The organism is Burkholderia sp. Bp8984, from assembly GCF_003853755.1.
Taxonomy (GTDB): Bacteria; Pseudomonadota; Gammaproteobacteria; order Burkholderiales; family Burkholderiaceae; genus Burkholderia.
Map to the genome: position 1 here is coordinate 1 of NZ_QTQN01000020.1, position 57,091 is coordinate 57,091.

52 protein-coding genes and 1 tRNA gene (1 of these 53 cut by a window edge) are annotated in these 57,091 nt (G+C 67.0%); 30 read left to right on the top strand and 23 right to left on the bottom strand.

Annotated elements, in window-relative coordinates; translation table 11 throughout:
* Positions 1 to 360 precede the first annotated feature (360 nt).
* Together phaP and DID98_RS20390 are read right to left on the bottom strand one after the other, a co-directional pair.
* Entirely contained in the window at positions 361 to 942 is a 582-nt protein-coding gene (phaP, locus tag DID98_RS20385) for a TIGR01841 family phasin (protein WP_124571312.1), read from the bottom strand.
* A gap of 460 nt (positions 943 to 1,402) precedes the next feature.
* Entirely contained in the window at positions 1,403 to 2,167 is a 765-nt protein-coding gene (locus DID98_RS20390) for a ParA family protein (RefSeq protein WP_044847448.1), read from the bottom strand.
* Positions 2,168 to 2,407: 240 nt separating this feature from the next.
* Between DID98_RS20390 and DID98_RS20395 the strand changes: the two genes are divergently transcribed.
* Entirely contained in the window at positions 2,408 to 2,632 is a 225-nt protein-coding gene (locus DID98_RS20395; protein WP_044847449.1) for a hypothetical protein, read from the top strand.
* A 459-nt stretch (positions 2,633 to 3,091) separates the two neighbouring features.
* Here DID98_RS20395 and DID98_RS20400 read toward each other — a convergent pair whose 3' ends face one another.
* Positions 3,092 to 3,640 (bottom strand): single-stranded DNA-binding protein, encoded by a 549-nt coding sequence (locus tag DID98_RS20400; protein WP_124486498.1) that lies wholly within the window; start codon positions 3,638 to 3,640, stop codon positions 3,092 to 3,094.
* Positions 3,641 to 3,743: 103 nt separating this feature from the next.
* Positions 3,744 to 4,931 (bottom strand): MFS transporter, encoded by a 1,188-nt coding sequence (locus tag DID98_RS20405; protein WP_044847451.1) that lies wholly within the window; start codon positions 4,929 to 4,931, stop codon positions 3,744 to 3,746.
* Between the two features lie 277 nt (positions 4,932 to 5,208).
* Between DID98_RS20405 and uvrA the strand changes: the two genes are divergently transcribed.
* Positions 5,209 to 8,094: an excinuclease ABC subunit UvrA gene (gene uvrA, locus DID98_RS20410; protein ID WP_044847452.1), complete on the top strand. Its 2,886-nt coding sequence runs from the start codon at positions 5,209 to 5,211 to the stop codon at positions 8,092 to 8,094.
* A gap of 255 nt (positions 8,095 to 8,349) precedes the next feature.
* A complete protein-coding gene (locus tag DID98_RS20415) occupies positions 8,350 to 9,432 on the top strand; it encodes an AI-2E family transporter (protein WP_185640882.1) in 1,083 nt (360 codons plus the stop codon).
* Between the two features lie 136 nt (positions 9,433 to 9,568).
* Here DID98_RS20415 and purU read toward each other — a convergent pair whose 3' ends face one another.
* The 5 genes from purU to DID98_RS20440 form a co-directional block, all read right to left on the bottom strand.
* The gene (gene purU / locus DID98_RS20420) at positions 9,569 to 10,453 is read right to left on the bottom strand and encodes a formyltetrahydrofolate deformylase (RefSeq protein WP_044847454.1); all 885 of its coding nucleotides are present in this window, start codon (positions 10,451 to 10,453) and stop codon (positions 9,569 to 9,571) included.
* 115 nt (positions 10,454 to 10,568) lie between these two features.
* Positions 10,569 to 11,426 (bottom strand): NUDIX hydrolase family protein, encoded by an 858-nt coding sequence (locus DID98_RS20425; protein WP_124571313.1) that lies wholly within the window; start codon positions 11,424 to 11,426, stop codon positions 10,569 to 10,571.
* 5 nt (positions 11,427 to 11,431) lie between these two features.
* Positions 11,432 to 12,046: a LysE family translocator gene (locus tag DID98_RS20430; protein WP_124486501.1), complete on the bottom strand. Its 615-nt coding sequence runs from the start codon at positions 12,044 to 12,046 to the stop codon at positions 11,432 to 11,434.
* Positions 12,047 to 12,079: 33 nt separating this feature from the next.
* Positions 12,080 to 12,646 carry an adenine phosphoribosyltransferase gene (locus DID98_RS20435; protein ID WP_011657958.1) on the bottom strand — a complete coding sequence of 189 codons (567 nt, stop codon included), beginning with the start codon at positions 12,644 to 12,646 and terminating at the stop codon, positions 12,080 to 12,082.
* Positions 12,647 to 12,724: 78 nt separating this feature from the next.
* Positions 12,725 to 14,731, bottom strand: a complete 2,007-nt coding sequence (locus DID98_RS20440) for a monovalent cation:proton antiporter family protein (protein ID WP_044847457.1) — start codon at positions 14,729 to 14,731, stop codon at positions 12,725 to 12,727.
* Between the two features lie 125 nt (positions 14,732 to 14,856).
* Here DID98_RS20440 and kdsD point away from each other — a divergent pair, with 125 nt between their 5' ends.
* From kdsD to DID98_RS20495, 11 genes are all read left to right on the top strand, one after another.
* A complete protein-coding gene (gene kdsD / locus DID98_RS20445; protein WP_124486503.1) occupies positions 14,857 to 15,840 on the top strand; it encodes an arabinose 5-phosphate isomerase KdsD in 984 nt (327 codons plus the stop codon).
* The gene (locus DID98_RS20450; RefSeq protein ID WP_044847459.1) at positions 15,840 to 16,376 is read left to right on the top strand and encodes an HAD family hydrolase; all 537 of its coding nucleotides are present in this window, start codon (positions 15,840 to 15,842) and stop codon (positions 16,374 to 16,376) included. Before kdsD ends, DID98_RS20450 begins: the two co-directional genes overlap by 1 nt.
* Positions 16,377 to 16,379: 3 nt before the next feature.
* The gene (lptC, locus tag DID98_RS20455) at positions 16,380 to 16,994 is read left to right on the top strand and encodes an LPS export ABC transporter periplasmic protein LptC (RefSeq protein WP_044847460.1); all 615 of its coding nucleotides are present in this window, start codon (positions 16,380 to 16,382) and stop codon (positions 16,992 to 16,994) included.
* A gap of 20 nt (positions 16,995 to 17,014) precedes the next feature.
* Entirely contained in the window at positions 17,015 to 17,680 is a 666-nt protein-coding gene (gene lptA, locus DID98_RS20460; protein WP_044847461.1) for a lipopolysaccharide transport periplasmic protein LptA, read from the top strand.
* A complete protein-coding gene (gene lptB / locus DID98_RS20465) occupies positions 17,677 to 18,453 on the top strand; it encodes an LPS export ABC transporter ATP-binding protein (RefSeq protein WP_124486505.1) in 777 nt (258 codons plus the stop codon). Before lptA ends, lptB begins: the two co-directional genes overlap by 4 nt.
* A gap of 157 nt (positions 18,454 to 18,610) precedes the next feature.
* Positions 18,611 to 20,116, top strand: a complete 1,506-nt coding sequence (locus tag DID98_RS20470) for an RNA polymerase factor sigma-54 (RefSeq protein WP_044847463.1) — start codon at positions 18,611 to 18,613, stop codon at positions 20,114 to 20,116.
* Between the two features lie 159 nt (positions 20,117 to 20,275).
* Positions 20,276 to 20,635, top strand: a complete 360-nt coding sequence (gene hpf / locus DID98_RS20475; RefSeq protein ID WP_006477786.1) for a ribosome hibernation-promoting factor, HPF/YfiA family — start codon at positions 20,276 to 20,278, stop codon at positions 20,633 to 20,635.
* Between the two features lie 169 nt (positions 20,636 to 20,804).
* Complete coding sequence (locus DID98_RS20480) at positions 20,805 to 21,344, top strand: PTS sugar transporter subunit IIA (protein ID WP_044847464.1); 540 nt, start codon at positions 20,805 to 20,807, stop codon at positions 21,342 to 21,344.
* Between the two features lie 129 nt (positions 21,345 to 21,473).
* A complete protein-coding gene (hprK, locus tag DID98_RS20485; RefSeq protein ID WP_006483133.1) occupies positions 21,474 to 22,442 on the top strand; it encodes an HPr(Ser) kinase/phosphatase in 969 nt (322 codons plus the stop codon).
* A 75-nt stretch (positions 22,443 to 22,517) separates the two neighbouring features.
* Positions 22,518 to 23,426 carry an RNase adapter RapZ gene (gene rapZ, locus DID98_RS20490; RefSeq protein WP_124520748.1) on the top strand — a complete coding sequence of 303 codons (909 nt, stop codon included), beginning with the start codon at positions 22,518 to 22,520 and terminating at the stop codon, positions 23,424 to 23,426.
* A 26-nt stretch (positions 23,427 to 23,452) separates the two neighbouring features.
* The gene (locus tag DID98_RS20495) at positions 23,453 to 24,088 is read left to right on the top strand and encodes an LON peptidase substrate-binding domain-containing protein (protein WP_124486506.1); all 636 of its coding nucleotides are present in this window, start codon (positions 23,453 to 23,455) and stop codon (positions 24,086 to 24,088) included.
* 120 nt (positions 24,089 to 24,208) lie between these two features.
* Here DID98_RS20495 and mutY read toward each other — a convergent pair whose 3' ends face one another.
* Both mutY and mutM read right to left on the bottom strand, forming a co-directional pair.
* A complete protein-coding gene (mutY, locus tag DID98_RS20500; RefSeq protein ID WP_124486507.1) occupies positions 24,209 to 25,315 on the bottom strand; it encodes an A/G-specific adenine glycosylase in 1,107 nt (368 codons plus the stop codon).
* Positions 25,316 to 25,352: 37 nt separating this feature from the next.
* Positions 25,353 to 26,180 (bottom strand): bifunctional DNA-formamidopyrimidine glycosylase/DNA-(apurinic or apyrimidinic site) lyase, encoded by an 828-nt coding sequence (gene mutM / locus DID98_RS20505; protein ID WP_044847468.1) that lies wholly within the window; start codon positions 26,178 to 26,180, stop codon positions 25,353 to 25,355.
* A gap of 86 nt (positions 26,181 to 26,266) precedes the next feature.
* On the opposite strand from mutM, the gene DID98_RS20510 reads away from it, so the two are divergent.
* The 8 genes from DID98_RS20510 to hisC all read left to right on the top strand — a co-directional run bounded on the left by DID98_RS20510 (position 26,267) and on the right by hisC (position 33,444).
* The gene (locus tag DID98_RS20510; RefSeq protein ID WP_124486508.1) at positions 26,267 to 28,090 is read left to right on the top strand and encodes a tetratricopeptide repeat protein; all 1,824 of its coding nucleotides are present in this window, start codon (positions 26,267 to 26,269) and stop codon (positions 28,088 to 28,090) included.
* Positions 28,090 to 28,710: a lipoprotein insertase outer membrane protein LolB gene (gene lolB, locus DID98_RS20515; protein ID WP_124571314.1), complete on the top strand. Its 621-nt coding sequence runs from the start codon at positions 28,090 to 28,092 to the stop codon at positions 28,708 to 28,710. The genes DID98_RS20510 and lolB overlap by 1 nt, the downstream gene beginning before the upstream one ends.
* A 27-nt stretch (positions 28,711 to 28,737) precedes the next feature.
* A complete protein-coding gene (gene ispE / locus DID98_RS20520; RefSeq protein WP_124571315.1) occupies positions 28,738 to 29,619 on the top strand; it encodes a 4-(cytidine 5'-diphospho)-2-C-methyl-D-erythritol kinase in 882 nt (293 codons plus the stop codon).
* A gap of 53 nt (positions 29,620 to 29,672) precedes the next feature.
* A tRNA-Gln gene (locus tag DID98_RS20525) sits at positions 29,673 to 29,749 on the top strand.
* Positions 29,750 to 29,793: 44 nt separating this feature from the next.
* Positions 29,794 to 30,756 (top strand): ribose-phosphate pyrophosphokinase, encoded by a 963-nt coding sequence (locus DID98_RS20530; protein WP_044847472.1) that lies wholly within the window; start codon positions 29,794 to 29,796, stop codon positions 30,754 to 30,756.
* A 162-nt stretch (positions 30,757 to 30,918) separates the two neighbouring features.
* Positions 30,919 to 31,527 carry a 50S ribosomal protein L25/general stress protein Ctc gene (locus DID98_RS20535; RefSeq protein WP_044847489.1) on the top strand — a complete coding sequence of 203 codons (609 nt, stop codon included), beginning with the start codon at positions 30,919 to 30,921 and terminating at the stop codon, positions 31,525 to 31,527.
* Between the two features lie 119 nt (positions 31,528 to 31,646).
* A complete protein-coding gene (gene pth, locus DID98_RS20540; protein WP_124486511.1) occupies positions 31,647 to 32,246 on the top strand; it encodes an aminoacyl-tRNA hydrolase in 600 nt (199 codons plus the stop codon).
* Between the two features lie 130 nt (positions 32,247 to 32,376).
* Positions 32,377 to 33,444 carry a histidinol-phosphate transaminase gene (gene hisC, locus DID98_RS20545; RefSeq protein WP_124486512.1) on the top strand — a complete coding sequence of 356 codons (1,068 nt, stop codon included), beginning with the start codon at positions 32,377 to 32,379 and terminating at the stop codon, positions 33,442 to 33,444.
* 94 nt (positions 33,445 to 33,538) lie between these two features.
* Here hisC and DID98_RS20550 read toward each other — a convergent pair whose 3' ends face one another.
* The 3 genes from DID98_RS20550 to rsmD all read right to left on the bottom strand — a co-directional run bounded on the left by DID98_RS20550 (position 33,539) and on the right by rsmD (position 35,088).
* Positions 33,539 to 33,805, bottom strand: coding sequence for a YfhL family 4Fe-4S dicluster ferredoxin (locus tag DID98_RS20550; RefSeq protein WP_124486513.1), 267 nt, complete (start codon positions 33,803 to 33,805; stop codon positions 33,539 to 33,541).
* Positions 33,806 to 33,864: 59 nt separating this feature from the next.
* Positions 33,865 to 34,362 (bottom strand): pantetheine-phosphate adenylyltransferase, encoded by a 498-nt coding sequence (gene coaD / locus DID98_RS20555; RefSeq protein ID WP_044847476.1) that lies wholly within the window; start codon positions 34,360 to 34,362, stop codon positions 33,865 to 33,867.
* Positions 34,363 to 34,473: 111 nt separating this feature from the next.
* The gene (gene rsmD / locus DID98_RS20560; RefSeq protein WP_124571316.1) at positions 34,474 to 35,088 is read right to left on the bottom strand and encodes a 16S rRNA (guanine(966)-N(2))-methyltransferase RsmD; all 615 of its coding nucleotides are present in this window, start codon (positions 35,086 to 35,088) and stop codon (positions 34,474 to 34,476) included.
* Positions 35,089 to 35,290: 202 nt separating this feature from the next.
* Between rsmD and ftsY the strand changes: the two genes are divergently transcribed.
* Entirely contained in the window at positions 35,291 to 36,457 is a 1,167-nt protein-coding gene (gene ftsY, locus DID98_RS20565) for a signal recognition particle-docking protein FtsY (protein ID WP_124486514.1), read from the top strand.
* 104 nt (positions 36,458 to 36,561) lie between these two features.
* Here ftsY and maiA read toward each other — a convergent pair whose 3' ends face one another.
* A complete protein-coding gene (gene maiA / locus DID98_RS20570; protein ID WP_044847479.1) occupies positions 36,562 to 37,206 on the bottom strand; it encodes a maleylacetoacetate isomerase in 645 nt (214 codons plus the stop codon).
* Positions 37,207 to 37,403: 197 nt separating this feature from the next.
* On the opposite strand from maiA, the gene ybiB reads away from it, so the two are divergent.
* On the top strand, positions 37,404 to 38,378 hold the full coding sequence (gene ybiB / locus DID98_RS20575; RefSeq protein WP_124571317.1) for a DNA-binding protein YbiB: 975 nt from the start codon (positions 37,404 to 37,406) through the stop codon (positions 38,376 to 38,378).
* 394 nt (positions 38,379 to 38,772) lie between these two features.
* Positions 38,773 to 40,419: a 2-isopropylmalate synthase gene (leuA, locus tag DID98_RS20580; RefSeq protein WP_124571318.1), complete on the top strand. Its 1,647-nt coding sequence runs from the start codon at positions 38,773 to 38,775 to the stop codon at positions 40,417 to 40,419.
* A 142-nt stretch (positions 40,420 to 40,561) separates the two neighbouring features.
* Here leuA and DID98_RS20585 read toward each other — a convergent pair whose 3' ends face one another.
* A complete protein-coding gene (locus DID98_RS20585; RefSeq protein ID WP_057926513.1) occupies positions 40,562 to 40,945 on the bottom strand; it encodes a nuclear transport factor 2 family protein in 384 nt (127 codons plus the stop codon).
* Between the two features lie 45 nt (positions 40,946 to 40,990).
* Positions 40,991 to 41,560 (bottom strand): acyloxyacyl hydrolase, encoded by a 570-nt coding sequence (locus DID98_RS20590; RefSeq protein ID WP_124520732.1) that lies wholly within the window; start codon positions 41,558 to 41,560, stop codon positions 40,991 to 40,993.
* A 361-nt stretch (positions 41,561 to 41,921) separates the two neighbouring features.
* Between DID98_RS20590 and rpoH the strand changes: the two genes are divergently transcribed.
* The 5 genes from rpoH (at position 41,922) to cydX (ending at position 46,378) form a co-directional block, all read left to right on the top strand.
* A complete protein-coding gene (rpoH, locus tag DID98_RS20595; protein ID WP_124571319.1) occupies positions 41,922 to 42,857 on the top strand; it encodes an RNA polymerase sigma factor RpoH in 936 nt (311 codons plus the stop codon).
* Positions 42,858 to 43,187: 330 nt separating this feature from the next.
* A complete protein-coding gene (cydP, locus tag DID98_RS20600; RefSeq protein WP_124486518.1) occupies positions 43,188 to 43,463 on the top strand; it encodes a cytochrome oxidase putative small subunit CydP in 276 nt (91 codons plus the stop codon).
* Positions 43,453 to 45,033 (top strand): cytochrome ubiquinol oxidase subunit I, encoded by a 1,581-nt coding sequence (locus DID98_RS20605; protein WP_044847486.1) that lies wholly within the window; start codon positions 43,453 to 43,455, stop codon positions 45,031 to 45,033. The genes cydP and DID98_RS20605 overlap by 11 nt, the downstream gene beginning before the upstream one ends.
* A 31-nt stretch (positions 45,034 to 45,064) precedes the next feature.
* On the top strand, positions 45,065 to 46,201 hold the full coding sequence (gene cydB, locus DID98_RS20610; protein WP_124571320.1) for a cytochrome d ubiquinol oxidase subunit II: 1,137 nt from the start codon (positions 45,065 to 45,067) through the stop codon (positions 46,199 to 46,201).
* A 54-nt stretch (positions 46,202 to 46,255) separates the two neighbouring features.
* Positions 46,256 to 46,378 (top strand): cytochrome bd-I oxidase subunit CydX, encoded by a 123-nt coding sequence (cydX, locus tag DID98_RS20615; RefSeq protein ID WP_006483737.1) that lies wholly within the window; start codon positions 46,256 to 46,258, stop codon positions 46,376 to 46,378.
* A gap of 260 nt (positions 46,379 to 46,638) precedes the next feature.
* Here the strand turns inward: cydX and nagE are convergent, their stop codons facing one another.
* From nagE to DID98_RS20645, 6 genes are all read right to left on the bottom strand, one after another.
* Positions 46,639 to 48,402 (bottom strand): N-acetylglucosamine-specific PTS transporter subunit IIBC, encoded by a 1,764-nt coding sequence (nagE, locus tag DID98_RS20620; protein WP_124571321.1) that lies wholly within the window; start codon positions 48,400 to 48,402, stop codon positions 46,639 to 46,641.
* Between the two features lie 87 nt (positions 48,403 to 48,489).
* Entirely contained in the window at positions 48,490 to 51,072 is a 2,583-nt protein-coding gene (gene ptsP / locus DID98_RS20625; RefSeq protein ID WP_124571322.1) for a phosphoenolpyruvate--protein phosphotransferase, read from the bottom strand.
* 15 nt (positions 51,073 to 51,087) lie between these two features.
* On the bottom strand, positions 51,088 to 52,095 hold the full coding sequence (locus DID98_RS20630; protein ID WP_124486632.1) for an SIS domain-containing protein: 1,008 nt from the start codon (positions 52,093 to 52,095) through the stop codon (positions 51,088 to 51,090).
* Entirely contained in the window at positions 52,088 to 53,191 is a 1,104-nt protein-coding gene (gene nagA, locus DID98_RS20635; RefSeq protein WP_044849197.1) for an N-acetylglucosamine-6-phosphate deacetylase, read from the bottom strand. The genes DID98_RS20630 and nagA overlap by 8 nt, the downstream gene beginning before the upstream one ends.
* Before the next feature lie 97 nt (positions 53,192 to 53,288).
* Positions 53,289 to 54,023, bottom strand: a complete 735-nt coding sequence (locus DID98_RS20640) for a GntR family transcriptional regulator (protein WP_124571323.1) — start codon at positions 54,021 to 54,023, stop codon at positions 53,289 to 53,291.
* 306 nt (positions 54,024 to 54,329) lie between these two features.
* Positions 54,330 to 57,091 carry the 3' portion of an error-prone DNA polymerase gene (locus DID98_RS20645; RefSeq protein WP_124571324.1) on the bottom strand. The gene runs 454 nt beyond the window's last position, so 2,762 of the gene's 3,216 nt are visible here — the last part of the coding sequence; the start codon falls outside the window, past its right edge — the gene reads right to left on this strand; it ends in the stop codon at positions 54,330 to 54,332.

Here is a 57,091-nt window from a genome sequence, read left to right on the forward strand (position 1 = left end):
GCCGCGATCTTCGCGAGCGAGCCGCCGAATTTGCCGACCGCGGTCCGCGCGGCCGATACGATCACTACGTCCGTCATGTTTTGTTCCTGCATCGAAATCAGTGGGTCGATCCGTGTTGCATGCTGTATCGCGTGCCGGGGCCGGGCGGCACGGCGGCCGACGTCGGCGCTTGAGCGCCATACGACCCGCGATGCGGCTCGGGGCTCGCGCTTTCATGCGCGCCGCCCATTCGCCCGCTCCAGCCGGGCCCGGACACGCTGCGGCGAGCCGGACGCCGCCGGCCACCACGCGGCACACGCGGCGGCCGGCGCCCGCCGGCGCCGTTCGATCAATGGTGTCGCGCCTGCGCGCGACGCCCGCTCATGCAGCCGATTCGCGCGAAGCGGCTTCCTTGCGTGCGGCAGCCGCCGTCTGCTTGGCACCGCGCGTCGCCGTTTCGCTAACTGCGTCGAAACCGCTTTGCGCGGCTTCGATTGCCTGACCCGTCGCTGCGCGCACGGAGTCTGCCGCGGCAGTCGCCGCGGACAGCGCCGAATTCAGCGCGGCGACCACCGCGCCCGAACCGGCCGGCGCATGCTTCGTCAGCTCGCCGACCACCTCCTTCACGCGCTTGTCGTTCTGCTCGTATTGCGCCTGCGCGACCTTCGCCCACTCCGCCTGCGTCGACACCGCGATGTCGAACAGATGGCGACCGTACGCGACGGCCTTGCCGGCCGCTTCCTGCGGTGCGGCGACTTGCTGCGCGAAGCCCGCAGCCGGGTTGCTCGCGTTGAACGCGTTCTTCAGCTTGTCCTCGTATTCGTCGAGCGCCGTCTTGGCCGCTTGCAGGTTGAGTTCGACGACGGCCTCGAAACCATTGATTGCCGGACGCGCAATCGCGAACCAGGCGGCAATTCCGGACTGATAATCGGCGGCGAATTTTTCGGGGGCAAATACGGACATCGGGCACGCTCCTGTTAGCAATGCGAGAGACGAACGAAAAAATGGAAGCCAGATCGAGGTCCGCTTCCTTATTCACAACCCGCAGGCACGATTGACTGCGGGGAGTTGAAGATTGCCATTCTAGATGGATTAATTGTCAATTAAATGGCATTAATAGTAGGTAAAAACCCTGATCGATCGGGATGATCTCCTCGCAATCTGCGCCCGCACACAATGGGGCCGCGTCGCAACGCCTTGTCCCGAAATGATTTTTACTTTTTTACGGCATGGCGCACCGCGACGTCCGTAACATTTACCCCGTCATTATTCCGGTTATTTGAAAAACAGGTGCGCATTGGAAAATAGGGCAGATTCCCCTGTAATCGTTTTTCCAGATTTATTTTGAAATCGTTACCGGGATTATTAATGACGAATTCAATGATCGTATATAAACCACCGGGCCGGGCCAGCGCCGACACTCTCACCCGACCAGTTCGCGATGCAGCGCGCGAAACTCCTGCGCGAGCTTGTGTGCCGGCTCGAGATGGATCACCGGCGTCGACTGCTGATGCGATTCGCGGATCTTCACCGATGCCGAGAGCCGCGACGCCAGCACCGGCAGCCCTTCCTCGACGAGTTCGTCGACCAGCCGCTGCGGCAGGCTCGCGCGCGGCTGGAACTGGTTGATGACGATCCCTTCGACCTCGAGCGCCGCGTTGTGGTCCTGCTGGATTTCCTTCACGTTCTCGAGCAGCGTGTACAGCGCGCGGCGCGAGAAGTCGTCGCAGTCGAACGGAATCAGGCAGCGCTCGACCGCGATCAGCGCCGAGCGCGTGTAGAAGTTCAGTGCGGGCGGCGTGTCGATGTAGACGGCATCGTAGGTGTCGAGCTCGTTGAGCGCGTCGCGCAGCTTGTAGATCTTGTAGCGCGACTCGAGCTTGCCGTGCAGCGTGTCGAGGTCCGGATGCGCGGGCATCACGTCGAGCCCGTCGAACGGCGTCGGATGGATGAACGATGCGACGTCGACCGGCCGGAAGTTGAAGGTCAGCGCGGTCTCGAAGAATTCGGCGACGCCGGGATGCGCGTCGGTCGCCCGGTCGCCGAGCAGGTAGTGCGTGGAATTCGCCTGCGCGTCGAGGTCGATGACGAGCGTGCGCAGCCCTTCGCTCGCGCTGATCGCCGCCAGGTTGCAGACGATCGTCGACTTGCCCACCCCGCCCTTCTGGTTGAATACGACCCGCCGCATTGTGTCTCCTTCGATCGAAACGTCGAAAAATCGAGCTTAGCCGTTCAATCGTGGCGGCCGCGTGACATCGATCAGATACACGAACCGCCCGGGAGATTTGCTGAGCGGCGCGACGAACGACTGGAAATCACGACGGAAGACGCGCGCACGAGGAACGGGCACAAGGGTTAATGTTGCGACGCAACATCCGAACTGTTAAACTAGGGAAAACCCGTAGTTCAAGCTTGCGAAGGAGCAGTCGTGTACCCCGTATTTTCGTTCCTGATGGATCTGCTGCCGGGCCGCAGCGCGGCTTCGTTTTCGCCGTCGGCAAAGGTAAACCGTGTCACGTTCACGGGTGCCGTGGACCGCAGCGATGGCGTGATCCTGTCGATCAACGGTAGCGACGCGCTGGTCCGCTGGCCGAAGGGTGGAAAATCCGTCGAGCGCGTCAGCAATCTGGTCGCGATCGTCACGGAAGCGTAAGCGGTTCTGTTCTGCGGCGGCCACGGCGCCGCTTTTGTCATGGTTCGCACCGTCCGAAGCAGGCGACTCGGGCGTGAATGCCACGGCCCCCATGTCGGGAATGCGCCGCTGCAGGGCTTCAGGAAACCTGCTCACCGGCGCGGTTGCGTCGGTTGAAGTTTGCGGTCGGCATGCTCGCCACGTAAGCACAACAGACGTCAGGGCCATCGCGCCCGCGACGACGAACGTCCGCTGACGGGGGAGTCCATTCTCAAGTCTCGCCCATCCGACGCGGCCGGCGCCAGCGGCTTCTCCCCGCCTTGCACGACGCCACCACGACGCTCCTCACGCCCGATCGGGCACGTTCCGCCCAAACCCCAAAAAACGCGTAAACGAAAAAAGGACCCGAAGATCCAGGCTGAACCAGTGATTCAGCGTGGAGATTCGGGCCCCTCTTTACATCGGGAACCGGCGTTCCGCTTAGAACGGAATATCGTCGTCCATCTCGTCGAAGCCGCCGCCTGCCGGCGCGCTCGGACGGCTCTGGCCGCCGCCTGCACCGCCGCGCGGCGCGCCGCCGGCACGACCGCCGCCGCCGCGTTCCATCTGTTCGCCGCCGCGGCCGCCGCCACCACCACCGTAGCCGCCGCCGTAACCGCCTTCGTCACCGCCGCCACCGCCGCCGCCCGAACCGCCGCGGCCGCCGAGCATCTGCATCTGGTCGGCGACGATTTCGGTCGAGTAGCGATCCTGGCCGTCCTGGCCCTGCCACTTGCGCGTGCGGATGCGGCCTTCGATATAGACCGACGAACCCTTCTTCAGGTACTCGCTGACGATTTCGGCGAGACGGCCGAAGAACGCGACGCGGTGCCACTCGGTCATTTCCTTGAAATCGCCGCTTGCCTTGTCCTTGTAGCGATCGGTCGTCGCGAGACGGATGTTCGCAACCGCGTCGCCGCTCGGCAGGTAACGGACTTCAGGATCGGCGCCGAGATTGCCGACGAGGATGACCTTGTTGACGGATGCCATGTGTTTCTCCAGTAAATTCGATGCCGGGCCGCCCGCGAATGTCGTCGGAGCGGCCCGCCGGGCAAGCCGGCGAGCGCCGCCGGTGCCTGCCCGAAAAGAAGGTTCAGGCCTTGCGCGGCGGCGCTTTCATGCTGGCCGCGATTATAAGCCACGCCGCCACGAGCCCCGAGCACGCGTAGAAGACGGTGTTCGCGCCGCCGTGCTTCAGCAGCCAGCCGCCCACGATGCCGCCGAGCGCGAGCCCGATCGATTGCGTGGTGTTGTAGACGCCCGTGGCCGCGCCCTTGCGCGAACCGGGCGCGAGCTTCGACACGAGCGACGGCTGCGACGCTTCCAGGATGTTGAAACCCAGGAAGTACACGAACAGGATCGCCGCCACAATCAGGATGGTATGCGGAGCGCTGCCGAGCAACAATTGGCCGATCAGGATAGCCAGAATGCCACCGAGCAGCACCGGCTTCATCTTGCCCCGTTTTTCCGCGACGATGATCGCCGGGACCATCATCACGAACGCGAGCCCCATCACCGGCAGGTAGACCTTCCAGTGCGCGGCGACCGGCAGCCCGCCGTCGACCAAGAGGCGCGGCACGACGAGGAACAGCGCCGTCTGCGTCGCGTGCAGCACGAGCACGCCGAAGTTCAGGCGCAGCAGCTCGCCGTTGTGCAGCACCTCGCCGAACGGCGCCGGCACGTGCACGGGCTTCGCCGCGTCGGGCACGATCCACACGACGACCCCGATCGCGAGGATCGACAGCACGCCGACGATCGCGAACAGCCCGCTCATCCCGACCCAGTGGAACACGATCGGCGCGCCGACGATCGCGACCGCGAACGACACGCCGATCGAGCCGCCGACCATCGCCATCGCCTTCGTGCGGTTCTGCTCGGAGGTCAGGTCGGCGATGAACGCGAGCACCGCGGACGACACGGCGCCCATCCCCTGGATCACGCGGCCGACGATGATCCACGTGATGTCGTGCGCGAACGCGGCGACAAAGCTGCCGAGCGCGAAGATCAGCAGGCCGGTGGCGATCACGGGCTTGCGGCCGAACTTGTCCGACGCCCACCCGTAGAAGATGTACAGCAGCGACTGCGTGACGCCGTACGCCCCGAGCGCGATGCCGACGAGCAGCACGTTGTCGCCGCCCGGGATGGTTTTCGCGTAGACCGAGAACACCGGCATGATCATGAACAGGCCGAGCATGCGCAGCGCGAAGATCGCCGCGAGCGACGTGGTCGCGCGCAGTTCGGGCGCACTCATGCGGGAAGACGTGGCGGACGGATTGGACATCGGGAATGAATTTCGAATGATCGGAATGTCCGCCCGGCGGCGGGCGGCGGAAGATCAGGGCCACCGGCCCGGCAGGCCTGGCTGGCGCTTTCCGGGGCCGCTTTCCGGGACGTCGGGCAGGCAGCCTGCGGGGCCGCCTCGCGCCGTGCGGCGCGGCCGCCTCCCCGGCGTGGACACCGCCTTGCTGCCAGCTGCTGCAAAGGCTGGGGGCCCCCAACGACGGCCTCGAAAAGCCGTTATAGTAGCAGGTTTGGTTCCCTCCATTTTCGCCAGGTTCATGGAACAGATCCGTATCCGTGGGGCACGCACCCACAACCTGAAAAACGTCAATCTCGACCTGCCGCGCCACAAGCTGATCGTGATTACCGGGTTGTCCGGGTCGGGCAAGTCGTCGCTCGCGTTCGACACCCTTTATGCCGAAGGCCAGCGCCGCTACGTCGAGAGCCTGTCCGCGTACGCCCGCCAGTTCCTGCAGCTGATGGAGAAACCCGACGTCGACCTGATCGAGGGCCTGTCGCCCGCGATCTCGATCGAGCAGAAGGCGACGTCCCACAACCCGCGTTCGACCGTCGGCACGGTCACCGAAATCCACGACTACCTGCGACTTTTGTTCGCACGGGTCGGCACGCCGTACTGCCCCGACCACGACATCCCGCTCGAGGCGCAGAGCGTGTCGCAGATGGTCGACGCGGCGCTCGCGCTGCCCGAGGAAACCAAGCTGATGATCCTCGCGCCGGTCGTCGCGAACCGCAAGGGCGAGCACGCCGAGCTGTTCGAGGACATGCAGGCGCAGGGCTTCGTGCGCTTTCGCGTGCGCTCGGGCGGCGGCACCGCGAACGAAGGCGTCGCGAAGATCTACGAGGTCGAGTCGCTGCCGAAGCTCAAGAAGAACGACAAGCACACGATCGACGTCGTCGTCGATCGTCTCAAGGTGCGGCCGGACATGAAGCAGCGCCTCGCGGAATCGTTCGAGACCGCGCTGCGCCTCGCCGACGGCCGCGCGATCGCGCTGGAGATGGATACCGACCACGAACACCTGTTCAGCTCGAAGTTCGCGTGCCCGATCTGCTCGTACTCACTGCAGGAACTCGAGCCGCGCCTGTTCTCGTTCAACAACCCGATGGGCGCGTGCCCGGAATGCGACGGCCTCGGCCAGATCACGTTCTTCGACCCGAAGCGGGTCGTCGCGCACCCGTCGCTGTCGCTCGCCGCGGGCGCCGTGAAGGGCTGGGATCGCCGCAACCAGTTCTACTTCCAGATGCTGCAGAGCCTCGCGGCGTTCTACGAATTCGACATCGACGCCGCGTTCGAGGACCTGCCGGAAAAGATCCGCAAGGTGCTGCTGTTCGGCTCGGGCAAGCAGACGATCCCGTTCTCGTACATCAACGAGCGCGGCCGCACGACGATCCGCGAGCACGTGTTCGAAGGGATCATCCCGAACCTCGAGCGCCGCTACCGCGAGACCGATTCGGTCGCGGTGCGCGAAGAGCTCGCGAAATACCAGAACAACCAGCCGTGCCCGTCGTGCGACGGCACGCGGCTGCGCCGCGAGGCGCGCCACGTGCGGGTCGGCACCGGCGACTACGCGCGCGGCATCTATGAAATCAGCGGCTGGCCGCTGCGCGACGCGCTCGGCTATTTCGACGGCCTGTCGCTTGACGGCGCGAAGCGCGAGATCGCCGACAAGGTGATCAAGGAAATCGTCGCGCGCCTGACCTTCCTGAACAACGTCGGCCTCGACTACCTGTCGCTCGAGCGCAGCGCTGAAACGCTGTCCGGCGGCGAGGCGCAGCGGATCCGGCTCGCGTCGCAGATCGGCTCGGGCCTGACCGGCGTGATGTACGTGCTCGACGAGCCGTCGATCGGCCTGCACCAGCGCGACAACGACCGCCTGATCGCGACGCTCAAGCACCTGCGCGACCTCGGCAACTCGGTGATCGTCGTCGAGCACGACGAGGACATGATCCGCACGGCCGACTACGTCGTCGACATGGGCCCGGGCGCCGGCGAGCACGGCGGCGTGATCGTGGCCGAAGGCACGCCGAAGCAGGTGCAGTCGAACCCGCAGTCGCTGACGGGCCAGTATCTGGTCGGCAAGCGCACGATCGAATACCCGGACGAGCGGCTCGCGCCCGACCCCGAGCGGATGCTGCGCATCGTCGACGCGCACGGCAACAACCTGAAGCACGTCGATCTCGAACTGCCGGTCGGCCTGCTGACCTGCATCACCGGCGTGTCGGGCTCCGGCAAGTCGACGCTGATCAACGACACGCTGTATCACGCGGTCGCGCGCCACCTGTACGGCTCGTCGGCCGAGCCGGCGCCGCACGAGGCGATCGAGGGCCTCGAGCACTTCGACAAGGTGATCAACGTCGACCAGTCGCCGATCGGCCGCACGCCGCGCTCGAACCCGGCCACCTACACGGGCCTGTTCACGCCGATCCGCGAGCTGTTCTCGGGCGTGCCGACCGCGAAGGAGCGCGGCTACGATCCGGGCCGCTTCTCGTTCAACGTGAAGGGCGGCCGCTGCGAGTCGTGCCAGGGCGACGGCGTGCTGAAGGTCGAGATGCACTTCCTGCCGGACGTCTACGTGCCGTGCGACGTGTGCCACGGCAAGCGCTACAACCGCGAAACGCTCGAAGTGCAGTACAAGGGCAAGAACATCAGCGAAGTGCTCGACATGACGGTCGAGCACGCGTACGAATTCTTCAGCGCGGTGCCGGTGATCGCCCGCAAGCTGAAGACGCTGCTCGACGTCGGCCTCGGCTACATCCGCCTCGGCCAGTCGGCCACGACGCTGTCGGGCGGCGAGGCGCAGCGCGTGAAGCTGTCGCTGGAGCTGTCGAAGCGCGACACGGGTCGCACGCTGTACATCCTCGACGAGCCGACCACCGGCCTGCACTTCCACGACATCGCGCTGCTGCTCGAGGTGATCCACCGGCTGCGCGACCAGGGCAACACGGTCGTGATCATCGAGCACAACCTCGACGTGATCAAGACGGCCGACTGGGTGATCGACCTCGGCCCCGAAGGCGGGGCCGGCGGCGGCCAGATCATCGCGCAGGGCACGCCCGAGCAGGTCGCGAAGACCAAGGCGAGCTTCACCGGCAAGTACCTCGCGCCGCTGCTCAAGCGTCCGGCCCGCAAGGCGGCGGCCGGCTGACACTTTCTGTTCCCGCGCGCGGCTGCCCGGCCGCGCGCGCCCGGCAGCGGGGCGGCGCCGACCTCCTCGTTTTCCCTTCTGCGGTTTTCCCCTCTGCGTTTACACCACGAGCCAAACAGCCCCGTGGCGGACCATAATGGCAGCTATACTTTACGGTCGTAAGGTTCGCCATCCGCACCAATCCGGTGCGGCGCCGGGCGATCGCCGCCGTGTCGCCCACCGCGCGGCACGGCACACGAACGACAGGAATCCATGATGGAGAAGCAACAAGAGTCGCGCGACGCGCAGAACCGCGAGCCGCACCTGCGCAGCGTGCGGCTGACGAGCGACTTCAGCCTGCCGAAGCTGTCGGCGATCGAGATCGGCAGCTACCTGTTCGCCCTCGTCGCGATGGTGCTCGTCATCGAACTCAAGCTGCTGGGCGGGCTGCTGGCCGGCATGCTGGTCTATCAGCTGATCCACACGATCGCCCCGGTGATCGAACGCCACACCACGAGCATGCGCGCGCGCTGGGTCGCCGTCGTGCTGCTGTCGATCGCGATCGTCGGCGGGCTCACGGGCCTGACGATCGGCATCATCGAGCACTTCGAGCACACGGTGCCGAACCTGCAGAGCCTTCTTGGCCAGCTGATGCAGATCGTCGAGCAGACGCGCGCCCGCACGCCGGCCTGGATCGCGAACCTGCTGCCGGTCGACGTCGAACAGATGAAGACCAAGGCGGCGCTGCTGATGCACTCGCACATGGACCAGCTCCAGCAAGGCGGCAAGAGCGTCGCGCGCGGCTTCGGCCACGTGGTGTTCGGGATGATCATCGGCGCGATGATCGCGATCGGCGTCGAGCACGGCAAGGTGCGTCGGCCGCTGTCGACCGCGCTCGTCACGCGCGTGTCGCGCTTCGCCGAATCGTTCCGCCGGATCGTGTTCGCGCAGATCAAGATCTCGGCGATCAACGCGACCTTTACCGGCATCTACCTGCTCGTCGCGCTGCCGATCTTCCACCAGCGGCTGCCGCTGTCGAAAACACTGGTGCTCGTCACGTTCATCGTCGGCCTGCTGCCGGTGATCGGCAACCTGATCTCGAACACGCTGATCGTCGCGGTGTCGCTGTCGGTCAGCATGGGCACCGCGATCGCGTCGCTCGCGTTCCTCGTCGTGATCCACAAGCTCGAATACTTCCTGAACGCAAAGATCATCGGCGGCCAGATCGAGTCGCGCGCGTGGGAGCTGCTGCTCGCGATGCTGATCATGGAAGCCGCGTTCGGGCTGCCGGGCGTGATCGCCGCGCCGATCTTCTATGCGTACATGAAGCGCGAGCTATACATGCTGCGGCTGATCTGACGCGCCGTACCCGACGCAACCCGATCCCCGCGCATCACGCGAAAAAAACGCCGCGCCCCGTCAAGGGCGCGGCGTTCTTGTTTGCGGCAACCGACGGCCTGCGCAGGCCGGCCGGCGCGCATCACCGATCAGCCGATCAGCGGAACACGACGGTCTTCGTCCCGTTCAGCACGATCCGGTGCTCGACGTGCCACTTCACCGCACGCGCGAGCGTCACGCACTCGACGTCGCGGCCGATCGCGGTGAGCTGGTCGGGCGTCATGCTGTGGTCGACGCGCTCGACTTCCTGCTCGATGATCGGGCCTTCGTCGAGGTCGGTCGTCACGTAGTGCGCGGTCGCGCCGATCAGCTTCACGCCGCGGTCGAACGCCTGGTAGTACGGCTTCGCGCCCTTGAAGCTCGGCAGGAACGAATGGTGGATGTTGATCGCGCGGCCGGCGAGCTGCTGGCACATGTTCGGCGACAGGATCTGCATGTAGCGCGCGAGCACGACGAGATCGGCCTGGTGTTCGTCGATCACTTCCAGCACCCGCGCTTCCTGCGCGGCCTTCGCCGCATCGGACGAACCGCCGACGAGCGGGAAATGATGGAACGGGATGTTGTAGCTGGCGGCGAGCTGGTAGAACTCCTTGTGGTTCGACACGATCGCCGGAATCTCGATCGGCAGCTGGCCGGTGCGGTAGCGGAACAGCAGGTCGTTCAGGCAGTGGCCGATCTTCGACACCATGATCACGACGCGCGGCTTCACGGCCGCGTCGTGCATTTCCCAGCGCATCCCGAACTGCTCGGCGAGCGGCGCGAATTCCTCGCGCAGCGTGTCGAGCGCCGACGCGGCATCCGCGCCGTCGCCGTCCTGCACGAAGTGCACGCGCATGAAGAACTCGCCGGTGCGGCTGTCGCCGAACTGCGCCGAATCGAGGATGTTGTTGGCGCGCTCGAACAGGAAGCCCGAGACCGCGTGGACGATGCCATGCCGGTCGGGGCACGACAGTTTCAAGATAAAGCTGTGATCGGTCGACATGACCGCTACTCCCTTCGTTTCGGTATTCGTCAAATAGGCCGTTCGTCCGGCCTCACCCTGGGGCCCAAGCCCGGGCAGGCAGGCGGCGCCTTCAGGTGGCTCGCCAGGTGGCGCGTCAGGCGGCCGGCGCGAACAGCGCGTCGATGCCCGCGGCGTCCGCCGCCGATAGCCAGCGGTGGCGCAGCAGCGTGTCGAGCATCGCGAGGCTCGCATCCATCGTCGCGCGGCCTTCGCGCAGCCAGCCGATCACCTCGGGCACGCCGGCCAGCAGGTGCTCGGCCACTTCGCCGTCCTGGTTGTGCGGCGCGAAGTCGCGCGGCAGCGGCAGGTCGTACACGAAGATCAGTTCGGACTGCGTGCCTTCCGGCAGCGAACACAGTACCTGCACCGCGCGGCCCGCGATCGCGCGTGCCGCCAGTTCGGCCGGCATGCCGGCCTCTTCCCAGCATTCCTTCGTGAGCGTCTCGTGAACGCCCAGGCCCCAGCCGATGCCGCCCGCGACGACGTTGTCGAGCATGCCGGGGTCGGTGGCCTTGGTCGCGCTGCGGCGGCCGAGCCACATCTGCGGCGCGGCGGACGAACCCGGCGCAGCCGCATATTCTACGATGCCGTTCAGGTGCACCGCATAAGTCTGCGTGCCGAAGAAGCGCGACGCGGCGCGCTCGATGTACGCGAGCGGCGGATCGTCGAAGCGGTTGCGGATCGCATAGATCTCGTCGCGCCAGCCGGGAATCGCGCCTTCGGCCGCCAGCGCGCCGATCGCGCTCGCGAGCGCCATGCTGCGCGCGTCGACCGTGTCATAGCGCGCCGACAGCACGACGCGCGCGTCCGTCAGCTCGAACACGTCGGGCCAGCGCGCGAGCTTCGCGATGTCCTGGCGGCGCACCCAGCCCACGGCCACGCCGGCGATCTCGAAACGCAGGTGCGCGGCCGGATCGAAGCGGCGCGCGGCCGCAATGCACGGAAACGTCATCGGGCTCAGTCCTTCAGCGCGACGCGGATGCCGATCGCGATGAAGGTCGCGCCGGCGATCCGGTCGAGCCACACACCGGCCTTCGGGCGGCGCTTCAGCCATGTGCCGATCGCGCCCGCGCCGACGCCGAACAGCGAGAAGATCGCAGCCGTCTGCAGCATGAACAGCGCGCCGAGCTCGAACATCTGCAGCGTCACGCCCTGCACGCCGTGCGGATCGACGAACTGCGGCAGGAACACGACGAAGAACAACGTGACCTTCGGGTTCATCAGGTTGCCTATCACGCTCTGCCGGAAGATCGCGCCAAGCGGCTGCGGCGGGCGCGCGTGCGCGTTCGCGAGGCCCTGGCTGCGCAGCGCCTTGATGCCGATCCACACGAGGTACGCGGCGCCCGCGAGCTTCAGCGTCTGGAACGCGACCGGCGACGAGCGCAGCACCGCCGCGACGCCGAGCGCCGCGAGCGTCGTATGGAACAGGATTCCGGCCGTGAAGCCGAGCGCGGCGACGAAGCCGGCCGCGCGGCCCTGCGAGATGCCGCGCGCGAGCACCTGCAGGTTGTCGGGACCCGGTGCGAACGTGATCGCAATCGACGTGGCGAGAAACAGCATGAAGTTGGGCATCGTGACCTCGCGGCGTGGGCCGGCTCCAGTGGTTCAGTGGCCGGCGAATTCGGTGACGGTATAGACGGGCAGCCCCGCGTTGCGCAGCAGCGTCGAGCCGCCGAGATCGGGCAGGTCGATGATCGCCGCGCCTTCGACGACGACCGCGCCGAGCCGCTGCAGCAGGTTGCGCCCCGCCATCATCGTGCCGCCGGTCGCGATCAGGTCGTCCATGATGATCACGCGGTCGCCGGGGCGGCACGCGTCTTCATGGATCTCGACGGTCGCGCTGCCGTATTCGAGGTCGTACGATTCCGAGCGCGTCTTGTACGGCAGCTTGCCGACCTTGCGGATCGGCACGAAGCCGACGCTCAGCTCGTACGCGACGATCGGCGCGATGATGAAGCCGCGCGCGTCGAGCCCCGCGACGTAGTCGAGCTTCGCATCGACGTAGCGTTCGACGAACAGGTCGACGAGGATGCGCAGCGCCTTCGGGCTCTGCAGCAGCGTCGTGATGTCGCGGAACTGCACGCCCGGCTGCGGCCAGTCGGGCACGGTGCGGATCTGGCTGTGGATGAAGGCGACCGGATCGAGCGGTGCGCCCGGCGACGAATGCGGCATGAAACTCTCCGAAAAAAACGGTGCGCGAAGATCGGGCACCGTTTCGAATAAATACGGGTCAGGTTATCGAAGCACGACTCAGGCGAGCGCGGCCGGCGGCTCGCGCCGATGCCGCGACAGCCGTTCCTCCGCGAGCGCGAGCGCTTCGGGCAGCCCGCGCAGCACGACGATGTCGCTCGCGCGCAGCTTGGTCTGCGGGTCGGGTTCGACGCCGCGGATGCCGTGCCGGCGGATCGCCGTGACTTCCAGCCCGAGCGCATACAGCCCGAGTTCCTCCAGCGAGCGCCCGACCGCATCCGCGCGCGCGTCGACCGGCACCGATTGTAGCCGCACCTGCTCGTGATCGTCGTCGTCCGTGTCGTCGGCGCCGCGGAAATAGCCGCGCAGCAGGCTGTAGCGCTCGTCGCGCATCTCCTCGACGCGCCGCACGACCTTGCGCATCGGCACGCCGACCAGCACCAGCGTGTGCGACGCGAGCATCAGGCTGCCCTCGACGATCTCCGGAATCACCTCGGTCGCGCCCGCCGCGAGCAGCTTCTCGAGATCGGCATCGTCGACCGTGCGCACGATCGCCGGCAGCGTCGGCTCCAGCTCGTGCACGTGGTGCAGCACGCGCAGCGCCGACGGCGTGTTCGCATACGTGATCGCGACGGCCGCCGCGCGATGGATACCGGCCGCGAGCAGCGACTCGCGGCGCGCCGCGTCGCCGAACACGACCGATTCGCCGGCCGTCGCGGCCGCGCTCACGCGATCGGGGTCGAGGTCGAGCGCGACGTACGAAATGCCTTCCTGCTCGAGCATGCGCGCGAGGTTCTGCCCCGCGCGGCCGTAGCCGCAGATGATCACGTGGCCGCGCTGCTTGAGGCTTTGCGTCGCGATCCGCGTCATCTGCAGCGACTGCTGCATCCATTCCGTCGACGACAGCCGCATCACGATCCGGTCGGCGTTCTGGATCAGGAACGGCGCGGCGAGCATCGACAGCAGCATCGACGCGAGGATCGCCTGCAGCAGCGTCGAATCGACGAGATGCCGGTCGAGGATCAGGTTCAGCAGCACGAAGCCGAATTCGCCGGCCTGCGCGAGGCCGATGCCGGTGCGCATCGCGACGCCCGGCGTCGCGCCGAACAGCCGCGCGAGCCCGGCGATCATCGTCCCCTTGAACAGGATCTGCCCGACGAAGAAGCCGAGCACCAGCAACGGATGCTCCCAGATCACGCGCGGATCGAGCAGCATCCCGGTCGTCACGAAGAACAGGCCGAGCAGCACGTCGCGGAACGGCTTGATGTCCTCTTCCACCTGATGGCGGAACGGCGTCTCGGAGATCAGCATCCCCGCGATGAACGCGCCGAGCGCGAGCGACAGGCCGAAGCGGTCGGTGATGAACGCGGCGCCGAGCGTGACGAGCAGCAGGTTCAGCACGAACAGTTCCTGCGAGCGGCGCCGCGCGACGACGTTGAGCCAGCGCGTCATGAAACGCTGGCCGACGATCAGCAGCAGCGCGAGCGCGATCACGATCTTGACGGCCGCGAACCCGAGCGTGAGCGCGAGATCCTTCGACGACTCGGCGCCGAACGCGGCGATCACGATCAGCAGCGGCACCACCGCGAGATCCTGGAACAGCAGCACGCCGAAGATGTTGCGGCCGTGCGCGGTCTCGATCTCGAGCCGCTCGGCGAGCATCTTCGACACGATCGCCGTCGACGACATCGCGAGCGCGCCGCCGAGCGCGACGCTGCCCTGCCACGTGATGTGCACCCAGCGCTCGAACAACGCGCCGAGCACGACCGCGAGCGCGAGGGTCGCGACCACCTGCAGCAGCCCGAGCCCGAACACGAGCCGCTGCATCGCCCGCAGCTTCGCGAGCGAGAATTCGAGGCCGATCGAGAACATCAGGAACACCACGCCGAATTCCGCGAGATGCTCGGCCCGTTCGAGGTCCGCGGCGATGCCGAACGCGTGCGGGCCGACCAGGATGCCGACGGTCAGGTAGCCGAGCATCGGCGGCAGGTTCAGCGAGCGAAATACGACGACGCCCACTACCGAGGCCAGCAGCAGCAGCAGGGTCATTTCGAGCGGGGAAATCACGGGCGAAGCGTCCTCGTTCGTCGGGGCCACGGCAAGGCGGGCGCGGGTGGTGGCGGTAGGCAAGCGGCATCGGACGAGTCCGAAGGCGCGGCGCGGCGAACAAACGCCTTTGCTATACTCCGCGCATGATAGCGAAAATCAATGATGATCGGGCGCTCGCGCTCGCCCGCGACGTGCTCGACATCGAGGCGGACGCCGTGCGCGCGCTGCGCGACCAGCTCGACGGCGACTTCGTCCAGGCCGTCGCGCTGCTGCTCGGCTGCCGCGGCCGCGTCGTGGTATCCGGCATCGGCAAATCGGGGCATATCGCCCGCAAGATCGCGGCCACGCTCGCCAGCACCGGCACGCCGGCCTTCTTCGTCCACCCGGCCGAGGCCAGCCACGGCGACCTCGGCATGGTCACGTCGGACGACGTCTTCATCGGCATCTCCTATTCCGGCGAATCGGAAGAACTCGTCGCGATCCTGCCGCTCGTGAAGCGGATCGGCGCGAAGCTGATCGCGATCACGGGTCGTGCGGAATCGAGCCTCGGCACGCTCGCCGACGTGAACCTGAACGCCGCGGTGTCGAAGGAAGCCTGCCCGCTGAACCTCGCCCCCACCGCGAGCACGACTGCCGCGCTCGCGCTCGGCGACGCGCTCGCCGTCGCGGTGCTCGACGCGCGCGGCTTCGGTTCCGAGGATTTCGCGCGCTCGCATCCGGGCGGCGCGCTCGGCCGGCGCCTGCTCACCCACGTGCGCGACGTGATGCGCTCGGGCGACGACGTGCCGCGCGTCGGGCTCGACGCGACGCTGTCGGACGCCCTGTTCCAGATCACCGCGAAGCGGCTGGGCATGACCGCCGTGGTCGGGCCCGACGGCCGCGTGGCCGGCATCTTCACCGACGGCGACCTGCGCCGTGTGCTCGCGCGCGACGGCGATTTCCGCACGCTGCCGATCGTCGACGTGATGACGCGCGAGCCGCGCACGATCGGCCCCGACCATCTCGCGGTCGAGGCCGTGGAACTGATGGAGCGCCACCGGATCAACCAGATGCTGGTGGTCGATGCCGACGGCGCGCTGATCGGCGCGCTGAACATGCACGACCTGTTTTCGAAGAAGGTGATCTGATGAGCGCAGCGCTGACTGCGGCCGAACGCGCGAGCCGCGTGAAGCTGATGATTTTCGACGTCGACGGCGTGCTGACCGACGGCGGGCTGCTGTTTACCGCGGCCGGCGACGCGATGAAGTCGTTCAATTCGCTCGACGGCCACGGCGTGAAGCTGCTCGGCGAGGCCGGCATCGCGACCGCGATCATCACCGGCCGCCGCTCGGAAATCGTCGCGGCGCGCGCGAAGGAAATGAAGATCGCGCACCTGTTCCAGGGCGTCGAGAACAAGCTCGCCGTGTTCGCCGACCTGATCGCATCGCTCGGCATCACCGCCGACGCCTGCGGCTACATGGGCGACGACTGGCCCGACCTGCCGGTGATGCTGCGCTGCGGCTTCGCGACGGCACCGGCCAACGCGCACCCCGAGGTGATCGCGCGTGCGCACTGGGTGGCCGAGGCCCGCGGGGGCCACGGCGCGGTGCGCGAGGTCTGCGACGCGATCCTGCGCGCGCAGCGCCGCTACGACGCGCTGCTTGCGGCTGCCTGTGGAGCCTGACGGATGAACACGCATTTCCGCTGGACCCAGCTGCTGCCGCTCGTCGCGGTCGCCGCGCTCGCGGGCATCACGTGGTGGCTGCTGCAGGCGACGCTGCCGCCGCCCGGCGAGGGTGCCGTGCGGCCGAAGCGCCACACGCCCGATTATTTCGCGGACAACTTTTCCGTCACCGAGCTCGACCAGTCCGGCTCGACGCAATACCGGCTGACGGCCGCGAAGCTGATCCATTACGAAGACACCGACAACAGCGACCTGACCGATCCGGCCATGCGCGCGTTCCAGCCCGGCAAGCCGGTCGTGACGACCACCGCGAAGCGCGGCACCGTCAACGGCGACGTGTCGATCGTCGACTTGTACGACGATGCGCGCATCCTGCGCGTGGCCGGCGGCGGCGATCCGCAGATGCAGGCCGATTCCCAGCATTTCCGGATCTTCGTCAATGACGATGTGATCCAGACCGAAAAGCCGGTTAAACTTCAGCGCGGCCTGTCGCTCGTCAACGCGACCGACGGCATGAAGTACAACAACGTCACCCGGGTCATCGAGCTTTACGGCAACGTGCGCGGCACGATCGCCGCGGCGGACACGTCCGGCGGCTCGAAAGGTCAATCCAGGTGACGCATCCCTCACGTGACTGCATGAACGAACCGTTCCCTCGACAGAATTCCGGCGGCGCTGCGCGCGCCGTCCGCGCCGCGCTCGCCGCGACGCTCGTGGCGCTCCCGCTCGTCGGGCTGGCGCCGCTCGCCCATGCCGAGAAGGCCGACCAGAACAAGCCGATCAACGTCGAGGCGGACAACCTGACCTATGACGACCTGAAGCAGGTGACGGTCGCGACCGGCAACGTCGTGATCACGAAGGGCACGATCATCATCAAGGGCGACCGCGTCGAAGTGCGCCAGGATCCGGAAGGCTATCAGTACGCGACGTCGTTCGGCAGCGGCAAGAAGCACGCGACGTTCCGCCAGAAGCGCGAAGGCCTCGACGAATACATCGACGGCGACGCCGAGCGCATCGACTACGACGGCAAGCAGGACCTGACGACGCTGACGACCGCCGCGACCGTGCGCCGCCTGCAGGGCACGTCGACGATCGCCGACACCGTGCACGGCAGCGTGATCACGTACGACGGCCAGCGCGACTTCTACACCGCGAAGGGCGGCAAGGACGTCGCGGCGCCGGGCAACCCGAACGGCCGCGTGCGCGCGATGCTGTCGCCGAAGAACGGCGGCCCCGGGCAGCTGAACGGCGCGCCGGCGAAGCTGTCGCCGTCGACCACGATCCAGGGAGCGCCGGCCCAATGAACGCGCTTCCGAACCGCCAGCCGGCCGGCACGACGAGCTCGCTCGTCGTGCGCAACCTGAAGAAACGCTACGGCTCGCGCACCGTCGTCAAGGACGTGTCGCTCGACGTGAAGAGCGGCGAGGTCGTCGGCCTGCTCGGCCCGAACGGCGCCGGCAAGACGACGTCGTTCTACATGATCGTCGGCCTCGTGCCGACGGATGCGGGCGAAATCTCGCTGAACGGCAGCTCGATCGGCCTGCTGCCGATCCACAAGCGCGCGTCGCTCGGCCTGTCGTACCTGCCGCAGGAAGCGTCGGTGTTCCGCAAGCTGACCGTCGAGGAAAACATCCGCGCGGTGCTCGAGCTGCAGCACGGCGAAGACGGCAAGCGGCTGTCGAAGGACGCGATCGCGTCGCGCACCGAGGCGCTGCTCGACGAATTGCAGATCGGCCACCTGCGCGAGAACCCGGCGCTGTCGCTGTCGGGCGGCGAACGCCGTCGCGTCGAGATCGCGCGCGCGCTCGCGACCAATCCGAACTTCATCCTGCTCGACGAGCCGTTCGCCGGCGTCGACCCGATCGCGGTGCTCGAGATCCAGAAGATCGTCAAGTTCCTGAAGCAGCGCAACATCGGCGTGTTGATTACCGATCACAACGTCCGCGAAACGCTCGGCATCTGCGACCACGCTTACATCATCAGCGACGGTTCGGTGCTCGCCGCCGGCGCGCCGAGCGAAATCATCGAAAACGAAAGCGTGCGCCGCGTGTACCTCGGCGAACACTTCCGCATGTAAATCCCCCGTGGCTGGCCGCCCCCGCCCGGCATCGCCGCGCGGGGCGCGCCCGCGTGTCCTGCGGCCCTGCCGCGGCCGGGCGCCGCGCCGCGCGTAATCGCGGATGGCTCAAGGCGCCTGGGTCGTGGCAAACTGCCGGTATGACTCCCTCTCTGCCATGAAAGCCAGCCTTCAACTCCGCCTGTCGCAACACCTGGCGCTGACACCGCAACTGCAGCAGTCGATCCGGCTCCTGCAGCTGTCGACGCTCGAACTGCAGCAGGAAGTCGCGATGGCCGTCGCGCAGAATCCGCTGCTCGAGAACGACGACGAATGGATCGCGAGCCCGCTGCGCGTCGCGGCGGACGGATCGCTGATCGCGCAGACGCCGCCCGGACAGAACACCGAACCGGGCATCACGAACGGCAGCAGCCAGTCGAGCGAACGCGCCGAGCGCGACGAGCCGGCCGGCGCCGACGAATACGACGGATACGCATCGGGCGACGCCGGCGACGGCCCGCAGTGGAATCTCGACGAGTTCGGCCGCTCGAGCGGCGCCTCGGACGATGACGATCTCCCGCCCCTGCAGGTGCAGGAAGCCGCGACGTCGCTGCGCGACCACCTGTCCGCGCAATTGCGCGTCACGCAGGCCGGGCCGCGCGACCGCGCGCTCGTGATGTTCCTGATCGAATCGCTCGACGACGACGGCTACCTGACCGCCACGCTCGACGAAGTGCTCGCCGACCTGCCGCCCGAACTGGAAATCGACTGCGACGAACTGAATGCGGCGCTCGCGCTGCTGCACAGTTTCGATCCGGCCGGGGTCGGGGCCCGCTCGGCGTCCGAATGCCTGAAGCTGCAGTTGCTGCGCCTCGATCCGTCCCCCACCCGCACGCTCGCGCTGGAGATCGTGTCGCAGCACCTCGAACTGCTCGCCGCGCGCGACTTCACGCGGCTGCGCAAGCAGCTGAAGGCGAGCGACGACGCGCTGCGCGACGCGCACGCGCTGATCCGCTCGCTGGAGCCGTTCCCCGGCGCTGCCTACGGCAAGGCCGAGGCCGACTACGTCGTGCCCGACATCATCGTGAAGAAGGCCGGCCAGGGCTGGCTCGCGGAACTCAATCCGGAAGTGATGCCGCGCCTGCGGATCAACAACCTGTACGCGAACATCCTGCGCAACAGCCGCGGCGACCCGTCGGCCGGATCGTTGAAACAACAGCTCCAGGAAGCACGCTGGCTGATCAAGAACATCCAGCAGCGATTCGACACGATCCTGCGTGTCGCGCAGGCTATTGTCGAACGTCAGAAGAACTTCTTTGCGCATGGCGAAATTGCCATGCGCCCCTTGGTTTTGCGGGAAATAGCTGATACGCTGGGCCTACACGAGTCGACTGTCAGCCGTGTGACAACCGGGAAGTACATGCTGACCCCGTTCGGGACGCTGGAATTTAAGTACTTCTTCGGATCACACGTTTCGACCGACACCGGAGGCGCCGCATCGTCGACCGCCATCCGAGCCCTGATCAAGCAACTGATAGGAGCTGAAGACCCAAAATCGCCACTTTCGGACAGCCGCATTGCCGAGCTGCTGGCAGAACAGGGATTCGTGGTTGCGCGCCGCACGGTTGCCAAGTACCGCGAAGCCCTCAAGATCCCGGCAGTGAATCTGCGCAAGTCTCTTTAAGCCTGCTGCCTGCCCGGCGGCAGGCGTGTTCCGGCCACCGCGCACTCGGGGAACAGGCCGGGCGACTTGTCCGCGAATTTGCCGCGCCATGCGGCAGGGGCAAGTCGACCGGAGCGCCGCCTCGATGCGGCCGGGTGGTCACTCGCTTGGAGAAGCACTATGAACCTGAAGATCAGTGGACATCATCTCGAAGTCACGCCTGCAATTCGCGAATACGTGATCACCAAGCTGGACCGGGTGCTACGGCATAGCGATCAGGTGATCGATGGCACTGTGATCCTCTCGGTCGACAATCACAAGGAAAAGGACAAGCAGCAGCGCGCGGAAATCAACCTGCATCTGAAGGGCAAGGACATCTTCGTCGAAAGCGCAAACGGCAACCTGTACGCTGCGATCGATCTGCTGATCGACAAGCTGGATCGCCAGGTCGTCAAGCACATGGAGCGTCTGCAGACCCATGCGCACGACCCGATCAAGCTGCAGCCGTCGATCGACCAGATCGAACTGCCGCCGCAATAACGTTCACCGCAACACACACGCCGCCCGGTTCGCCGGGCGTTTTTTTTGCGTCCACGCGGCAGTGGTGCGACCGGTCCGTCCATGCCGCGCCACGCACGCGGCTGTGCTCTATAATGTTCCGGTTATCGCCGGGGGGCGTTGGGTGCGGTAGCTGTCGTGCAGGTTTCCGATGCCGAACGCCTTGATATCGCCGAACATGGAAAATCAGTCTGCCGCCGCAAGGAGACCCCAGGCCGCCCAATCGCCTGCCAACATGAATCGCCTAGCCAAAATCCTGCCCATAGAGAACGTCGTCATCGACCTCTCCGTCACCAGCAAGAAACGCGTCTTCGAACAAGCCGGGCTGATGTTCGAGAATCAGAACGGCATCGCCCGCAGCACCGTCACGGACAACCTGTTCGCGCGCGAGCGCCTCGGCTCGACCGGGCTCGGCGAAGGCGTCGCGATTCCGCACGGGCGCATCAAGGGGCTCAAGCATCCGCTCGCCGCCTTCGTGCGGCTCGCCGACGCGATCCCGTTCGAAGCGCCCGACGGCCAGCCGGTCGGTCTCCTGATTTTCCTGCTCGTCCCCGAGCAAGCCACCCAGCAGCACCTCGAGATCCTGTCGGAAATCGCGCAACTGCTGTCCGATCGCGACGCGCGAGAGCGTCTGCACAACGAAACGGATCTCGCCGAGTTGCATCGCCTGCTCACTCAGTGGCAACCTTGAGTTGATCCGGGCGGATTATTTTCCCGAACGAGGCGGCACACGCCGCCGACCAGGGCCGCCCGGCGCCGGTCCGGCATGGCGACGCCCGTCGCCGCGCGCATGCACCGGCTCATTGGAGTGACGAGAGTCATGGATACGTCCAGCATCAACGCCCAGAGCATCTTCGACGACAACGCGGCCACGCTGAAACTGAGCTGGCTGACGGGGCATGAAGGCTGGGAGCGCGGTTTTTCGGCCGACACCGTCGGCAACGCGACGTCGAGCGCCGACCTCGTCGGCCACCTGAACCTGATCCACCCGAACCGGATCCAGGTGCTCGGCGAAGCCGAAATCGACTACTACCAGCGGCAGACCGACGAAGACCGTTCGCGCCACATGGCCGAGCTGATCGCGCTCGAACCGCCGTTCCTCGTCGTCGCCGGCGGCGCCGCCGCGCCGCCCGAGCTCGTGCTGCGCTGCACGCGCTCATCCACGCCGCTGTTCACGACGCCGATGTCGGCCGCCGCCGTGATCGACAGCCTGCGGCTCTACATGTCGCGCATCCTCGCGCCGCGCGCGACACTGCACGGCGTGTTCCTCGACATCCTCGGGATGGGCGTGCTGCTCACCGGCGACTCCGGGCTCGGCAAGAGCGAACTCGGCCTCGAACTCATCAGCCGCGGCCACGGCCTCGTCGCCGACGACGCGGTCGACTTCGTCCGACTTGGCCCCGATTTCGTCGAAGGCCGCTGCCCGCCGCTGCTGCAGAACCTACTGGAAGTGCGCGGCCTCGGCCTGCTCGACATCAAGACGATCTTCGGCGAAACCGCGGTGCGCCGGAAAATGAAGCTGAAGCTGATCGTCCAGCTCGTGCGCCGCCCGGACGGCGAATTCCAGCGGCTGCCGCTGGAAAGCCAGACGGTCGACGTGCTCGGTCTGCCGATCAGCAAGGTCACGATCCAGGTCGCGGCCGGCCGCAACCTCGCGGTGCTGGTCGAGGCGGCCGTGCGGAACACGATCCTGCAGTTGCGCGGCATCGACACGTTGCGCGATTTCATGGATCGGCAACGACTCGCGATGCAGGATCCCGACAGCCAGTTCCCCGGCAAGCTCGTGTAACCGCCCCGCGCCGGCCTCGCAGCGCCGACGCGTCGAGCCGGTGCTATGATGAAACGTCAGGATTCTCTGCTTCCCATGCGCATCGTCCTCATCACCGGCATCTCCGGCTCAGGCAAGTCCGTCGCGCTGAACGCGCTCGAAGACGCAGGCTACTACTGCGTCGACAACCTGCCGCCGCACGTGCTCCCCGAACTCGCCCGCTACCTGGCCGACGGCGGCCAGCACCGGCTCGCGGTCGCGATCGATGCGCGTTCGAGCGCATCGCTGGACGAAATGCCCGGCCTGATCCGCTCGCTGTCGCTCGAGCACGATGTCCGCGTGCTGTTCCTCAACGCAAGCACGCAGGCGCTGATCCAGCGCTTCTCCGAAACGCGCCGGCGCCACCCGCTGTCCGGCTCGCCGTCGCACGACGCGAACGTCGGGCTGCTGTCGTCGCTCGAGGAAGCGATCGAGCGCGAACGCGAGCTGGTCGCGCCGCTCGCCGAATTCGGCCACCAGATCGATACGAGCACGCTGCGCGCGAACGTGCTGCGCACGTGGGTCAAGCGCTTCATCGAGCAGAAGAACAACGACCTGATGGTGATGTTCGAGTCATTCGGCTTCAAGCGCGGCGTGCCGCTCGATGCCGACCTGATGTTCGACGTGCGCGCGCTGCCGAACCCGTACTACGACCATGAGCTGCGCCCGCTCACCGGGCTGGACCAGCCGGTCATCGCCTTTCTCGACGCACTGCCGATCGTCCACCAGATGATCGACGACATCCATGCGTTCCTGATGAAATGGCTGCCGCACTTTCGTGAAGACAACCGCAGCTACCTGACCGTCGCCATCGGCTGCACGGGCGGTCAGCATCGCTCGGTGTTCATCGCGGAAACGCTCGCCGCGCGCCTCGCGCACGATGCGAACGTGATCGTGCGGCATCGTGACGCGCCGGTGGATGTCGACGCGTCGTCGCGGCTCGTCACCGAGGTCGAACGACCTTAGCGACACCGCCCTCTCGCCGGCGCGCCATGTCCACCCTATCGACCACCCTGATCGACCTGCCGCTGTTTCCGCTGCATACGGTGCTGTTCCCCGGTGGCTTGCTGCCGCTCAAGGTATTCGAGGCGCGCTATCTCGACATGTCGCGCGCGTGCCTGCGCGACGACGCGCCGTTCGGCGTGTGCCTCCTGAAGAGCGGGCCCGAAGTCGCGCAGGACGGCGCCGTGTCGGTGCCCGAGACGATCGGCTGCATGGCGCGCATCACCGAGTGCGACACCGGCGAATTCGGGATGCTGTACCTGCAGGCGATCGGCACGCAGCGATTCGAGTTGCTGTCGTATCGCGTCGAAAGCAACGGGCTGCTGGTCGGGATCGCGGAGCCGCTGCCCGACGACATCCCGCTCGAAGGCGAACAGGCGCTCGCACAATTCGGCTCGTGCGCCGAGGTGCTCGAGCGCATCATCGAAGCGCTGAAGAAGTCCGAACCGGACAAGATGCCGTTCGGCGAACCGTTCCGCCTCGACGACCCGAGCTGGGTGTCGAACCGACTCGCGGAACTGCTGCCGCTCGACCTGCGCGCACGGCAGAAGCTGATGGAGTTTCCGGATGTCGGCGCGCGGATCGACGCCGTGCACCACGTGCTCGACCGGCACGGCTGGCTGTAAGGCGCGGCCGGCCAGCCGCGTCGCACCGGCGTCGCCGGGCGGATCATCCTGACGGGCGAGCCGACCGCGTCGGCGCGGCACTTCCGTAAGCACGGCCCGCGCCGCGCCCTTTCCCCATCGTTACAGCAGCGACCCGCTCAGCGCATCGAGCAGCTTGCGCACGGGCGCCGGTACGCCGTACGCATCGAGCCCGGCGAGCGGCACCCACGCCGTCTCGGCATCCCGTGCATGCGCGAGCGGAAGGCCGCCGTTCGTCATGTCGCTCAGCCGCGGCTCGATCTCGAGCCGGAAATGCGTGAACGTGTGCGTGAACGGCGCGAGCGGCACCGGGCCGCCGCCGCCGAAGCCACGCGCGAGTTCCGCGAGCGCCGCGTCGCCGTCCGCCTGCGGCAGGCACCACAGGCCGCCCCAGATGCCGGCCGGCGGACGCCGTTCGAGCAGCACGGCGTCGCCGTCGCGCAGCACGAGCATCCAGGTCTTGCGCGTCGGCACGGCCTTCTTCGGCCGCGCGGCCGGCAGTTCGCGCTGGCGGCCCGTGGATTGCGCGACGCAGTCGCCCGCGAACGGGCAGCGCGCGCAATCCGGCTTGCCGCGCACGCACAGCGTCGCGCCGAGATCCATCAGCCCCTGCGTATAGGCACTCACGTCGGCCGCGTTCGCGGCATCCGGCAGCAGCGATTCGGCCAGCGCCCACATGTCGTTCTCGACGCGCTTCTCGCCCGGAAAGCCCTCGACGCCGAACACGCGCGCCAGCACGCGCTTCACGTTGCCGTCGAGGATCGTCGCGCGTGCACCGTATGCGAACGACGCGATCGCCGCGGCCGTCGAACGGCCGATGCCGGGCAGTTCGGCGAGCGCTTCCGGCGTCGACGGGAATACGCCGCCATGCTCGGCGACGACGACCTGCGCGCAACGGTGCAGATTGCGCGCGCGCGAGTAGTAGCCGAGCCCGGCCCACAGCGCCATCACGTCGTCGGACGGCGCGGCCGCGAGCGCGGCGACGTCGGGAAAGCGCTCGAGAAAGCGCGTGTAATACGGGACGACGGTCGAGACCTGCGTCTGCTGCAGCATGATTTCCGACAGCCAGATCCAGTAGGGATCGCGGGTGTTCTGCCACGGCAGGTCGTGGCGGCCGTGCTCGCGCTGCCAGGCGATCAGTCGCGTGGCGAACGTGCGATGCAGCGGCGTGACGGGGAACGGAGCGGGGGCGATGCGGGGCGGCTTCAAGTGTTCGAATCTTCGGAAAAAGGTTGCAACGCGGGGCTCAACGCTGGCAGGTCGGGCAGTAATAAGTCGAACGCTGACCCTGCACGATCTGGCGGATCGGCGTGCCGCAGACGCGGCAAGGCAGCCCCGCACGGTCGTAGACGAAGCAGTCGAGCTGGAAATAGCCGCTTTCGCCGTTGCTGCCGACGAAATCGCGCAGCGTACTGCCGCCGCGCTCGATCGCGTCGGCGAGCGTCGCGCGCACCGCGTCGGCCAGCCGCTCATAGCGCGGCAGCGACACCTTGCCGGCCGCGGTCGTCGGCCGGATGCCCGCGCGAAACAGGCTCTCCGACGCATAGATGTTGCCGACGCCGACGACCATGTCGCCCGCGAGCAGCGCCTGCTTGACCGACACCGTGCGGCCGCGCGTGCGTGCGTGCAGCAGCGCGCCGGTGAACGCCGGCGAGAACGGCTCGACGCCGAGGCTCGCGAGCAGCGGATGCGCATGCACGTCGCCGGCTTCGCGCGGGTGCCACAGCACGGCGCCGAAACGGCGCGGATCGCGGAACCGCAGCACGAATTCGTCGAAGATCCAGTCGATGTGGTCGTGTTTCGCAGCCACCGGCACGCCGGCCGCGGGCAGCACGCGCAGCGTGCCCGTCATCCCGAGATGGACGATGAACCAGCCTGCGTCGACCTCGAACAGCAGATACTTGCCGCGACGCTCGACGGCAAGCACCTCGCGCGCGCGCAACTGCTCGGCGAGCCCCGCCGGCACGGGCCAGCGCAGCATCGCGGTACGGACGTCGACACGCTCGACGCGGCGGCCCGCGACAAAGGGCTCGATGCCCCGGCGCGTGACTTCGACTTCTGGCAACTCTGGCATGTTCTACGGGTCTGAAACTGGATTCACGATCGTGCGTGTATTGTAGCGAGCGCGTTACAATCGGTTGAAACATCGAACGGATTTCCATGACCCTGCCCTCGAAGCTGCTTCTGAAGCGCCCCGCCGCCGAGCGCGGCGTGCGTGCCTTCCCGGTCCGCCGTGCGCTCGGCGCCGCGCTGTTCGCCGCCTGGACCCTCACCGCCATCCCGGCTCACGCGCAGGATCCGGCATCGGACGACGCGGAGCCGCAGGGCGCGTTCGAGCACGTGATGCCGGACGAGCAGAAGAATCTCCCGGGCGTCCCGCTGACGAGCCAGATCGTCTACCAGGTACTGGCCGCCGAAGTCGCGCTTCAGCGCAACCAGCCGGCGCCGGCCTACCAGACCTACCTCGCGCTCGCCCGCGACACGCGCGATCCGCGCATGGCGCAGCGTGCGACCGAGATCGCGCTCGGCGCGCAAAGCCCGGCCGACGCGCTGTCCGCGGCCAATCTCTGGCGCCAGTACGCACCGGATTCGAACCGCGCATCGCAAGTCGACGCCGCGCTGCTGGTGCTCGCCGGCAAGCCGGCCGACGCGCAGCCGATGCTCGCGCGCGAACTGGCCCGCGCGACCGGCGAAACGCGCGGCCCCGCGATCCTCGCGCTGCAGGCGCTGCTGGTGCGCGGCGCGGACCGCGTCGGCGGCCTCGCGGTGCTGAAGGACATGCTGAAGAACGACATGAACCGTCCCGAGGCGCAGCTCGCGATCGCGCGGCAGCAGCTCGCGGTCGACGACAAGGAAGGCGCCGCGCAGTCGCTGAAGCAGGCGCTGCAGATCCGCCCCGACTATCTGCCGGCGGCGCTGATGCTGTCGCAGATGGGGCCTGCCGAGCGCGCAGCCGGCATCACGTCGTTCGAGAAATATGTTCAGCAGAATCCGAAGTCGCGCGATGCGCGCCTCGCACTGTCGCAGCTCTACCTCGCCGACGACCGCCTCGACGACGCGCAGAAGCAGTTCGAGACGATGCGCAAGCTCGACGCGAAGGACCCGACGCCGCTGATGGCGCTCGCGCTGATCAAGATTCAGCAGAAGAAACTCGACGACGCGAACGCATACCTGAAGCAGTACGTGCAGCTCGGCAACAAGCAGCCGAACCTCGACGTCGGCCAGGGCTACATCTACCTCGCGCAGATCTCGATCGAACAGGGCAATGACGCGCAGGCGTCGCAATGGCTCGACAAGGTCGACCAGACGAGCCAGCACTACCTGCCCGCGCAGATCACGCGCGCGCAGCTCCTGCAGAAACAGGGCAAGACCGACGAGGCCCGCAAGGTGCTCGACGACCTGCCGATCAGCGATCCGCGCGATGCGGCCGTGGTCGCACGCACCGACGCGTCGATCCTGTTTACCGCGAAGCGCTATCCGGAAGCCGAGGCGCGACTCGCGCAGGCAGTCCAGGACTTCCCGGACGATCCCGACCTGCGCTACGACTACGCGATGGCCGCCGAGAAGACGGGCCACTACGCGGCAATGGAAAAGCAGCTGCGCGAGCTGATGCGCACGCAGCCCGACAACCCGCAGGCGTACAACGCGCTCGGCTATTCGCTGGCCGATCGCAACCAGCGCCTGCCCGAAGCCAGCAAGCTGATCGACAAGGCGCTGTCGCTCGCGCCGAACGACGCGTACATCATGGACAGCCTCGGCTGGGTGAAGTACCGGATGGGCGACGCGGCCGGCGCGGCGAAGGTGCTGCGGCGCGCGTACGAGCTGCAGCCGAACGCCGAGATCGGCGCGCACCTCGGCGAAGTGCTGTGGAAGAGCGGCGCGCAGGACGACGCGCGCACCGCGTGGCGTGCCGCGCAGAAGCTCGAGCCCGACAACGACACGCTCGTGCAGACGCTCAAGCGCCTGCAGATCAACGGCCTCTGATGCGGATGTTCCCGATGCTTTCCCTGTCTTCCCGCGCGCTGCGCACGCTGGCCGCGGCCGGCGCCGCGCTCGCGCTCGCCGGCTGCGCGAGCACGCCGCCGTCGGCGAATGCGCCGGCGGGCACGGTGCTGCAGACGGCCGCGACGCACGCGTACCACGGCCGTTTCGCGGTGCAGTACAACGATCGCCTCGGCCGACCGCAGAACGTGTACGGCAACTTCGACTGGCAGGAGTACGGCGACGACGTGTCGCTGGAGCTGCGCAGCCCGCTCGGCCAGACGCTCGCGGTCGTGAAATCGACACCGCAGGCCGCGTCGCTCGAACTGCCGAACCGCCAGCCGCAATACGCGACGGACGTCGGCGAGCTGATGCAGAACACGCTCGGCTTCTCGCTGCCGCTGGCGGGCCTGCGCTACTGGCTGCTGCCGACGCCCGCGCCCGCGACGCCCGCGCAGACGGTGCGCGACCCGGCCGACACGACGCACGTCAAGCAGATCCGCCAGGACGGCTGGACGATCGACTATCTCGCCTACGCGGACGCACCGGCCACGGGCGTCAAACGCGTCAACCTCGTGCGCGCGACGCCGCCGCTCGACATCAAGCTCGTGCTCGACCAGTAAGCACGTGAACCTAGCCCCGACATACGCATGACCGATTCGATCCGCTCGCTGCGCAACTGCCTTGCGCCCGCGAAACTCAACCTGTTCCTGCACATCACCGGCCGCCGCCCGAACGGCTATCACGATCTGCAGAGCGTGTTCCAGCTGCTGAACTGGGGCGACACGCTGCATTTCACGCTGCGCGACGACGGTCGCGTCGCACGCGTCACCGACGTGCCGGGCGTGCCCGAGGAAAGCGATCTCGTCGTGCGCGCGGCCAACCTGCTGAAAACGCACACGGGCACCGCGGCCGGCGTCGACATCGAGATCGACAAGCGCCTGCCGATGGGCGCGGGCCTCGGCGGCGGCAGCTCCGATGCGGCAACGACGCTGCTCGCGCTGAACCGTCTGTGGCAACTGAACCTGCCGCGCGCGGAACTCCAGTCGCTCGCGGTGAAACTCGGTGCCGACGTTCCGTTTTTTGTTTTTGGAAAAAATGCGTTCGCAGAGGGTATCGGAGAAGAATTAGCTGAGGTAGAATTGCCGACTCGCTGGTTTTTGGTTGTGACGCCGCGAGTTCATGTCCCCACCGCTGAAATTTTTTCAGACGAGTTGTTGACAAGAGATACAAAGCGAGTCACAATTACAGACTTTCTTGCACAGCAAAACAGCGATGCGGGATGGCCAGATAGCTTCGGCCGGAACGATATGCAGCAAGTTGTGACAAGTAAGTACGCGGAAGTTGCGCAGGTGGTCAAATGGTTGTATAATGTGACCCCCGCGAGGATGACCGGCTCCGGAGCAAGCGTGTTTGCAGCGTTTCATAGCAAGCGCGAGGCAGAAGCGGCGCAAGCCAGGCTGCCCACCGGTTGGAACGGTGCAGTTGCCGAGAGCCTGAACGAGCATCCGCTCTTCGCTTTCGCGTCATGAAGTTTTGCTTTGCCGGATGGCCTACAAGTCCGGTGAAGTTATCAGTTGAGTGTAGGGGAGTCGCCAAGTTGGTCAAGGCACCGGATTTTGATTCCGGCATGCGAGGGTTCGAGTCCTTCCTCCCCTGCCAAAAATTTTCCCGCATTTCCCGCCTAAGCCTGAAGCAGGTGCACGATGAGCAGCCACAGCCATGATGGCTTGATGGTCTTTACTGGCAACGCGAATCCCGCGCTCGCCCAGGAAGTCGTCAATATCCTTGGAATCCCCCTCGGCAAAGCAATGGTCAGCCGTTTCTCCGACGGTGAGATCCAGGTCGAGATCCAGGAAAACGTGCGCGGCAAGGACGTCTTCGTCCTGCAATCCACGTGCGCGCCGGCCAACGACAACCTGATGGAACTGATGATCATGGTCGATGCGCTCAAGCGCGCATCCGCCGGCCGGATCACCGCTGCCATCCCCTACTTCGGCTATGCCCGCCAGGACCGCCGCCCGCGTTCGGCGCGCGTCGCGATCTCGGCGAAGATCGTCGCGAACATGCTGGAAATCGCCGGCGTCGAGCGGATCATCACGATGGATCTGCACGCCGACCAAATTCAAGGCTTCTTCGACATCCCGGTCGACAACATCTACGCAACGCCGATCCTGCTGGGTGACCTGCGCAAGCAGAACTACTCGGATCTGCTCGTCGTGTCGCCGGACGTCGGCGGCGTGGTCCGCGCCCGGGCACTCGCGAAGCAACTCAACTGCGATCTCGCGATCATCGACAAGCGTCGCCCGAAGGCGAACGTCGCCGAAGTGATGAACATCATCGGTGAAGTCGAAGGCCGCACCTGCGTGATCATGGACGACATGGTCGATACGGCCGGCACGCTCTGCAAGGCCGCGCAAGTGCTGAAGGATCGCGGTGCGAAGCAGGTGTTCGCGTACGCGACGCACCCCGTTCTGTCGGGTGGTGCCGCCGAGCGTATCGCCGCATCGGCACTCGACGAGCTGGTCGTCACCGATACGATCCCGCTGTCGGCCGAGTCGCTGTCCTGCTCGAAGATCCGCTCGCTGACGAGCGCGAGCCTGCTGGCAGAAACGTTCTCGCGGATTCGCCGCGGCGACTCGGTGATGTCGCTGTTCGCGGAATCCTGATCGCGGAACGACACGATATAGCATGCGCAGAAAGCGAAGCGGCAACGCTTCGCTTTTTGCACAATCGGACGGGATAGACGAAACCCCGTCCGTTTCATCGGGGGCCGCCATTTCGCCGGCCCCGTTTTACTGCCTGGTCGCGGGCAGCAAATGGAGAATCACATGAAAGTCGTCGCTTTCGAGCGCCAACAGCAAGGTACGGGTGCGAGCCGCCGCCTGCGCAACGCCGGTAAGACCACGGGTATCGTCTACGGTGGCGAAGCAGCCCCGCAAAAGATCGAACTGGATCACAACGCGCTGTGGCACGCCCTGAAGAAGGAAGCCTTCCACTCGTCGATCCTCGACCTGGAAGTCGCTGGCCAGTCGCAACAGGTTCTGCTGCGCGACGTGCAATACCACCCGTTCAAGCAACTCGTGCTGCACGTGGACTTCCAGCGCGTCGACGCGAAGAAGAAGCTGCACACGAAGGTGCCGCTGCACTTCCTGAACGCTGAAGTCAGCCCGGCAGTGAAGCTGTCGAGCGCAATCGTCTCGCACGTCGCGACGGAAATCGAAGTCGAGTGCCTGCCGTCGGCCCTGCCGGAATTCCTCGAAGTCGATCTGTCGAAGATCGAAGCAGGTCAGTCGCTGCACGCGAAGGACATCGCACTGCCGAAGGGCGTGACGCTGGTCGCGCACGTCGACGCGGAAAACCCGGTTGTCGCATCGGCGACGGTCCCGGCTGGTGCCGTGTCGGACGCAGCAGGCGAAGGCGAAACGCCGGCTGCCTAAGCGGCTGCCCACGCGCCATTCGATCCGTTTCACGAAACGGTCGATGCAACCCGCCGCGGCTTGCCCGGCGGGTTTTTCTTTTTCTGCGCCCAGGCGGGCGCTGCCGCCTACGAAACGTCATGATCAAACTGATCGTCGGCCTCGGCAATCCCGGGGCGGAATACACCGCGACGCGCCACAACGCCGGCTTCTGGCTGATCGACCAGCTCGCCCGCGAAGCCGGCGCGACGCTGCGCGACGAGCGCCGCTTTCACGGCTTCTACGCAAAAGCGCGCCTGCACGGCGAGGAAGTCCACCTGCTCGAGCCGCAAACCTACATGAACCGCTCCGGCCAGTCGGTCGTCGCGCTCGCGAATTTCTTCAAGATCCTGCCCGACCAGATCCTCGTCGCCCACGACGAACTCGATCTGCCGCCCGGCACCGTGAAGCTGAAGCTCGGCGGCGGCAGCGGCGGCCACAACGGCCTGAAGGACATCTCCGCGCATCTGTCGTCGCAACAGTACTGGCGCCTGCGCATCGGCATCGGCCATCCGCGCGACCTGATCCCGGAAGGCTCGCGCGCCGGCGCGAAACCCGACGTCGCGAACTTCGTGCTGAAGCCGCCGCGCCGCGAGGAGCAGGACGTGATCGACGCATCGATCGAACGCGCGCTCGCCGTGATGCCGATGGTCGTCAAGGGCGAGCTCGACCGCGCGACGATGCAGCTGCATCGCAATTGAACCCGCGTTGCACCGGTGCGGTGCAATGTGCCGCCCGGTTGCGCCGGGCAGCCCCGCCCTGCCGCGCAATTGCGCACTGCAACGCCCACATGCGGTAATCTGGTCGCTTTTGCCCGTCAGGAGCCAAGCGGTGAGCCGTTACTGGAGCGACGTCGTTCAGCAACTCGTGCCTTACGTGCCGGGCGAACAGCCCGCGCTCGCACACCCCGTCAAGCTGAACACCAACGAGAATCCCTATCCGCCTTCGCCGCGCGTCGTCGCGGCGATCGCACGCGAACTCGGCGATACCGGCGACACGCTGCGCCGCTATCCCGATCCGCTCGCGCGCGCACTGCGCGAGACGGTCGCGGCCCATCACCGCATCAAGCCCGAACAGGTCTTCGTCGGCAACGGCTCCGACGAAGTCCTCGCGCACGCATTCCAGGCCCTGCTCAAGCATGACCGGCCGCTGCGCTTTCCCGACATCTCGTACAGCTTCTACCCGACCTACGCGCGCCTGTATGGCGTAGAGACTGCGATCGTGCCGCTCGCGGACGACTTCTCGATCCGGGTCGAAGACTATCTCGACGACGCGGGCGGCGTGCTGTTCCCGAACCCGAACGCGCCGACCGGGCGCGCGCTGCCGCTCGCGGACATCGAGCGGATCGCGGCCGCGAACCCGTCGTCGGTCGTGCTGATCGACGAGGCGTATGTCGATTTCGGCGCGCAATCCGCGATCGCGCTGATCGACCGCCATCCGAACCTGCTCGTCGTGCACACGACGTCGAAGGCGCGCTCGCTCGCGGGCATGCGCGTCGGCTTCGCGTTTGGCGATGCCGCGTTGATCGACGCACTGAACCGCGTGAAGGACAGCTTCAATTCCTATCCGCTCGACCGGCTCGCGCAGGCCGCGGCGCAGGCGGCATACGAAGATACCGACTATTTCGGCGCGACCTGCCGGCGCGTGATCGACAGCCGCACGCGGCTCACGCACGCGCTCGAGGCGCTCGGTTTCGACGTCGTGCCGTCGGCCGCGAACTTCGTGTTCGCGCGCCATCCCGCGCACGATGCGGGCACGATCGCGGCACAGCTAAAGGATCGGGAAATTTTCGTGCGGCACTTCAGGGCGCCGCGCATCGACCAGCACTTGCGCATCACCGTCGGTACCGACGCCGAATGCGACGCGCTCGTCGCGGCATTGCGCGAGCTGATCGGCTGAAACGGTAGCGGAAGCTGAAACGGAAACGGAACCGGCGCCGAACGGCGCCGGCCGAGGAAATCGTGACGTCGAGACGCGCGACGTCAGCAGGGCGTCACTGCACGTCGTCGCCCTTCGCGGCGGTCAACGCGTGATACTTCGCCATCAACTGCGCGTGCGATTCGTCGTGCTGCGGATCGCGCGGAATGCATTCGACCGGACACACCTGCTGGCACTGCGGCTCGTCGAAATGGCCGACGCACTCGGTGCACTTGTTCGGGTCGATCACGTAGATATCCGGGCCCATCGAAATCGCGCCGTTCGGGCACTCGGGCTCGCACACGTCGCAATTGATGCACTCGTCGGTAATCATCAAAGACATACTGATCTCACTTCTTCAGGCCGGCGGCCGGCTTCACGACGAAACCGGCCGGCCCCGCGTCACGCGGCCGGGCCTCCCATCGCAGTGACTTTCTCGGTCAGCCACTTCTCGACGGACGGGAACACGAACTTGCTGACATCGCCGCCCAACTGCGCGATTTCGCGCACGATCGTCCCCGAGATGAACTGGTACTGATCGGACGGCGTCATGAACATCGTCTCGACGTCGGGCAACAGATAGCGGTTCATCCCCGCCATCTGGAACTCGTATTCGAAATCGGACACGGCACGCAGGCCGCGCACGATCACGCGCGCGTTGTTGATGCGGACGAAATCCTTCAGGAGGCCCGTGAAACTCATGACCTTCACGTTCGGATAATGACCGAGCACCTCGTTCGCAATCGTCAGACGTTCTTCCAGCGAGAAGAACGGCTTCTTCGCGCGGCTGTCGGCGACACCCACCACCAGCGTATCAAAAATGCTCGACGCACGCCGCACGAGGTCTTCGTGCCCGCGCGTCAGCGGATCGAACGTACCGGGATACACGGCGACTACCATGTCGCTCCTCCTGTCATCACGCAAACGGGGTGGCAGCCGTGCGACGCGCACGCCACTGCCGAGATGGGCATGCGTCGCCTTTGCCGCGCGCCGCCTCGTATGGAACGCGCATTATTCATCATTTTCGCGCCGCAGCAAATGATAGTGAACCGCACCTGCCTTGCCGTGCTTCACCACCTGCCAGCCGGCCAGTGCTTCGTGCGCGGCCGGGTCGAGCTCCGCCCCCGTTTCGACGTACAGCGCGCCATCCGGCGAGACGAGCGGCGCCGCCAGCGCGATCGCGCGATCGAGCACGGCCGGCTCGCCGAACGGCGGATCGAGGAACACGACGTCGAACGCGCCCGGGGTCAGCCCGGCCGCGAGCCGCAGCGCGTCGGCTTCCGCGACCTCGACCGAGCGTGCGCCGAGCTTGTCCTTGATCGTGCGCAGCTGCTGCGCCGCGCGCGGGTGGCGCTCGACCATCACGACGCTCGTCGCGCCGCGCGACGCGGCCTCGAAGCCGAGCGCGCCGGTGCCCGCGAACAGGTCGAGGCAGCGCCGGCCTTCGAGATCCTGGCCGAGCCAGTTGAACAGGGTCTCGCGCACGCGATCGGGCGTCGGCCGCAGGCCGTCGAGATCGAGCACGGCGAGCGGCGTGCGTTTCCAGTCACCGCCGATGATGCGGATCGTGTGCGGCTTGCCGCGGCCGGCGGGGGCCGCCGGGCGGCCGGAAGAGGAACGGGACATACGGAATATCGACAACGGAGGGAACGGGTGCGCACGCGGGCGCACCGCCAAACAGGCGCACGTTACCACAGCGGCGGCACCGACTGACGCGAGTGCCTCGCCGCACTGATAAAATGCACGGTTTCGGCCGTCGTGCGCACGCGCGCCGGCCTCTCCGGCGCTCCGCCCTGGCGGCGCCCCGCCCTCTTCCCGACGTCAGACCATGTTCAGCTTCTTCAAACGATTCAAGAAAACGCAGGAGCCCGACTCCGCGGAATCGCAATCAGCCGACGCGCCGCAACCGGACGAGCCGTCCGACGCGCCCGCGCCCGCCCCCGAGCCCCGCCGGGCGGTCGAAGCACCGCAAGCGCCCGCGCAACCGCGACAGGCCGCGCCGGCCGTCGTGATGACGGTCACGCCGACCAACGACGGCAGCGACGAAGTCGTCGAGGCGGTCGAGATCGTGCCGCCGCCGACGCAGGACGCGTCCGCGAAGAAGTCGTGGCTCGCGCGCCTGAAGTCGGGGCTCGCGAAGACGGGCTCGAGCATCACCGGCGTGTTCGTCAACACGAAGATCGACGAGGATCTGTACGAGGAACTCGAAGCCGCGCTGCTGATGTCCGACGCCGGCGTCGACGCGACCGAGTACCTGCTCGGCGCGCTGCGCGAGAAGGTGCGCGCGGGCCGGCTCACCGATCCGCAGCAGGTGAAGGGCGCGCTGCACGACCTGCTCGTCGAACTGCTGACGCCGCTCGAGAAGTCGCTGATGCTCGGTCGCGCGCAACCGCTCGTGATGATGATCACGGGCGTGAACGGCGCGGGCAAGACCACCAGCATCGGCAAGCTCGCGAAGCACCTGCAGAGCTTCGACCAGTCGGTGCTGCTGGCCGCGGGCGACACGTTCCGCGCGGCCGCGCGCGAACAGCTGGCGGTCTGGGGCGAGCGCAACAACGTGACGGTCGTCCAGCAGGAAAGCGGCGATCCGGCCGCGGTGATCTTCGACGCGGTCAGCGCCGCGCGCGCACGCAAGATCGACGTAATGATGGCCGACACGGCCGGCCGCCTGCCGACGCAGCTGCACCTGATGGAAGAGCTGAAGAAGGTGAAGCGCGTGATCTCGAAGGCGCACGACGGCGCGCCGCACGAGGTGCTGCTCGTGATCGACGCGAACACGGGCCAGAACGCGCTCACGCAGGTGAAGGCCTTCGACGATGCGCTCGGCCTCACGGGCCTGATCGTCACGAAGCTCGACGGCACCGCCAAGGGCGGGATCCTCGCCGCGATCGCGCGGCAGCGCCCGGTGCCCGTCTACTTCATCGGCGTCGGCGAGAAGGTCGAGGACCTGCAGCCGTTCAACGCAGTGGAATTCGCGGACGCGCTGCTCGGCTGAACGCCGCCGGCCCGCATCGCACGGGGCGCCTTCGGGCGCCCTTTTTACATGCGCGGCCGGAAGCCGTCAGCCGGAAGCCGGCGGCCCCGCGACGTCGTTCGATGTCATTCGGCGTCGGGCTGCACGCCAGGCTCGGCGGCCTTGAACGCATCGAGCGTCGACGCATGATCGGCGATCCGCTGGATCGTCGGAAAGCGCGTCGTGTCGATCGAGAAACGGTTCGCGTTGAACACCTGCGGCACGATGCAGATATCGGCGAGCGTCGGCGTGTCGCCGAAGCACAGCTTGCCGGTGCGCGGATCGCTCGCGAGGCGCGTCTCGAGCGACGCGAAACCCGCCTCGATCCAGTGCCGGTACCATTCGTTCTTCGCTTCCTCCGGCACCTTCAGCGTGTGCTTCAGGTATTTCAGCACGCGCAGGTTGTTCAGCGGATGGATCTCGCACGCGACCTGCAGCGCGATCGCCCGCACATACGCGCGGTCGACCGGCGCCTTCGGCAGCAGCGCGGGTTCGGGATGCGTTTCCTCGAGATATTCGATGATCGCGAGCGATTGCTGCAGCGTGGCATCGCCGTCGATCAGCGTCGGCACGACGGCATCCGGATTCACCGCGCGATACGCGTCCTTCAGTTGCTCGCCGCCGTCGCGCAGCATGTGCACGGGGACCGTGTCGAACGGCAACTGCTTCAGGTTCAGGGCGATCCGCACGCGGTACGACGCGGAACTGCGGAAATAGCTGTAAAGCTTCATGGGTGTCTCTCTGTTGGTCGTATTCGGCCGGTAACGGCGCCTGCAGCGCACGCACGGCACCGCCGGGAACCCGAGTTTAGCGCGCCGCGCGGCGGTGGCGCGCAGCCGCGCTTGGGCGAGCCGCGCCCATGCGATACTCGGGGCATTCCTTACCGCTTACCGCGCGGCCCGATGCCGGCCGCCCGCCCCACGCCCCGATGACCGCTCCCCACGACTCCGCCGCCTCGCCGTTCCCCTGCGCCCGCTTCATCAAGGAAATCGGCCGCGGCCCGAACGGCGCACGCGCGCTGTCCGCCGAAGACACGTTCGAGCTCTATCGCGCGATGCTCGACGCACGCGTGTCGGACGTCGAACTCGGCGCGATCCTGATCGCGTATCGCCTGAAGGGCGAAAGCGCCGACGAACTGTCCGCGATGCTCGCCGCCGCGCAGGCGTCGTTCGAACCGGTGCACGTGCAGGATGCCGCCTTCCGCCCGGTGTCGATCCCGAGCTACAACGGCGCGCGCAAGCAGCCGAACCTGGTGCCGCTGCTCGCGCTGCTGCTCGCGCGCGAAGGCGTGCCGGTGCTCGTGCACGGCGTCGAACGCGATCCGGGCCGCGTGACGAGCGCGGAGATCTTCTCGGCGCTGTCGATCGCGCCGTCGAAGTCGCACGACGCGATCGAGGACATGCTCGCGGAGCGCCGCGTCGCGTTCGCGCCGATCGACGCGCTGGCGCCGCGCATCGCGCGTCTGCTGGCGCTGCGCGGCGTGCTCGGCGTGCGCAACTCCACGCACACGCTCGTGAAGATCCTGCAGCCGTTCGCGCCGGCCGGGCTGCGGCTCGTCAACTACACGCATCCGCCGTACCGCGACAGCCTCGCAAAACTGTTCCGCGATCATCCGGACGCCGCGCTCGGCGGTGCGCTGCTCGCGCGCGGCACCGAAGGCGAAGCGGTGGCCGACACGCGGCGCCAGGTGCAGGTCGACTGGCTGCACGACGGCATGTGCGACACGCTGATCGAGCCCGAGCGCTCGTCGAGCGACGCACCGCCCGTCGCGCTGCCCGAATCGCGCGACGCGGCGACCACGGCCGCGTGGACGGACGCCGTGCTGCGCGGCGAAGTTCCGGTGCCGGACGCGCTTGCGCGGCAGGTCGACACGATCGTGCGGATCGCCCGGATCGCACCGTGACCGGCATCCCGGGCCGGCGTGCTGTCGCGCCGGCCTTTCAACCGACCATTTGACACGCACCCGCATCCTGGCATAGAGTTGTCGCCATGCGTTCCTTTCCGAACACCCTCCGAATTACCTCCGGCCGCCTAGCGCGGTCGCTATCGCTACGACTAGCCTAAGGCTGTCTTAGCGCCGTGTGCTGTCCGCACGGTCCCTCCCTGCAGTTCCTCGCAGCACCCTTCTCGCAGTTTTTACAACCCGAAGTCGTCAGCATTCGTCCGTCTATCCGTCGGTCGATTCGCGAAGATCATCCGCATCCGCAGCGCGTTTCCGGCGCCACGGTGCGAGGCAGCGCCTACCGTCGCCCATGCCGCCCGTCTTCGCTCGCGACTTGAGACCCGAGGTCCAGAAGATGAAGCGCAACCCGCAAGACAAGTATCGTCCGTTCGAACCCGTCCGCATCAATGGCCGCCGCTGGCCGACCCGCACCATCGAGCGTGCGCCGGTCTGGATGAGCACCGACCTGCGCGACGGCAACCAGTCGCTGATCGAGCCGATGAGCATCGAACAGAAGCTGGAGTTCTTCGACATGCTGGTCGCGATCGGTTTCAAGGAGATCGAAGTCGGGTTTCCGTCGGCGTCGCAGACCGACTTCGATTTCGTCCGCAAGCTGATCGACGAGAAGCGGATCCCCGACGACGTGACGATCGAAGTGCTCGTGCAGTCGCGCGAAGACCTGATCGCGCGCACCTTCGACGCGCTCGACGGCGTGCCGCGCGCGATCGTGCACCTGTACAACGCGATCTGCCCGTCGTTCCGGCGCATCGTGTTCGGGATGTCGAAGGACGACGTGAAGGCGCTCGCGGTCGAGGGCACGCGTCTCATCAAGGAACACGCGGCGGCCCACCCGGACACGCACTGGACCTATCAGTACTCTCCTGAAACCTTCAGCATGACCGAGCTGACGTTCGCGCGCGAAGTATGCGACGCGGTCGCGCAGGCGTGGCGTCCGACCCGCGATCACAAGATGATCGTCAACCTGCCGGCGACCGTCGAAGCCGCGAGCCCGAACGTGTTCGCCGACCAGATCGAGTGGATGGACCGCAACCTCGCGTATCGCGACAGCATCGTGCTGTCCGTGCATCCGCACAACGATCGCGGCACCGCGGTCGCCGCCGCCGAACTCGCGCTGCTCGCGGGCGCCGACCGCATCGAGGGCTGCCTGTTCGGCAACGGCGAGCGCACCGGCAACGTCGACCTCGTCACGCTCGCGCTGAACCTCTATACGCAGGGCATCGACCCGGGCCTCGATTTCTCCGACATCGACGCGGTGCGCCGCGTGGTCGAGCGCTGCAACCAGATTCCGGTGCATCCGCGCCATCCGTACGCGGGCGACCTCGTGTTCACCGCGTTCTCCGGCTCGCACCAGGACGCGATCCGCAAGGGCTTCGCGCAGCAGCGCCCCGACGCGGTGTGGGAAGTGCCGTACCTGCCGATCGACCCGGCCGACCTCGGCCGCAGCTATGACGCGGTGATCCGCGTGAACAGCCAGTCCGGCAAGGGTGGCGCGACGTTCCTGCTCGAACGCGGGATGGGCTTCACGCCGACGCGCCGCGTGCAGATCGAATTCAGCCACGCGGTGCAGACGCTCGCCGACGCATCGGGCGAGGAAGTGACCGGCGACGCGATCTGTGCGCTGTTCGCGCGCGAATTCTTCGAGACCGACGGCCCGGCCGCGCGCCACGGCAACGGGGCGCGCTGGCAGAACCGCGACATCGCGAGCGCGCCGCCGGCCGATGCGACGCCCGAAGACGCCGTGCAGCGCATGGCCGCGGCCTTCGCGACGGCAGCCGGCGCGACGATCGACGTCGCCTCGTGCGAGCACGCGCGCACGACGGACGGCCGGATCGCGGTATCGGTCGGCTGCCGGGTCGGCGACGCGCCGCTGCGGCATGGTGTCGGGGTGCACGACGACGCGGCGAGCGCCGCGCTCGATGCGGTCGTCAGCGCGATCAACCGCTCGGCCTGGCATTGCGCCGACCGCCGTGCGGCGGCCTGACGGCAGGCTTCGCTTCAGGGTTCGAACGTCAGCGAGCGGTGCGTGACCGCCCGTGCGCCGCGCGATCCGCGCCGCACGGGCCAATGAAAAGCGGCCCAGAAGGCCGCTTCGGTCGGGACATGAAAAGGAGCGCCAGGCGCGCTCATGTCTCGGTCGCGCACCGCGTGGCCTGCCACGCGAGCAGGCGCCAGTGGCCCTGCTCATGCGTGTGGACGGCCGTATAGGCGATCGGAAACACCAGCCCGCCGTTGTTCGTTTCCATCTCGATCAACGCGCGCCCGGTGACGACGCAGGTCGCGTCGCCGACGGGCAGCAGGTCCTGCGACTGGATTTCGATCTGGCGATAGCGGCGGCGGCCGGCGACGATGGCGTCGATGAACTGCTGCTTGGTTTCGCGTTTGCCGTTGGTGTGCACGAAGAACACCTTGTCCGACAATTGCGCGTCGAGCGCCTCGCCGTCTCCGTCGACCATCGCCCGGAACCGATCGCGCTCGAGCGCGCGAATCGCATCGACCACCTTCGCCATCGCCTGACTCCTCGGCAACGCGCCCGCCGTGCGCCGGCGTGCGGATCAGAAGTTGTACTGCACGTAGAACTGGTGGAAATTTATACCAGGATTCGGCTCTTTGATACCCGCGTTAGACACATGTTGAAAACGGTAACCGACCTGATACTGTTGCCGTTCTCCGAACTGGGCGCCAACGCCGGCGACGTCCACGAACTGGAACGACGTCGCCAGCGACAGATTGTTGGAGATCGTCGGGGAAGTCAGGAAGCGGATGCCGGCACCGGCCTCGATGAACGGACGCACCTGGCCCGCGCTCTTGATGAAGCGGAACATCGGCTGCGCGCCGAATTCGCCGATGCTGCCATGAACATTGCCGCCCGTATGCCAGTAGCCGGCGTGCCCTTCCACCACGAACGCGAAGTGCCAGCCGCCGATTTCCCACCAGTTCCAGCCCGGATCCCATACGACGCCGAGATCGCCCTTGTCGATCCCGTGGCGATCGGAAAACCCGCCGCCGGCCTGGATTCCCCATCGATCCGCGAACGCGGCACCCGATCCGCCCAGCAGCGACGCCGCCAGCAACGCGTGCAGCGCAAGCCGACTATGGGGCCGGCGATTCTTCTTATTGTTCATCTGACACTCCAACTTTGTGGGTTGAATGGAGCCTTGCCGCAGCGGCCGGGCCCGAGCGAACTGAATGGTATGGTAAAGGACTTTTCGGATCGGCATCGCGAAGCGAAATTGTTTGCTTCCAAAACTACAAAAATCGAAATCGTCTACTGATTACCATCAGAAACAATGGCTTACGGAACTTCCCTCCGCCACCCCGGTCGCAAATTAGACTATCGACTCGACAAGTTCGATAGAAAACTGGGAACTTGGATGCCCCCGTGCCCTCTAAGGAATTAGCACTCGGATTACGGGAGTGCTAAGATGGGCCCCGGAATCTCATCCGAGACCAGGGGTTTGTCCCTGATTCCAAAGGAGTTTTTTAGTGAGCCACGCCCTGACCCTTCCGAATACCCTGAGCCCGACGCCGGCCAAGGCCGAATCGGCAGGCTCGCTGGCGCTCGCGACTCAATCGATGTTGCCGGGCCAGCTTGGCAACATCGACGCGTATATCCAGGCCGTCAACCGGATCCCGCTGCTGAGCGCCGAAGAGGAACGCCAGTACGCGACCGAATTCCGCGAAGACAACAACCTCGACTCGGCACGCCGCCTCGTGCTGTCGCACCTGCGGCTCGTCGTGTCGATCGCGCGCAACTATCTCGGCTACGGCCTGCCGCACGGCGACCTGATCCAGGAAGGCAACATCGGCCTGATGAAGGCGGTGAAGCGTTTCGACCCGGCGCAAAACGTGCGTCTGGTGTCGTACGCGATCCACTGGATCAAGGCCGAGATCCACGAGTACATCCTGCGCAACTGGCGGATGGTGAAGGTCGCGACGACGAAGGCGCAGCGCAAGCTGTTCTTCAACCTGCGCAGCCACAAGAAGAGCATGCAGGCGATGACGCCCGAGGAAATCGACGGCCTCGCGCACGAGCTCAACGTCAAGCGCGAAGACGTGACCGAGATGGAAACGCGCCTGTCGGGCGGCGACATCGCACTCGAGGGCCAAGTGGAAGACGGCGAGGAGTCGTACGCGCCGATCGCCTACCTGGCCGATTCGCACAACGAGCCAACCGCCGTGCTCGCCGCGCGTCAGCGCGACATGCTGCAGACGGACGGCATCGCGCAGGCGCTCGAGGCGCTCGACGCCCGCAGCCGCCGGATCATCGAGGCGCGCTGGCTGAACGTCGACGACGACGGCTCGGGCGGCTCGACGCTGCACGATCTCGCGGCCGAGTTCGGCGTATCGGCGGAACGCATCCGCCAGATCGAAGCGAGCGCCATGAAGAAGATGCGCACCGCACTTGCCGAATACGCCTGAATCCGCAATTTAGAGCGCTTCACCCAAAACCGCTGCCCGCCCGGCAGCGGTTTTTTTTCGTCTGTCGTTTTTAGCCTCGATCGTGTCTGATTAATCGACCTTGTTGATCGGGTATCGGGCGAATTCCGGCCCCTTCCGCATAACCTTGATCTGCCTCAAGTTTCGGCACGCGCTTCGCGACGGTCTGCCGCATCGCCGCACTCGGCATCGGAAAGCCGGCATTTTAAAATTGGCATGTCGGCTCAAAAGGATTAAAACAGCTTAACTGCCGTCATAAATCCGACGTAAAGTCGCCCCAAAACCGATGTAAATCGATTCAGGATAATCACCTTGATCTCGATCAATAAAGCGCCTGCGCCGCGTCCCCCGCAGGCCACAGGCAGCGGCTGGCGCGCACGCATCGCCGCGTGGGCGCGCGGGCCGACCCTCATGCGCGACATCACGCTGGTGCTGATCGTCAAGCTGATCCTCCTGATGTCGCTCAAATACGCATTCTTCAATCATCCGCAGGCCGAGCACATGTCGCTGCCGCCTGCCGTCGTCGCCGAGAAGCTGCTCTCGGTGCCGGCGCCTGCATCTACCGAGGGAGACCACCATGATAAGTAGCGAAGTCGTCGATCTGTCGCGTCTGCAGTTCGGCATCACGGCGCTCTACCACTTCCTGTTCGTGCCGCTGACGCTCGGCCTGTCCTGGCTGCTCGTCATCATGGAAGCCGTCTACGTGATGACCGGCAAACAGGTCTACAAGGACATGACGCAGTTCTGGGGCAAGTTGTTCGGGATCAACTTCGCGATGGGCGTGACGACCGGCATCACGCTCGAGTTCCAGTTCGGCACGAACTGGTCGTACTACTCGCACTATGTCGGCGATATCTTCGGCGTGCCGCTCGCGGTCGAGGGCCTGATGGCGTTCTTCCTCGAATCGACGTTCGTCGGCCTGTTCTTCTTCGGCTGGAACCGCCTGTCGAAGGTCAAGCACCTGATGGTCACGTTCCTCGTCGCACTGGGCTCGAACCTGTCCGCGCTGTGGATCCTCGTCGCGAACGGCTGGATGAACAACCCGGTCGGCGCCGAGTTCAACTACCAGACGATGCGCATGGAGTTGACGAACCTGTTCGACGTGCTGTTCAACCCGGTCGCGCAGGTGAAGTTCGTGCACACCGTGTCGGCCGGCTACGTGACGGCCGCGATGTTCGTGCTCGGCATCTCGTCGTGGTATCTGCTGAAGAAGCGCGACACCGATTTCGCGCTGCGCTCGTTCGCGGTCGCGGCCGGCTTCGGTCTCGCGTCGACGCTTTGCGTGATCGTGCTCGGCGACGAGTCGGGCTATACGACCGGCGAAGTGCAGAAGATGAAGCTCGCCGCGATCGAATCGGAATGGGAAACCCAGCCGGCGCCGGCGTCGTTCACGCTGATCGGCATCCCGAACCAGAAGGAAGAGCGCACCGACTACGCGATCAAGATCCCGTACGCGCTCGGCCTGATCGCGACGCGCTCGATCGACGAGCCGGTGATCGGCCTGCGCGAGCTCGCGAAGCGCAGCGAGGAACACATCCAGAGCGGGATGGTCGCGTACGGCGCATTGCAGAAGATCAAGCAGGGCGACACGAGCGACGCGACCCGCGCATTGTTCGACCAGCACAAGCAGTATCTCGGCTACGGGCTGATGCTCAAGCAGTTCACGCCGAACGTGACCGATGCGACGCCGGATCAGATCAAGGCCGCCGCGAAGAAGACCATTCCGCCGGTCGCGCCCGTGTTCTTCTCGTTCCGGATCATGGTGTTCCTCGGCTTCCTGTTCCTCGCGACCTTCGTCGCCGCGTTCTGGTTCTGCGCGCGCCGCGAGCTGCTGCAGGACAACCGCCGCTGGTTCCTGCGCTATGCGGTGTGGGCGATCCCGCTGCCGTGGCTCGCCGCGGAATTCGGCTGGGTCGTCGCCGAGCTCGGTCGCCAGCCGTGGACGATCGCGGGCATCCTGCCGACGCATCTGTCCGCGTCCAGCCTGACGTCGACGGACCTGTACCTGAGCCTCGCCGGTTTCATCGCGTTCTACACGGCACTGTTCGTCATCGAGATCAAGCTGATGTTCAAGTACGCGCGCCTCGGCCCGTCGTCGCTGCATACCGGCCGCTATCACCACGAACTCGCCGCAGCCGGCGAGCGTGCCGCGGTTTGAGCACGCCCCCGCAACGGAACAAGGAATCGCTATGGACTATGCAACTCTCAAGCTGATCTGGTGGCTGCTCGTCGGCGTGCTGCTGATCGGCTTCGCCGTCACCGACGGCTTCGACATGGGCGCGACCGCGCTGCTGCCGTTCCTCGGCAAGACCGACGAGGAGCGCCGCATCATCGTCAACACGGTCGGTGCGACGTGGGAAGGCAACCAGGTGTGGCTGATCACGGCCGGCGGCGCGATGTTCGCCGCCTGGCCGCTCGTCTATGCCGCGTCGTTCTCCGGCTTCTACTTCGCGATGCTGCTCGTGCTGTTCGCGCTGTTCTTCCGGCCGGTCGGCTTCGACTATCGCAGCAAGCGGCCCGACCCGCGCTGGCGCGCGGGCTGGGACTGGGGCCTGTTCGTCGGCGGTTTCGTGCCCGCGCTGGTGTTCGGCGTCGCGTTCGGCAACCTGCTGCAGGGCGTGCCGTTCAAGTTCGACAGCGACCTGCGCGTCACCTACTACGGCGGCTTCTGGGCGCTGCTGAACCCGTTCGCGCTGCTCTGCGGGCTCGTCAGCCTCACGATGCTGGTCGCGCACGGCGCGGCATTCATCAAGATGAAGACCGACGGCGTGATCGCACGCCGCGCGTCGATCGCGCTGCGGGTGTCGGCGCTCGTCGCGGTCGTGCTGTTCGTGCTGGCCGGCGTGCTGATCGCGTCGACCATCGGCGGCTTCCACATCACGCACGCCGCGCCGACCGACACGGTCGCGAACCCGCTGCTGAAGGACGTGGCGGCCGGCTCGGGCCTGTGGCTCGCGAATTACGGCGAGTATCCGTGGATGATCGCGGCGCCGGTCGTCGGGATCGCGGGCGGCCTGCTCGCGCTGCTGCTCGCCGGCTCGGAGCAGGAAAAGACGGCGTTCTTCTGCACCGGCCTGATGATCGCCGGCGTGATCCTGACCGCGGGTTTCTCGATGTTCCCGTTCATCATGCCGTCGTCGCTCGACCCGCGCAGCAGCCTGACCGTGTGGGATTCGACGTCGAGCCACATGACGCTGCAGGTGATGCTGTTCGCGGTGATCGTGTTCCTGCCGATCGTCCTGCTCTATACGAGCTGGGTGTACCGCGTGATGCGCGGCAAGGTCACGCACCAGTCGCTCGAAGAGAACAAGCACTCGATGTATTGAACCCGGCCGGGGCGCGCACGCGCCCTCGCCCACCGTTTCGCAAGGAGTCGGATCATGTGGTACTTCAGCTGGATTCTCGGTATCGGCGTCGCGCTGTCGTTCGGCATCGTCAACGCGATGTGGCTCGAAGCGCGGCAGAAGCCGCAGGAAGCGCCGGTGCGCGCACGCCGCGACTGACAGCTCATTACGCGGCGGCGGCTGAGCGCCCCGCCGCGCGCCATCGGGAACGAACCTCGCTACGTGCGAGGTTTTTTTCGTCCGGGTCATTCGTTCGGCACGCGCGGCACGTCGATGCCAATTGAGCGCGATGCCGATGCACGCATCGCGCCCGCGCGCCGACAGAGAAAAACGGCTTGCGACACACGCGTCGCAAGCCGTTTTCGTTTTACCGACCGGCGGCCCGCATCCGCGAGGCGGATCGGGCCGGTCTCATCGCATCATGCCGGTTGCATGGCCGCACCACCGCCCGTCGACGTCAGGCGCGCGCCGAGCTGTTCGGCATAGCGTGCCGCCGCGTTGCCGCAGACGATATGGAACGTGTCCGGCGCCACCCATGCGACATCGAGCGCGCCGAGCCGATCGCGATCGACCGCCGCTGCATCGCGCACGACGACGCGCAGGCGCGTGGTCGCGATCGCATCGAGCGATGCGACGTTGGTCGCGCCGCCGAACACCGCAAGCCAACGCAGCGGATCGGGATCGAGCGGACCGGCCGCAGCGCCCGTGACCGGCTGCGCGGCCGCGACCGCGGCCGCCGCCGCGGCACCGGCCGCACCGCTGCCGATCGCCGAACGCATCTCGTCGGCGATGATGTCCGCCTCCGGCCCGATGATCACCTGCACGCTGTTGCCGCCGCGCTTGAGCACGCCGCGCGCGCCGATCGACTTCAGTTCCGGCTCCGACACCTTCTCCGGATCGACGACGCTCAGGCGCAGGCGCGTCGTGCAGGCGTCGACGACCGTCAGGTTGCCCGCGCCGCCGAGCGCGGCGATGTAGCGCTGCGCACGCGGCGCTGCCGCCGCGGCACCGGCCGCCGGTGCGACGAAACCGCCCGACGCGAACGACTCGGTTGCCGAGTCGACCGAGGCCGGCTCGCGACCGGGCGTCGCCATGTTGAACTTGCGGATGAAGAAACGGAACAGCCCGTAGTACGCGACGCCGTACGCAATGCCGAGCGGCACCGCGATCCAGCCCTTCGTCGACAGCCCGTAGTTCAGCACGTAGTCGATCGCGCCGGCCGAGAACGTGAAGCCGAGCTTCACGCCGAGGATCTGGCAGATCGCGAGCGACAGCCCGGTGAGTACCGCGTGGATCACGTACAGCACCGGCGCGAGGAACATGAAGCTGAATTCGATCGGCTCGGTCACGCCGGTCAGGAACGACGTGAGCGCCATCGAGAACAGCAGGCCGCCGACCATCGCGCGGCGCTCCTTCGGCGCTTCGTGCAGCATCGCGAGACACGCGGCCGGCAGGCCGAACATCATGATCGGGAAGAAGCCGGCCATGAAGGTGCCCGCGGTCGGATCGCCCGCGAAGAAGCGGTGCAGGTCGCCGTGCACGAGCTCGCCGCCGGCCGGCGGCGTGAAGTTGCCGAACACGAACCATGCGAGCGAGTTGATGATGTGGTGCAGGCCCGTGACGAGCAGCAGGCGGTTCAGGAAGCCGAACACGAACGCACCGATCGCGCCCGCCGTCGTCAGCCACTGGCCGGCCGCGTCGATCAGATGCTGGACCGGCTGCCACACGTATCCGAACACGATGCCGAGTACCACGCACACGAGCCCGGTGATGATCGGCACGAACCGCTTGCCGCCGAAGAACGCGAGGTAGTCGGGCAGCTTGATGTCCTTGTAGCGGTTGTACAGCAGGCCCGCAACGACACCCGCGATGATCCCGGACAGCACGCCCATGTTCAGCTTGGGATCGATGTCCTTCATGATCGCGGTTTCGATCAGGTAGCCGATCGCGCCCGCGAGTGCCGCCACGCCGTTGTTGTCCTTCGCGAAACCGACCGCCACGCCGATCGCGAACAGGAGCGGCAGGTTGTCGAAGATCGCGCCGCCGGCGTCGGCGATCATCTTGATGTTGAACACGTCCGGCTGCCCGAGCCGCAGCAGGATGCCGGCGACCGGCAACACCGCGATCGGCAGCATCAGCGCCCGGCCCAGGCCCTGTATCTTCAGAAACGGATTCCCGTCCATTCAATCCTCCAATCCATGTCTCGTCATTAAGCGTCGTTGACCTAATTGCTTGCGTAGTGAAACGGGTCGCGCGCCCGCCGTCGACGTTCAGTCGAGCGGCCAGACCTCGCGGCTTGCTGCCCTTACCGCCTGTGCCGAGTCGAGTGCGAGCAGATCCTGCGCACGCTGGCGACACAGCTGGTAATCGAGACGGCGCACGCGCGCCTTGATGCCCGGCACCGACACCGGGTCGACCGACAGTTCGGTCACGCCGAGGCCGACGAGAATCGGCACGGCGAGCGGATCGCCGCCCAGCGCGCCGCACACGCCGACCCACTTGCCGTGCTTCGCGGCGCCGCGCACCGCGATGTCGATCAGGCGCAGCACGGCCGGATGCAGGCCGTCGGACTGCGCGGCCAGATCGGCCTGGCAGCGATCCATCGCGAGCGTGTACTGCGTCAGGTCGTTGGTGCCGATCGACAGGAAATCCGCGTGCTGCGCGAGCTGGTCGGCGAGCAGCGCCGCCGACGGCACCTCGATCATCACGCCCACCTCGATCGGCTCGGTGCGGCCCTGCGCCCGCGCGAATTCGTCGATGCGCTGGCGCAGCCGCACGAGTTCCCCGGCATCCGTCACCATCGGCAGCAGGATGCGCACCGCGCCGAACGGCTTCACCGCGAGCAGGCCCTGCAGCTGATCGTCGAGCAGATCGGGGCGCACCTGCGCGAGGCGGATGCCGCGCAGGCCAAGCGCCGGGTTCGGCTCGGGCGGCAGCGTCAGGTAGTCGACTTCCTTGTCGGCGCCGACGTCGAGCGTGCGGATGATCGCCGTGCGGCCCTGCAGCGCATCGACGATCGACTGGTAGCTCTGCTGGTGCTCGACGACGCTCGGCGCGGCCTGGCGATGGATGAACATCAGCTCGGTGCGCAGCAGGCCGACCGCGTCCGCGCCGTTGTCGACCGCGGTGTTCGCGTCGTCGAGCGTCGCGATGTTCGCAGCGACCTCGATGGCGCGGCCGTCGACCGTCGCGGCGGCGGCGCCGGCCAGCTTCCGGTTCGCCTCGCGCACGCCGTCCAGGCGCTGGCGCTCGTGGCGCGCGCGTTCGACGTCGAGTGCGGTCGGTGCATGTTCGAGACGGCCCGCGCTCGCATCGACGACGACCTGCGTGCCGTCGGGAATCGCATACAGCGCGTCGCCGACCGCGACGAGCGCCGGAATGCCGAGCTGGCGCGCGATGATCGCCGCATGCGACGTCGCGCCGCCGCGCGCCATCACGAGCGCGGTCACGCGCTGGCGATCGAGCGACGACAGGTCCGACGGCGTGAATTCCTCGGCGGCGAGCACGGCCTCGGCGGGCAGCGTGCGGGTCGCGCCGCTCGTGTGGCCGAGCGCGCGCAGCACGCGCTTCTCGATGTCGCGCAGGTCGGCCGCGCGCTCGGCGAGCAGCGCATCGTCGAGCTTCGACAGCGTGTCGATCTGCGCGCGGATCGTCGCGCGCCACGCGAAGCCCGCGCTCTTGCCGAGGCTGATCTGGTCGCGCGCCGCGTCGACCAGCGTCGGGTCTTCGAGCAGCACGCGATGCACCGCGAAGATCCCCGCCTCGCCGACCGCGCCGCGCGCCGATGCGTTGCGCACCGTTTCGTCGAGTTCGGCGTCGACCGCCGTCAGCGCCTGGTCGAGCCGGCGGCTTTCCGATGCGGGCGTGCCGCTCGCCTGTTCGGGCGGCACGATCTCCGCATCGTCGAGACGCACCAGCGTGCCGACCGCGATGCCGGGCGCCGCGCACACGCCCGCGAGCGTGTTCGGATCGAGTGTCGCGCCGGTGTCGTGCACGATCGGCTGCGGTGCGGGCGAACGCAGCCGCGCCGGCTTCTCCTCGACTTCGCCGTGCGCTTCGCGCAGCAGCTCGTGCTCGACCGCGTCGACGGCCTGCTGCGCGTGCGCGCCGCGACCGATCAGCTCGATCGTCGCGCCTTCGCCGGCACCAAGGGCGAGCAGGCCCACGACGCTCGCGATCGACGCCTTGCGGCCGTCGAACTGCACGTCGACCGTCGCGTCGAAGCCGCGCACGGATTCGCGTGCGCGTGCGGCCGGCCGGGCATGCAGGCCGCCCGGCTGCGTCAGCACGAGTTCGCGACGCACTTCGTTCATCGCCGCGGCGCCGGCCTGCGCCGCCTGCGCGGCCGCTTCGCCCTTGCCGCGCAGCGTCAGGATCGGCGTCTCGCCGGCCGTCGCGAAACCGCTCGCGCGCTCGACGACGTCGAACGCGTCGGAGTTCGCGATCGCGATCACCGAAACCAGCGAATGCGCGCTGCGCGCGACCGCGTCCTGGTCGAACTCGATCAGCAGGTCGCCCGCGTCGACGCGTGCGCCGGCTTCGACGTGGGCGGTGAAGCCCTGCCCGTTCAGCTCGACGGTGTCGATGCCGATATGCAGCAGCACTTCCGCGCCTTGCGGCGTCGTGATCGTCACCGCATGGCCGGTGCGCGCGAGATGCGACACGACGCCGGCGCACGGGGCGACGAGCTGGCCCGCGAGCGGGTCGATGCCGATGCCGTCGCCGAACATCCCGCCGGAGAACACCGGATCGGGCACATCGGCCAGCGCGACGATCGGCCCGGTCAGGGGGCTGAGCAGGACGATCTGATCATGGGTGGAACTCTTCAACTGGGACTCCTCGGCGCGTCTCATCGGCTGTCTCGGCTATCAGTGCGTTTCGGTGACTTTGTTCAGGTGGCGCGGCGTGTCGGGATTGCGGCCGCGCGCGACGGCGAGATCCGCCGCCATCACGTAGAACGAAAGAATGGCGGCGATCGGGTCGAGCGCCGAATGGGCGGACTGCGCGAGCGGCAAGGTCGCGCCGGGCGTGCCGGCGGGCGCCGCGAGCAGCACGGCCGCGCCGCGTGCGCGCATGTCCTGCGCGAGCTGCAGCAGCCCGGCCTGCTCGGGCCCCGGCGGCGCGAACACGAGCAGCGGATAGTCGCGGTCGATCAGCTCCATCGGGCCGTGCCGGACTTCGGCGCTCGAGAATGCCTCGGCCTGGATGCCGGAGGTTTCCTTCAGCTTCAGCGCGGCTTCCTGCGCGATCGCAAGCCCGAGGCCGCGGCCGATCACGATCATCCGCTCGACGCCCGCGAGCGCGGCGACGGCCGGCGACCAGTCGAGGCGGCCGGCCTGCGCGAGCACGTCGGGCAGGCCGCGCAATGCCGTCATCAGCGCGGCGTCGCGCTGCCAGTACGCGACGATCTGCGCGGACAGCGACAGCATCGCGATGTAGCTCTTGGTCGCGGCGACCGACAGCTCGGGGCCGGCCAGGAGCGGCAGCTGGTGCTCGCACGCGTCGGCGAGCGGCGACGGCAGCACGTTGACGGCGGCGACGGTGCGCGCGCCGGCTTCGCGCAGCGCGGCCATCGTGTTGACGAGATCGGGGCTCTTGCCCGACTGGGAGAATGCGAGCGCGAGCTGGTCCTGCACCTTCAGCGGCGCCTGCTGCAGCGTCGCGACCGACATCGGCAGCGACGCGACGGGCACGCCGAGGCGGCTCATCGTCAGGCTCGCGAAATAGCTGGCGGCGTGATCCGAGCTGCCGCGCGCGACCGTCAGCGCGACGGCCGGCGGGTGATCGAGCAGTTGCGCGGCGAGCGTTTCGACGCGCGTCGTGTCGGCGAGTTGCGCGGCGACGACCTGGGCGGACTCGCGCGCTTCCTTAAGCATATTCGACAATCGATTCTCCTTCGACGTAGGTCGCGGTGAGGTTCAGGTCGCGATCGAACACGACGAGGTCGGCCCATGCGCCGCGCTCGAGGCGGCCGCGATCGGTGACGCCGAGGTAGTCGGCCGCATAGCGCGACATCCGGTTCGACACGTCGGCGATCGGCAGGCCGAGCGACACGAGGTTGCGCAGCGCCTGGTCCATCGTCAGTGTGGAGCCGGCGAGCGTGCCGTCGGCGAGCCGCACGCCGCCGAGGCACTTGGTTACGTGCTGGCTGCCGAGCCGGTATTCGCCGTCGGGCATGCCGGTGGCGGACGTGCTGTCGGTCACGACGTACAGGCGCGGAATCGCGCGCAGCGCGGCACGAATCGCGCCCGGATGCACGTGCAGCAGGTCGGGGATGATTTCCGCGTACTCGGCATGCGCGAGCGCGGCGCCGACGAGGCCCGGGTTGCGGTGATGCAGCGGCGACATCGCGTTGAACAGGTGCGTGAAACCACACGCGCCGTGCTTGAGCGCGGCGACGGCATCGTCGTAGGTCGCGAGCGAGTGGCCGAGCTGCACGCGCACGCCGCGCGCGGCCATCTCGCCGATGATCTCGATGTGGCCGGCGATTTCCGGCGCGAGCGTGACGACGCGGATCGGCGCGATCGACAGGTACTTCAGCACTTCGTCGAGCACGGCCGACACGGCCGCGTCCGGCTGCGCGCCGAGCTTTCCGGGGTTGATGTACGGTCCTTCGAGGTGCACGCCGAGCACGCGCGCGCCACCCTGCGTGCGGGTGCGGGCGACGGTGCCGAGGTTCGCGACGACCTGCATCAGTTCGTCGCGCGGCGCGGTCATCGTCGTCGCGAGCAGGCTCGTCGTGCCGAACTGCGCGTGCGTGCGCGCGATCGTCTCGATCGCGTCGCCGCCTTCCATCACGTCGGCGCCGCCGCCGCCGTGCACGTGCAGGTCGATGAAGCCGGGCAGGATGTACGGCGCGTCGTTCTTCGCGGGATCGGCGGGCGTGCCGTCGAGCGTGGTGATGCGGCCGTTCTCGCTGTCGAGCGAGCCGTGAATCCAGCCGTCGGGGGTGAGGATGTTTCCAGTCAGCATGACGTTTCTCTTGATGATCTGGTGACGCGGACATCCGCGTCGCGATTTGCAAATGCGTTGTGCTTCATTGCACGTGGCGCGCGGGCAGTCTCGCGCGTCAGCGTTTCAGTTCGGCGACGAAGTCGTAATAGTCGTCGCGGCAATACGTTTCGGTCACTTCGATCGCGCGCTGGTCGACGCCGTAGCCGATGCGCGTGATCACGAGCAGGGCCGAGCCCGGCTTCACCGCCATCCACTTCGCGATGTCGTGCGTCGCGTTCGACGCGCGAAAGTGCTGCAGCGCGCGCACGACGGTCATCCCGCGGGCGTCGAGGTATTCGTACAGCGACGCGCCGAGCGCCTGCGGATCCGGCACCGCCGCGGCCGGCAGCGTCGAATGCTCGACGGCCATCACGAGGCCGTCCGCGCGGCGCAACCGCTCCAGCCGCGCGACCGTCGCGCCCGGCGCGAGGCCGAGACGCGTGATCTCGTCGCGGCGCGCGGCGCGCAGCGTGCGCGACAGCCACACCGAATCGGGCACGAAACCGCGCTGCTGCATCTTCGCGGTGAAGCCGACGAGACGCGACAGCGGATCGGCGACGCGCGGCGTGATGAAGCTGCCCGCCCCGCGCACCCGCTTGATCAGCCCCTGCTCCACCAGCAGCGCGAGCGCACGGCGGGCCGTGATCCGCGACACGCCGACCGACCCCGACAGCAGCCGCTCCGACGGCAGCGCCTCGCCGGCGCGCCACGCGCCGGCGTGAATCGCGCGCGCCAGGTTGCGGGCGAGCTGCAGATACAGCGGCGTGTCGTCGAGGGGATCGGGCGCCAGTTCGGACCAGCCGGTTTCCATGTGCCTCCGGGTGTCGGACGACGATCTTGGACCGTCGAAAGTGAACGCATTATATAACCACCATAATACCAGTCAACGAACTGGTATTAGAGAGGTGAAAATCGCCGGAAGCCTTGCCAGGCAAGCGGTTTAGTAGCGGGAAAGCCTTTGTTTACAACATGATGCAGGATAGGGATTTACCCGGATTGGTATGCAAGGGGACAGTTCCGGTGCCGGATTTGACGGGTTTTGGGCGCTGAAAACGATACCTGAATAGAACCAGTTCGGTCGACTGGTATGCATCCGGCGGCGTGCCGGCGCGCCGCGTCAGTGGAACTCGCGGCTCGACGTGCGCAGGCCGCCGAGCAGCGGCGTCAGGTCCTCGAAATGCTGCGCGACGAGGTGCCGCACGTCGCTGACGACCTGCCACACGCCCGACGCCGCGAGCAGCCGCGAATCGAGCGTTTCGCGGCGCTGCCGCGCGAGCAGTTCGGGCCGCACGATCACGTTCACGCAGCCCGTCTCGTCCTCGAGCGTCATGAACATCACGCCCTTCGCGGTGCCCGGCATCTGCCGCGCGATCACGAGCCCGCACGCGCGCGCGAGCCGGCCGTCGGGACGATCGCGCAACTCGGCCGCGGACGACAGCCGCTGCGCGCGCAACGCGGGCCGCAGCAGCGCGACCGGGTGGCGGTTCAGCGTGAGGCCGGTGGTGTGATAGTCGGCGAGGATGTCGTCGGCTTCCGACGGCGCGCCGAGCACGGGCTGCTCCGTTTCGTCGATCGGCGCGGCGGCGAGCAGGTCGCGTTCGGGAGCTGCGGCGACGGCTTGCCATAATGCATCGCGGCGATGGCCGGCGAGCGTCGCGAGCGCGTTCGCGGCGGCGAGCGCTTCGAGATCGCGCCGTTCGAGCTGCGCGCGGCGCGCGAGCGCGTCGACGTTCTCGAACGGGCCGGCCGCGCGCGCGGCCTCGATGCGCCGCGCGGCGGCCTCGCCGAGACCGCGCACCAGCGACAGGCCGAGCCGCACTGCGGGCTGGCCGTGCGGCGGCGGCTGGCCGGGCAGCGCTTCGAGCGACGCTTCCCAGCTGCTGCGCGTGACGTCGGCCGGAAACACCTTCACGCCGTGGCGCTTCGCGTCCTGCACGAGCTGCGCGGGCGCGTAGAACCCCATCGGCTGGCTGTTCAGCAGCGACGCGACGAAGATCGCGGGTTCATGGCATTTGAGCCAGCTGCTCGCGTACGCGAGTTTCGCGAAGCTGGCCGCGTGGCTCTCGGGGAAGCCGTATTCGCCGAAGCCCTTGATCTGCTCGAAGATCTGCTCGGCGAATTCGCGCGTGTAGCCGCGTTCGAGCATTCCGTCGACGATCTTGTCGTGATACGGGCCGAGATCGCCCCTGCGCTTCCACGCCGCCATCGCGCGACGCAACTGGTCGGCCTCGCCTGGCGTGAATCCGGCCGCGACCATCGCGATCTGCATCACCTGCTCCTGGAAGATCGGCACGCCGAGCGTGCGAACGAGCACTTCCTTGAGCGCCTCGCTCGGATACGTGACTTCCCCCTCCTCTTCGCCGGCCACGATCCTGCGCCGCTTCAGATACGGATGCACGGCGCCGCCCTGGATCGGCCCGGGCCGCACGATCGACACCTGCACGACGAGGTCGTAGTAGTTGCGCGGCTTCAGCCGCGGCAGCATCGACATCTGCGCACGCGATTCGATCTGGAACACGCCGACCGTATCGGCACGGCAGATCATGTCGTAGGTTGCTTCGTCATCCTGCGGAATATGCTTCAGCGTGAATGGCTCGCCGTCCTGCTCTGGCCCGCGCCATGCGGTGCGCATGTCGAACGCGCGATGCAGCGCCGACAGCATGCCAAGCGCGAGCACGTCGACCTTCATCAGCTTGAGCGATTCGAGATCATCCTTGTCCCACTGAATGACGCGCCGCCCGTCCATCGCTGCGTTTTCTACCGGCACGAGCCGCGTGAGCTTGCCGCGGCTGATCACGAAGCCGCCCGAATGCTGCGACAGGTGGCGCGGAAAGTTGAGCAAGCGCCCCGCGAGTTCGGCCCATGCGCGAATGATCGGCGTGGCCGGATCGAGCCCGGTCGACGCGAATTGCTGCAGCAGGTCGCGGCTGCCGTCGAACCAGCGATGCCCCTTCGCGACGCGATCGACCAGCATCGGATCGACGCCGAGCGCCTTGCCGATTTCCCGCAGCACGCCGCGCGGGCGATACGTCGAAACGGCCGCCGCGAGTGCGGCGCGATGCTTGCCGTATTTTTCGTAGATATGCTGAATGACTTCTTCCCGGCGCTGATGCTCGAAGTCGACGTCGATATCGGGCGGCTCGCCACGTTTCTCGCTGATGAAGCGCTCGAACAGCATCGTGCTCTGGTCGGGATCGACTTCGGTGATGCCGAGGCAATAGCAGACGACCGAGTTCGCCGCAGAGCCGCGCCCCTGGCACAGGATGTTCTGGCTACGTGCGAACTTGACGATGTCGTACACCGTCAGGAAGAACGGTTCGTAGCTCAGCTTCGCGATCAGCGTCAACTCGTAGCCGATCCGCTCCATGACATGAGCCGGCGGCTCCCCGGCATAGCGACGGCGCGCGCCCGCCAGGGTTTCCTGTTCCAGATAGCTCGTCGGCGTATGACCTTCAGGCACGATCTCGTCCGGATACTCGTAGCGCAGCGAGTCGAGTTCGAAATCGCACGCATCGAGAATCGCGCAGGTCTCCGCGATCTCGTCCGGCGCAAACAGTTTCGCAATCCGCCCGCGCGCACGCAGATGCTGCTCCGCATTCGGCGCGAGCGCATAGCCGCATTCCGACACCGGCATCCCGACGCGGATCGCCGTCATCACGTCCTGCAGCGGCTTGCATGAGCGCCGATGCATCGTCACGTCGCCGAGCGCGACGACAGGTACGCCGCGCCGCTCGCCTGCGTCCCGAATCTCGTCGCGCTGCGGGCCGTCCAGCGCGCGCTGCAACTGCACGAGCCCGAGCCGCGCACGCTCGCCGAAGGTCGCGCGAAACCATGCGACCTGCGCATCGAGTACCTCCGCACGCACCGGATACGCGGGCA

Coding starts and splice junctions, on each gene's coding strand:
- phaP (WP_124571312.1), bottom strand. CDS start 942: ATGTCCGTATTTGCCCCCGAAAAATTCGCCGCCGATTATCAGTCCGGA.
- DID98_RS20390 (WP_044847448.1), bottom strand. CDS start 2,167: ATGCGGCGGGTCGTATTCAACCAGAAGGGCGGGGTGGGCAAGTCGACG.
- DID98_RS20400 (WP_124486498.1), bottom strand. CDS start 3,640: ATGGCATCCGTCAACAAGGTCATCCTCGTCGGCAATCTCGGCGCCGAT.
- DID98_RS20405 (WP_044847451.1), bottom strand. CDS start 4,931: ATGTCCAATCCGTCCGCCACGTCTTCCCGCATGAGTGCGCCCGAACTG.
- uvrA (WP_044847452.1), top strand. CDS start 5,209: ATGGAACAGATCCGTATCCGTGGGGCACGCACCCACAACCTGAAAAAC.
- DID98_RS20415 (WP_185640882.1), top strand. CDS start 8,350: ATGGAGAAGCAACAAGAGTCGCGCGACGCGCAGAACCGCGAGCCGCAC.
- purU (WP_044847454.1), bottom strand. CDS start 10,453: ATGTCGACCGATCACAGCTTTATCTTGAAACTGTCGTGCCCCGACCGG.
- DID98_RS20425 (WP_124571313.1), bottom strand. CDS start 11,426: ATGACGTTTCCGTGCATTGCGGCCGCGCGCCGCTTCGATCCGGCCGCG.
- DID98_RS20430 (WP_124486501.1), bottom strand. CDS start 12,046: ATGCCCAACTTCATGCTGTTTCTCGCCACGTCGATTGCGATCACGTTC.
- DID98_RS20435 (WP_011657958.1), bottom strand. CDS start 12,646: ATGCCGCATTCGTCGCCGGGCGCACCGCTCGATCCGGTCGCCTTCATC.
- kdsD (WP_124486503.1), top strand. CDS start 14,857: ATGATAGCGAAAATCAATGATGATCGGGCGCTCGCGCTCGCCCGCGAC.
- DID98_RS20450 (WP_044847459.1), top strand. CDS start 15,840: ATGAGCGCAGCGCTGACTGCGGCCGAACGCGCGAGCCGCGTGAAGCTG.
- lptC (WP_044847460.1), top strand. CDS start 16,380: ATGAACACGCATTTCCGCTGGACCCAGCTGCTGCCGCTCGTCGCGGTC.
- lptA (WP_044847461.1), top strand. CDS start 17,015: ATGAACGAACCGTTCCCTCGACAGAATTCCGGCGGCGCTGCGCGCGCC.
- lptB (WP_124486505.1), top strand. CDS start 17,677: ATGAACGCGCTTCCGAACCGCCAGCCGGCCGGCACGACGAGCTCGCTC.
- DID98_RS20470 (WP_044847463.1), top strand. CDS start 18,611: ATGAAAGCCAGCCTTCAACTCCGCCTGTCGCAACACCTGGCGCTGACA.
- hpf (WP_006477786.1), top strand. CDS start 20,276: ATGAACCTGAAGATCAGTGGACATCATCTCGAAGTCACGCCTGCAATT.
- DID98_RS20480 (WP_044847464.1), top strand. CDS start 20,805: ATGCCGAACGCCTTGATATCGCCGAACATGGAAAATCAGTCTGCCGCC.
- hprK (WP_006483133.1), top strand. CDS start 21,474: ATGGATACGTCCAGCATCAACGCCCAGAGCATCTTCGACGACAACGCG.
- rapZ (WP_124520748.1), top strand. CDS start 22,518: ATGCGCATCGTCCTCATCACCGGCATCTCCGGCTCAGGCAAGTCCGTC.
- DID98_RS20495 (WP_124486506.1), top strand. CDS start 23,453: ATGTCCACCCTATCGACCACCCTGATCGACCTGCCGCTGTTTCCGCTG.
- mutM (WP_044847468.1), bottom strand. CDS start 26,180: ATGCCAGAGTTGCCAGAAGTCGAAGTCACGCGCCGGGGCATCGAGCCC.
- DID98_RS20510 (WP_124486508.1), top strand. CDS start 26,267: ATGACCCTGCCCTCGAAGCTGCTTCTGAAGCGCCCCGCCGCCGAGCGC.
- lolB (WP_124571314.1), top strand. CDS start 28,090: ATGCGGATGTTCCCGATGCTTTCCCTGTCTTCCCGCGCGCTGCGCACG.
- ispE (WP_124571315.1), top strand. CDS start 28,738: ATGACCGATTCGATCCGCTCGCTGCGCAACTGCCTTGCGCCCGCGAAA.
- DID98_RS20530 (WP_044847472.1), top strand. CDS start 29,794: ATGAGCAGCCACAGCCATGATGGCTTGATGGTCTTTACTGGCAACGCG.
- DID98_RS20535 (WP_044847489.1), top strand. CDS start 30,919: ATGAAAGTCGTCGCTTTCGAGCGCCAACAGCAAGGTACGGGTGCGAGC.
- pth (WP_124486511.1), top strand. CDS start 31,647: ATGATCAAACTGATCGTCGGCCTCGGCAATCCCGGGGCGGAATACACC.
- DID98_RS20550 (WP_124486513.1), bottom strand. CDS start 33,805: ATGTCTTTGATGATTACCGACGAGTGCATCAATTGCGACGTGTGCGAG.
- coaD (WP_044847476.1), bottom strand. CDS start 34,362: ATGGTAGTCGCCGTGTATCCCGGTACGTTCGATCCGCTGACGCGCGGG.
- rsmD (WP_124571316.1), bottom strand. CDS start 35,088: ATGTCCCGTTCCTCTTCCGGCCGCCCGGCGGCCCCCGCCGGCCGCGGC.
- ftsY (WP_124486514.1), top strand. CDS start 35,291: ATGTTCAGCTTCTTCAAACGATTCAAGAAAACGCAGGAGCCCGACTCC.
- maiA (WP_044847479.1), bottom strand. CDS start 37,206: ATGAAGCTTTACAGCTATTTCCGCAGTTCCGCGTCGTACCGCGTGCGG.
- ybiB (WP_124571317.1), top strand. CDS start 37,404: ATGACCGCTCCCCACGACTCCGCCGCCTCGCCGTTCCCCTGCGCCCGC.
- leuA (WP_124571318.1), top strand. CDS start 38,773: ATGAAGCGCAACCCGCAAGACAAGTATCGTCCGTTCGAACCCGTCCGC.
- DID98_RS20585 (WP_057926513.1), bottom strand. CDS start 40,945: ATGGCGAAGGTGGTCGATGCGATTCGCGCGCTCGAGCGCGATCGGTTC.
- DID98_RS20590 (WP_124520732.1), bottom strand. CDS start 41,560: ATGAACAATAAGAAGAATCGCCGGCCCCATAGTCGGCTTGCGCTGCAC.
- DID98_RS20605 (WP_044847486.1), top strand. CDS start 43,453: ATGATAAGTAGCGAAGTCGTCGATCTGTCGCGTCTGCAGTTCGGCATC.
- cydB (WP_124571320.1), top strand. CDS start 45,065: ATGGACTATGCAACTCTCAAGCTGATCTGGTGGCTGCTCGTCGGCGTG.
- cydX (WP_006483737.1), top strand. CDS start 46,256: ATGTGGTACTTCAGCTGGATTCTCGGTATCGGCGTCGCGCTGTCGTTC.
- nagE (WP_124571321.1), bottom strand. CDS start 48,402: ATGGACGGGAATCCGTTTCTGAAGATACAGGGCCTGGGCCGGGCGCTG.
- ptsP (WP_124571322.1), bottom strand. CDS start 51,072: ATGAGACGCGCCGAGGAGTCCCAGTTGAAGAGTTCCACCCATGATCAG.
- DID98_RS20630 (WP_124486632.1), bottom strand. CDS start 52,095: ATGCTTAAGGAAGCGCGCGAGTCCGCCCAGGTCGTCGCCGCGCAACTC.
- nagA (WP_044849197.1), bottom strand. CDS start 53,191: ATGCTGACTGGAAACATCCTCACCCCCGACGGCTGGATTCACGGCTCG.
- DID98_RS20640 (WP_124571323.1), bottom strand. CDS start 54,023: ATGGAAACCGGCTGGTCCGAACTGGCGCCCGATCCCCTCGACGACACG.